This window comes from Amycolatopsis sp. NPDC114503 (assembly GCF_055633655.1).
Genome location: NZ_JBVKDT010000002.1, coordinates 57025 through 114695 on the forward strand (window position 1 = coordinate 57025; position 57671 = coordinate 114695).

Sequence of the window (57671 nt, forward strand, 5' to 3'; positions counted from 1 at the left end):
CCACTTCGAACACGAGCGAAACCTCGTTGTCCGACAGCTGGACCGGGCAGTGCAGAACGTCGCCGAGGATGATCGCGCGCTGCTGTCCCGACGACACGACGAGCGAGCAGTGGCCCGGCGTGTGCCCGGGAGTCGCGACGACCGAAACGCCGGGTGCGATGACCGCGCCGTCGGAAACCGCGTCGGCTCGCCCTTCGAGCGGCCCCAGCACGCCGCCGGGGCCGACCGCCGCCATCGGGTTGTCGCCGAGCGACGACCAGTAGTCGATTTCGCCTTCGCCGACGACGTGGCGGGCGTTGCCGAAGGTGAGCGCGTCGCCCTGCGCGGTCCAGCCGACGTGGTCGATGTGCAGGTGGGTGTAGAAGACCGTGTCGATGTCTTCCGGGGTCAGGCCCTCTTCGCGGAGGCTGGTGAGCAGGCGACCGGAGCGGAACTCGCCGTCCGCAGCGGGGAACGCCACCGTGTGGTCGCCGAAGCCGAGGTCGACGAGGATTTTGCGGTCGCCGGTCCGGATGAGGAAAGTGCCGAGGGAGAGCAGGAGCTTCCCGTCGTCGTCGAAGAGCTCGCGGTGCGCGCTCCACAGTTCCGGCGTCCCTGCCGGGAACAGGGCGGTCTCGGAGACGCTGGCCTCGCCGTCGGGCAGGTAGGTGATGCTGATGTCGCCGACGGAGATCGTCTCGCGCGGCGAAGCGTGTGCGGACATCGTTGTCCTTTCGGTCTTCGGGCGTTAGGAGGAGTGGACGAGGACGCCGCGCAGGTTCCGGCCTGCCTTCATGTCGTCGAAACCGGCGGCGACGTCTTCGAGGGCGTAGCGGGTGGTGACCAGCTCTTCGAGTTTCAGCACGCCTTGGCGGTACATCTCGAGCTGCGCCGGGATGTCCGCGGTCGGCGAACTCGCGCCGAACAGCGAACCCTGCAGGCGCTTCTGGTACAGGACGAGTTCGTGCAGGTTGAAGTCCCCGTCGCGGACGAAGGTCTCGCCCAGCCCGACCGCGACGCACGTGCCCGCCTTGCGGACCGCGGCGAGCCCTTCGCCCAGGTGCTTCCCGGTCACGACGCCGACCGCGACGATCGCCGAATCGACGCCCTGGCCGTTGGTCATCGACCGGGCCAGCTCAGTCGCCTCGGCCATGTCCGCGACCGCGTGCGTCGCACCGAGCTTCAAGGCCGATTCCCGTTTGAACGCAACGGGATCGACCGCGATCACCGCGGCAGCTCCCGCGTGCGCGGCACCCTGGACGGCGTTGATCCCGATCCCGCCGATGCCCATCACGATCACGACGTGCCCAGGCCGCACCGCGGCGGAGTTGACCGCCGCGCCCCATCCGGTGCCGACGCCGCAGCCGGTGAGGCACGCGACGTCGAGCGGGATGTCCGGGTCGATCTTGATCACCGACGCGGTGGAGACGGTGGTGTGCTCGCAGAACGTCGACAGCCCGGCCATCTGCCCGACCGGCTGACCGTCGAGCGACAGCCGGAACGACTGCGGGTCCTCCGGCCGCGCGCCGGTGCCGAGCGAGGCACCGAGGTCGCAGAGGTTCTGCAGGCCGCGAGCGCAGAACCGGCACCGGCCGCAGACCGGCAGGAACGAGAACACGACGTGGTCGCCCTCGGCGAAGCCCGGCGTACCGGGCCCGACCGCCTCGACGATCCCGGACCCCTCGTGCCCGCCGGCGAACGGCAGGATCGGCGGGGTCTGGTCGCCGGTGGCGAAGTGGTCGTCGGAGTGGCACAGGCCGCTCGCGGCCATCTGGACGCGGACTTCGCCGGGCCGCGGGTCCTCGACCTCCAGTTCGACCACCTCGTACTGGCCGGGAGTTTCCCGCAGCACCGCGCCGCGGGTCAGCACGCGACCACCGTGCCCGGATGTGCGCCCATAGGCTTCGGCCTCCTTTGCGGACAGCGCGGAAAAGCGCTGGTGAAAAGTGCGAAATGTGACGCAGGAGATTTCCCGCCGCACGTTCGATGTTAGGCAGATCACGCCCGTGGGATCAATTCGGAATACCCGAAGCAGCACTTCGGTAGCGGGAAAGCGGTCGTGCGCGGCGATCGCCGCGCACGAGGTTTCTCAGCAGCGGCGCGGGGGTGGCGGGCCGCGCGGTTGCGTTGCCCGCCAAGGCAAAGCGGAGCACCCGCCGGAACGAGTTGAGGTCTGTGAAGGGGGCCCCTTGAGGGAATCTGATTCCCTCAAGGGGCCCTTCACGGACCTCAGTCGGCCACCGGGGGTTCGTCGACGGGCCGGTCCAGCAGCTGTTCGATCAGCGCCCGGCACGCGGCAGCCGGACGGCGGCCCGCCGCGGTCGCGAGGTGGATCTTCCGCTCGGCCCACGGTTCGGCGAGTTCGACGACCGCCACCCGCTCCAGGAATTCGCGGGTCACCATGCACTCCGGCTGCGCCGCGATGCCAAGGCCTGCCTGCACCAGGCTCAGCGCGACCTCCCCGCTGCGCACGCTGAACGCCGGTTCGAACTCCTCGCCGAGGCGCCGCGCCGCGGCTCGGAACGCACCCGACATCGGGCCGACCGCGATCAGCGGCTCCGGCAGCAGTTCCTCGAACGTCACGCTCAGCCGATCCGCGAGCCGGTGGCCGCGCGGCAGCGCCACCACGATCCGGTCGCGGCGGTACGGCGTCACGTCCACTCCGGTGAGATCGAGTTCGTGCGCTGCGGCGAACACGCCGAGGTCCGCCTCACCGCGGGCGACCTCCTGCAGGATTTCCCGGTTTTCGATTTCGTGGACGATTATCCGGACCTGCTGGTACTGCCGGGAGAATTCACCGAGTTCCCGGGCAAGAAACGGCGCGAAGATCGACCGCGCCGAAGCGATCGTCAGATCGCCCTGCATTCCCTCGCTGAACGCCGCGATTTCCGACCGGATGTCCTCCAGGCTGCCGAAGATCTTCCGCACGTGCCGCGCCAGCACCGCGCCCGCGGGCGTGGGCACCACGCCGCGCGGGCCGCGGTCCAGCAGTTCGATGCCGGCGATGGCCTCCAGGTCGTGGATGCGTTTCGTCGCCGTCGACGCCGAGACGTTCTCCCGGATCGCGGCCAGCCCGATCTGCTTCTCCTCGACCGCGGACAGGAACAACCGCAGGGTCAGGAGGTCGACCTGCCGGATCAGGTGCAGCCTGTTGAACGCGCTCACGCTTTACCTCTATCACGCGGTCTGCGCGGGCACCCGTTCGACGAGGTTGACTTTCACGTGGTCGGGGCGCTTCAAGGAGCCGTCCGGGACCAGCGTGACGGCGGTTTTCACGTTCAGCGCGGACCGGATCCGGCTCTCCAGGGACGCTCGGAGTTCATCCTGTTTCTCCGACGGAAGGCCCGCCGCGTGTTCGACCACGAGCGGCAGCGGCTCCTGGGTGGAATGCCCCTCGAAGTCCGCGCGGATCCGCATCTCCCCCGTGGTGACCGGAGCCAGCTCCGCTACCAGCTGTTTGATCGCCGAGGGGAACACGTTGATCCCGCGCACGATCAGCATGTCGTCGGTCCGGCCGATGCAGCGCACCGTGTACCCGGTCCGCCCGCAAGCGCAGTCCGTGCCGGTCACCACGACGTGGTCCCGGGTGCGGAAGCGCACCAGCGGCGACGCCTGCCGCCGCAGCGCGGTGTACACCAGCTCACCCTGCGCGCCCTCGACCGGAGCGATCTGCTCCCCGGTGTCGGGGTTGATCAGCTCTGCGACCATCAGGTCCGGCGACAGGAAATGCATCCCGTTCGCGGCCTCGCATTCACCCCAATAGGTGCACGCGATGTCGGTCCCGCCGAGCATCTCCCGCGAAGTCGCGCCCCACAGTGCTTCGAGCTTCTCCCGCACCGCGGGCAGCCCGCCGCCGGGTTCGCCGCCGACGCTGATCGCGCGAACTCCCAGCTCGCGGGCGTCCAGGCCGACGATCGACGGGGCCTGTTCGGCGAGGTACGACAGAAAATAGGGCGTCCCGATGAGGGCGTTCGGCCGCTGGTCCGCCTGCACGCGCAGCAATCGCTCCGCCCCGGCCTCGGCGCCGATCGGGATGTCGACGATCCCCATGTGCTGCAGGATCTGCACCACCGGCAGCCCGCCGACGAACCCCTTGCTCATCCCGAACGCGTGCAGCAGCCGGTCGCCCGGCCGGAACCCGTTCGCGTACAGCGCCCGCGCGCCCAGCTCGCACCACGTTTCGATGTCGCTGCGGGTCAGCCCGACATACGAGGGGCTGCCCGTGGTCCCCGAGGAGGCCTGGATCTGGACGATTTCGTCCGGGCTCGCCGCCACGTGCGCGCCCAGCGGCGGCGCGGCAGCCAGGCTCTCGCGCAGCTCCTGCTTCTCCGTGAACGGCAGCCGGACCAGGTCCTCCACCGTCCGGACCGCAGCCGGATCCACTCCCGCAGCAGCGAACTTCTCCCGGTAGAACTCGCTCCGCGCGCCCACATACGCCAGCTGCTCCCGCAGCCGCGCTTCTTGCACGACCCTGGCCTCGTCCGCCGAGGCGGACTCGATCGCGCTCCACTGCTTTTCCGAATACGGCGCAGCCATGACACTTTCCACTTCTGTCCTGGGACGGGGTTCAGGCCCGGGTCGGCAGCACCGAGCCGAGCAGGTCGTTGTCCGCGCCGGTCGGGCGGACCGGGTGCAGCGGAGGCGGACGCTGGCCGTCGAACGACAGCGGCAGCCCGACGACGCCGATCTCGTCCTCGTCGACCGTGCCGATGATGCCGAGTTCGCGGGTCTGCTCGTGGCCGACCAGCTCCGGCGTCGTCTGCACCGGCGCGCACGGGATCCCGGCCGCCTCCAGCCGTTCCTGCCACTGCGCGCGGGTTCCGGTCGCGATCCGCTCGCCGATCAGCCGGTCGATCTCGGCGCGATTGTCCAGCCGTGCGGCGTTCCCGGCGAACCGCGGGTCGGCCGCCCATTCCGGATGGCCGAGCGCCTCGGACAGCCGGGCGAACAGCGCGTCATTGGCGCAGCTGACGATCAACGCGCCGTCCGAGGCCGCGAACGCGCGGTGCGGGACGATGAACGCCACGCCGGAACCGTGCCTGCCGCCGGGATGCCCGTCGGCCTGGTATCCGGCGATGCCGACGGAGTTCCACGCGATCGCCGTCTCCAGCAGCGACGCGTCCACCGCCGCCCCGGTGTGCTTCACATGCCGCCGGTTCAGCGCCGCGAGGACGCCGATCACCGCCCACATCCCGGTTCCGAAGTCCACAATGGACACCCCGGCGCGCACCGGGCCGCCGTCGGCTTCGCCGGTGATGTCCATGATTCCGGCGAACGCCTGCATCAGCGGGTCGTAGCCGGGCAGCTCGCGCAGCGGGCCTGCCTTGCCGAACGCGCCGATCTCGCAGTGCACCAGCTCCGGTTTGGTGACCCGCAGGTTCTCCGCGTCGAGGCCGTACTTCGCCGCATTGCCCGGCCGCAGGTTGTGCAGGAACACGTCGGCCCGCTCGGCGATGAGCCGGTGCAGCGTCGCCAGCTGCTCGCGGTCCTTGATGTCCAGGCTGAGGTAGCGGCGGCCGCGGTTGAGCGCGTGGAACGCCGCTCCGTCGCCCTTCCACTCGCTCGGCCCCCAGCTGCGCGCGGAGTCGCCGGTCGGCCGCTCGACTTTCCACACCTCGGCGCCGAGTTCGGCGAGGATCTTGCCGGCGAACGGCGCGGACGCGCTGTCGCTCAGCTCCACCACGACGATCCCCGTCAGGGGCAGTTCACGCGTCATCGCGCACTCCCGTCCCGGCCGCGCCCGAGGCAACCAGCGCGCCGATCTCGTTCTCGCCGAACCCGAACTCCCCCAGCAGCTCCGCCGAATGCTCGCCGAGCCGGGGCGCGGGGTACCGCAGCTCGGGAGCGCTTTCGCTCCACTGCTGCGGGATGCCGATGGTGCGCAGCCGTCCCTCCGAAGGATGGTCCTGCTCCGCGAAAAACCCGATCTCCTCCATGTGCGGATCGCTCAGCAGCGTCTCCGGCGTGTTCATCCGGATCGCCGGGATGTCGGCCTCGCCGAGCAGCTTCAGCCAGTCCGCGGTGGCTCGGGTGGCGAACACCTCGGCCAGGAACGCGTACAGCTCGCCGATGTGCTCGGTCCGGCCGTCGATGCTGGCGAATCGCGGGTCCTCGCCGAGATCCGCCCGCCCGACCGCGGCGAAGAACCGCTGCCAGTGCCGGGTGGTGTAGATGTTGACGCCGAGGTAGCCGTCGAGGGTCCGGTACGGGCGGCGGTCGGAGTTCATCATCCGCGCGTAGCCCCAGTCCCCGATCGGCGGCACGAAGGTGTGCCCGTAGAGGTGGTCGCCCATGGCGAAGTGCGCGAACGTCTCGAACATCGGCACCTGCACCTCCTGGCCGCGCCCGCTGCGTTCCCGCCGGTACAACGCCGCCGTCACCGCCGAGGACGTCGCCATGCCGACCACCCGGTCCGCGATCGCGGTGGCCACGTACGCCGGCTCTCCGGCGCCCCGGCTCTGCAGCACCGGCATTCCGACCGCGGCCTGGATCAGGTCGTCGTAGGCCGGTTGGCTCGCGTACGGGCCGTTCTGGCCGAAGCCGAAGCAACCGCAGTACACCAAGCGCGGATTGACTTCCCGCAGGTCCGCATAGGACAGACCGAGCCGCCGCATCGCCGCCGGGCGAAGGCTGTAGAGCAGCACGTCCGCCGACCGCGTCATCCGCAGCAGCGCGTCCCGCCCGTCCGGATGCTTCAGGTCGAGGACGAGACTGCGCTTGTTCCGGTTCAGGTGCAGGAAGATCGCCGCCATCCCGGGACTGCGCCGCGGCCCGACGCCGCGGGTGGTGTCCCCTTCCGGGGGCTCCACCTTCGCGACGTCGGCACCGAGGTCCGCGAGCAGCAGGGACGCGTACGGACCCATGAAGTTCGAGGTCAGGTCCAGGATCCGCACTCCGTCGAGCGGTCCGGCCATGTCATCCCTCCGCGGCCGGGGCGAACACCGGGAGCGTCTGCTCCCCGCGCCGCACGAACCGGACCTCGACCGGCATGCCGATCTCGATCGCGTCCGGTTCCGCCTCGATCTGCGTGAACAGCTGATAACCCTCCGCCAGTTCGACGAATCCGACGGTGTAGGGCACAATCGAGGCCCACGTCGGCGTCGGCCCGCGCATGATCGTGCTGTAGGACCACACAGTGCCGCGGCCCCGCGACTGTTCCCAGGCCAGCGATCGCGCCGAGCAGTACGGACAGTACGAATGCGCGGGCCATACGACTTCGCCGCACGAACCGCAGCGCTGGTAGGTGAGCCGCTCCTCGTCGAGCGCCGCCCAGTACGGTTCGGCGTCCGGCAGCCGGTACGGTTGCGGCCAGTCCTCGTTCATCACGGCCTCCCAGCTTCGTTGCCGGACAACACCATCACGCCCGCCGCGGCGAGCATCCCGCCCGCACCCTGCACCAGCACCGTGCGCGGCTTCCGCATCGGCGCCAGCCCCAGAGCGGTCCCGCGCAACTGCCGGACAGCCTCGACCAGACTGTCCATGTTGCACGAGATGCCCGGCTGCCCGAAAGACAGCCAGCCGCCGTTGGTATCGGTCGGCAGGTCGCCGTCCGGGCCGGTGCGGCCTTCGCGGTACACGTCGATGCCGTGACCTTTCTTCGCGAACCCCAGGTCTTCGAGGATGATCGGGCCCATGTGCGCGAAGTTGACCGACAGCTGCAGCATGTCCACATCGGACGGGGTGAGCCCGGATCGGGTGAACGCCTGGCGGGCGGCCTCGACAGTCGCGGTGTGCGTGAGGTTCGGGAACTCGCCCAGTCCGGCGAACCGGCCTGACCGCATGTTCATCCGGTCGGTGAGGTACTCGTGCGTGGTCGCCGAACCGTAGCCGCGCACCCAGACCGGGTCGCGCGCTTCCTTCGCGCGCTCGGGCGAGGTCACCACGAGCGCGCCGCCGGTGCCGCCGCCCCAGGTGGAGCACATCCACCGGCGCAGCGGGGTGGCCACGTACGGCGAAGACAGCACCTTCTCTCGGTCGATTTCGCCGTGTTTCCGCTTGGCCGCGTGCGGATGCTGCGCGCCCCACCGCTGGTTGGCGATGGCGACGTCGGCGAGGTCTTCCTCGGTGAGCCCGTATTCGTGGAAGTAGCGGCACGCGGCCTGTCCGTACAGAGACGGGATGGTCGGGCCGTACGGCACTTCGTACTGCGGGTCCGAATCGGCCTCCGAACCCATCGCCACCGCGTCCACGAACAGCTCGGTCGCGTCGCTCTGCACGCACAGCACGTACTCCGCCGCGCCCGCCGCGATCATCTGCGAAGCCACCGCGATGGTCGACGTCAGCCCGGCACCGTGCAGGGTGATTTCGCTGTTCAGCGTCACCGGCATCTGCAGGTGCGAGATGAAGATGTTGCTCCACTGGGACCGCTTGTCCGCCCATGGCGAGCGCCCGGTGAACACCGCGTCGACCTGGTGCTTGCCGATTCCCGCGTCGGCCAGCGCGGCCATCGTCGCCTCGGTGGCCAGTTGCAGGGGGTCTTTCCGGTCGGCCTTCGACGCGTACGCGTCGCCCATCCCGACGATCGCGGCGACCGGTTCGCCGGCGCTCACTTCCGCTCCGGCTGCTTCTCCGTGGGCAGCGACGACGCGAGCAGTGCTTCGAGGTCTTCCCGGCGGCGCAGCATCAGCAGGCTCCACTCGCTGCGCTGCACGACGTAGCCGTCCTGGTTGAGCGCCTTCATCAGGAACGTGGTGACGCCGTACTTGTCGTCCTTTTCCTTCTTCGCGGTCACCTCGGCGGTCACATAGATCGTGTCGTCGATCGCGACCGGCTTGAGGTAGCGGAGGTTGTCGATCCCGTAGTTCGCCTGGATCGACGGGCCGAACTGGATCAGCCCGGTCATGATCGAGTACGTCAGCGAGCCCTGCACCAGCCGCTTCCCGAACCGGGTCTGCTCGGCGTAGTGCTTGTTGGAGTGGATCTCGATCCAGTTGCCGGTGAGCGCGCAGTAGTTGACGACGTCGGCCTCGGTGATCGTCCGCCCGCCGGTGCGGAAGGTCTGGCCGACCTCCAGCTCGTCGTAGGGCATGTCGATGCGGTTGTTGATCCCCATTGATCTTCTCTCCTCGGGAAACGCGGACGGGTTCAGGCGGGCAGGCGCATCGACTTGGCGATGATCGTGCGCTGGATCTGCGAGGTGCCGCCGCCGATCGTCGACTGGATGCTTTCGCGCAGGTAGCGCTCCATGTCGCCCTCGGGCAGGTTCGCGTAGCCGCCCAGGATCTGCATGCCGTCGAGCGCGCACTGCTTGAGGGTTTCCGAGCCGTACAGCTTGGCCATCGACGTCTCGCGGGCGGCCGGCAGGTTGTCCGCCTTCATCTGCGCCGCGCGGTAGCAGAGCAGCCGGGCGGCGTCAACGCGCGTCTGGTTCTCCGCCAGCATGTGCTTGAGCACCTGGAAATCGCGGATCGGCTTGCCGAACTGGGTGCGCTGGTGGGCGTACCGGTTGGCGTTGTGCACCGCTTCCTGCGCGTTGCCGACGTAGGCCGCGGCGACCGCGCAGCGTTCCAGCTCGAGGTGTTCGGTGATGATCTTCCAGCCCTGGCCGACCTCGCCGAGCAGCGCGTCCGCGGGCACCCGGACCTCGTCGAGGAAGATCTCGGTCGTGCCGGTGGCGTGCCGGGACAGCGTCGGCAGCTTGCGGATGTCCAGGCCCGGGGTGTCGTTCGGGATCAGCAGCACGGACAGGCCGTTGTGCTTGTCGTTCTTGTCGGTGCGGACCAGCATCGCGATGACGGTGTCCTTCGCCGCCGCGCCGCTGCACCACAGCTTCGAGCCGCTGACGATCCAGTCGCCGTTCTCGTCTTGGCGCGCGTGGGTCTTCGTGTTGGCCGCGTCCGAACCGGCGTCCGGCTCGGAAATCGACACGGAGAACCGGATCTCGCCGTCGATGAACGGCTTGACGTAGCGCGCCTTCTGCTCCGCGGTGCCGTACTTGATGATGTTCATCGCGGTGAACGTGGGCACCAGCACCGAGCAGGCGAAGTCGAAGCCGAACTTGCCGAGACCTTCGGCCATCAGGGAGTAGTCGAAGATGTCCCCGCCGGAGCCGCCCTCGGACTCCGGGATCAGGATGCCGAGCCAGCCCTGCTTCGCGATCTTGGCATACGCCTCGTACGGATACTGCCGTTCGTAATCGCAATTGCGCACATATTCGACGGTGACCTCGTTGTCCATGAATTCATTGACTGTTTTCAGCCACTCGGACTGCGCCTCATCCAGGAAATTCGCGCACATTTTCTCGTACTCCCATCGCGGTTTCCATCAGATTAATGCGAGCGGCCATCAAAGCCAATTGACGATTCCCGAAGGCGGGATTCGGGTTTTCCGAATCCGCTGCTCAGCAGGCGAGCAGGGCCGCGGCCTCTTCGGCGGAGAAGCCCCAGTCGGCCAGCGCTTCCTCCGCGTGCTCCCCCGGCGCGGCGGGAGGCCGCTGAATCGCTCCCGGAGTACGGCTGAACCGCGGTGCCGGTGCGGGCTGCACGACGCCGTCCACCTCGACGAACGTGCCGCGCGCCAGCAGGTGCGGATGCTGCGGAGCCTCGGCCATGGACAGCACCGGCGCGAGGCAGACGTCCTGCCCCTCGGCGAGCGCGCACCACTCGTCGCGGGTCCGGGTGCGGAACACTTCGGCGAAGCGCTTCTTCGTGTCCGGCCAGTGCTGGCGGTCGTGTTGGCCGGGCAGCTCGTCCTCGGCGAGGCCGAGCATCCGCAGGGTGTTGCGCCAGAAGCGGGTCTCGTTCGCGGCGAGGCTGATCCAGCCGCCGTCCTTGGTCTCGTAGACCTGGTACCAGGGCGCGCCGGAATCGAGCCGGTTCGTGCCGCGTTCGTCGGTCCAGTAGCCCGCCGCGCGGAAACCGTAGAAGGCGGTCATGAGCGACGCCGACCCGTCGACCATTGCCGCGTCCACCACCTGCCCCTGGCCGGACCTGCGGCTTTCCAGCAGCGCGGACACCACGCCGAGAGCCAGATACAGAGAGCCGCCGCCGAAGTCGCCGGCCAGATTCAGCGGGATGACCGGCGGACCTCCCGCCTCGCCGATCGAGTGCACGACGCCGGTCAGCGACACGTAGTTGACGTCGTGGCCTGCGGCCTTGGCCAGCGGCCCGCCCTGACCCCAGCCGGTCATCCGGCCGTACACCAGGGCCGGATTCGCGGCCAAGCAGTCGTCCGGCCCGAGTCCCAGCTTCTCCGCGACGCCGGGACGGAACCCCTCGACCAGCGCGTCAGCTTGTTCGACCATCCGCAGCACGGCGGCGACCGCGGCCGGGGTCTTGAGGTCCAGCGGCACACCGCGGCGTCCGCGATTCATCAGCTCGAAGCGCGGTTCGATCGGCGCGCCGCCGTCGTAGCCGGGCGGGCGCTCGATCCGCAGCACCTCGGCACCGAGGTCGGCCAGCAGCATGCAGGCGAACGGCGTCGGCCCGACCCCGCCGAGCTCGACGATCCGTACCCCGCCCAGCGGTCCGGAATGCGTGTCTTCCATCCTCGCGACGCTACGCGCGCGGGGGGCGGAAACCTATTTCGCAAACCCGAAGCAGCACTTCGGGAACTCCGAATTGATTGTCCCGAACGGCCTGCTTAGGCTACGGCGACCCCGCTCGGGGCTTTATTCCGACCACATTCCCGGTCCGCCGCACCCCATTCGGAGAGGGGCGTTCAATGACGACGCCGAAATCCCCGTCCGCACCGGAACCCGCCGCCCGCGCCAGGTCCGGCCGCCGCGCCGTCGTGGCGAGCATGGTCGGCACCACCGTCGAGTACTACGACTTCCTGGTCTACGGGGTCGCCGCCTCGCTGGTCTTCGGAAAACTGTTCTTCCCGCAGGTCGACCCCGCAGCCGGGGTCCTGCTGTCGCTGTCCACCTTCGCGATCGCCTTCGTCATGCGCCCGATCGGCGCGGCGGTCTTCGGCAACCTGGGCGACCGCGTCGGCCGCAAACGCGTGCTGTTCCTGACCATGATGCTCATGGGCGTGGGGACCTTCGCGATCGGCCTGCTGCCGACCTACCACACGATCGGCATCGCCGCGCCGATCCTGCTCGTCCTCTGCCGGTTGATCCAAGGCCTCGCCCTCGGCGGCGAACAGGCCGGCGGTTTCGTGATGAGCGTGGAAAGCTCGGCCGACAAACGCCGCGGCCTGGCCGGCGCGTTCGTCAACTCCGGCGCGGGCTGGGGCCTGCTGCTGGCGAACCTGCTCTTCCTGGTGCTGAACGAACTCCCCGGCGACGCCTTCCTCACCTGGGGCTGGCGCATCCCGTTCCTGCTGAGCGCGGTGCTGGTGCTGGTCGGCCTGTACATCCGGGTCAAGCTCGACGAAAGCCCCGAGTTCGTCCGCGTGGAAAACGCCCAAGCGGTCAAGCGCGTCCCGCTCGCGGACGCGATCAGGCGCGGCTGGCGTCCGATGATCCTGGTGATGCTGTGCTGCCTCGGCACGCACGTCAATTTCTATGTGGTGACGGTGTATTCGCTGACCTACGGCACCTCGGTGCTGCACCAGCCGAAAACCACCCTGCTGTCGATGCTGCTGATCGTGACTGCGATGTACATGGTCACCACGCCGCTGTTCGGTTTGCTGGCGGACCGGTTCGGTCGCAAGCAGGTGTTCGTCGTGTCGGCGATCGCCCTGGTGCTGACGCCGTTCGCGTTTTACCCGCTGCTGGGCAGCGGCAGCTACCTGCCGATGGTGGCCGGTTTCGTGCTGCTGTTCATGGCGGTCAGCGCGAACTCCGCCGCGGAGCCGACGTTCTTCGCGCTGTCTTTCCCGCCGTCGATCCGCTACAGCGGGCTGGCCGTGTCCTATGGCCTGGGCGCGGTCATCGGCGGCTCGTTCGCCCCGCTGATCTCGGCGGGGCTGTTCAAATCGAGCGGAAGCTGGACGACTGTCGCGATCTACAACGGCGGTGCCGCACTGATTTCCGTTGTGGCTGGGTTGTTGCTGCGGGAACTCCCCCGGCTGAGCACGAAAACTGCACCGGCTCAGTCCGGCTCCGCTCCGCAGGCCGTCTGACTGTCCGAGAAGCTGGACAGTCCGGCTTCCTCGACCGCCCTAGGTTTGCCATTGCGGGCAATTCTCTTCTGGCGGAAGGAAACGAGCGATGTTGACGGACAACGGTCAGCAGGCAGGACCTGAACACACCTTCTCCGTCCGGTCCGGCCGGACTGGACGGAGAAGGAACCGCCGGATCGCCGGATGCATCGCGGTGACCTCAGCACTGATGCTGGCGATGTCGTCCGCACCGTCAAGCGCAGACACCCCGCTTCCGCTGCACCATTACCTCCTGGTCGGCGGATTCGCCTCGCCCGGCATCAGCTCGGTCAGCGTGACCCGGGACAGCGCGATGACCACCGTCCCCGGCTCCCCGTTCGCCGGAGGCCTCGGTTCACTGGGCATGGCGATCACCCCAGATGCGCAGAAGGTCTACTCCGTCGACAGCGGGTCAAGCACCATCATCGGCTACCGCATCGGCTCGGACGGCACGCTGAGCCCGTTCCAAGGCGGCACCGTCCTGGTGGGACTGCCTGTCGTCGGGGCCGCCATCACCCCGGACGGATCACGACTGTTCGTAACGCTCGGAGGCGGGACGACCGGAGCCGGATCAGTGCGCTCGTATGCGATCTCCCCGTCCGGGACACTCAGTCGAACGGGCGCAGCCGACGCACCGATCGACAGTGCGATCAGCCAGGTCACGATCTCGCCGGACGCCAGCCACCTCATCGTCACGAACTACCTCGCGAACAGCGTGACGTCCTTCGCGATCTCCCCCGACGCGACGCTGACCCAGGTCGGCGCACCGGTGACGGCAGGGAACAAGCCAGTCATCCCCGCGTTCACGCCAGACGGGAAATACCTCTATGTCAGCAACGAAGGCAGCGGTGACCTCTCAGCCTACGCCGTCGGCCGGGACGGCTCACTGACGTCGATCCCCGGATCGCCGTACCCCAGCGGCGGAACCACGCACGGCACCGTCATCACGCCAGACTCACGCCGACTCTACGTGCCCAACACCACCGCCAACACAGTAACCGGCTGGAGCATCGGCACCGCCGGCCAGCTGACGCCACTGCCCGGCTCGCCGTACCAGATGCCAGTCATGCCAGGCCGGGTCACACTCAGCGCCGACGGCAAGTACCTGTTCGTCATCCAGGCGATCGCGGTGGACAACCCGACGCTGCACAGTCAGGTGTACAGCTACGTGCTGCAGCCAGACGGCCAGCCGGTCCCCAGCGGCCTCCCGCCCGCCGACACCGGCCTGGTCTGGCACGACGGCTCAAACGCGTTCCTCACCCCGAACCAAGGCCCCCTGGCGGCACTCACCAACTCCGGACCCACCTCCGGCAAAACCCGCGGTTTCACCGCAGCGGCTTCCTCGGACCCGGACGGCACAGTGGCCCAGTACGCCTGGGACTTCGGCGACGGGCAGCAGCTGGTGACCACCACGCCCGACGTCTCGCACACGTACGCCAAGTCCGGAACCTGGACCGTCACGGTGACTGTCACCGATGACGAAGGTTGCTCCACCAGCTTGATTTACGAGGGCACCTCGGTCACCTGCGGCGGCGGACCGCGCGCGCAGGCACGAACGACGATCACGACGTAGCGATCGGAAGATCGCTGAAGCGGGGCCGAAACCGTACCGGTTTCGGCCCCTCCCGCTATCGACGCGATGGGAGTCTGTCAGCGGCCAGTCGGGATTCCCCGTGGACGGCCACTCACGGACGGCCGGTTGGATTCCCCGCTGGCGGCCAGTTTCACGGTCAGTGATCGCAGCAGGTTCGGCGACGCCGCGGCCATGCAGGTCATGCCGCGACTTTGATCGCGCCAGCACGGCGCGGCGCGGTGGCGCCGAGATCCGTCAGTTGCCAAGGTCGTGGGATCAACGTGCTGCGAGCGACAAGACCGCCTTGCAGCTCGGCGGCGTTGTAAGAACACGTTCTCGATAGCGGTGCTCGCGGCCAGTCTCCTCTTGCCGAGAACGCCCTCTTCTGCCGATGAGAGAGCGCTGGCTTCCTGCGATCAACCGCGCGGTCCGGCCAGGGACTGAGAGCCTGGTGTCTATGCCTTGCTCGCGACCACCGTGTAGTTCTCGGCCTCGAGATCGAACGTGCTCACTTCCGGCCGGAGTCCGACCCGGTGCAGCTCGACTTCGAGTTCCTTGTGCCGGTAGGGCCAGCAGGACAGCAGTTCCGAGCGGACGACAACCAATCCAGTCGCATCAACCTGGGCGATCGCAATCTCGATGTGGTGCTCCTCCTCCCATTGCGGCGCGATCTCCCAGCGGTAGACCACGACGGCATCGCGACCGTTCCGGCGGACGAGTCGGTCACCGATATCCAGCCGGGAACCTCTGGCCCTCACGAGTTCCCACGTGCGGGAGGTGAGCACCAAGCGCCCGCCAGGGCGCAAGAGCCGTGACATCGACTCCAGAGCAGCAACCCTGCCTCGCGCGCCCTCGGCATGCGTCGCAGGGCTCGGTTGAACAGTTCGACTGCGAGGAGGAGCGCGATGGGCGGGCTCGCGGCGACGATGACGCTGAGGACGCTGAGGTTCTCGGTCGCGCCGATGTTGGCGCAGAGCGAGAGTGAGATCCCGAACGCGAAGGCGGCCCACGCGGTCCGTCGGCCGGTGTCGGTGGTGCGTTTCCAGAGTTCGACGGTCGCGATGACGAGGAGGCCGTCGACGATCAGCGGCCAGATCGCGGCGGTGGTCTGGTCGGCGCCGAAGCGGAGGGCGAACGTGCGGCCGTGGCGGTAGGAGGCGTAGGCGGCACCGAGCGCGACGAGCGCGGTGCTGGCGCATTGCACGGCCAAGGAGGCGGTCCATCGTGGAGTGCGGTTCATTGTGCGGCTCCCGGGAGGTGCTGGTGCGCCAGGGGGTGCGGTTCACCGGTCAGAGCGGCCAAGGCCGTGGCGACGTCGTGGATAGCGGCTTTGATGTAGGTGACGGTGGCGTTGTCGGACGAGTCGAAGTGCCCGGCGTAGGCATGGGCGACGCCGAAGCCGAAGCGGCGCTCGACCCAGGTGAGGGTGGTGTGGCGCAGCCAGTGGGTGGAGATGTTCTGGTTGCGCACGAAGGGAAGATGGCGGCCAAGTCGGTTCCACAGGTGGTCGTAACGACGCTTGGTTATGGGTGTGCCGTTGCGGTACCGCAGGAGCGGTCCGTTGGGATCGGTGGAGCCGCGTTCGTCGGCGTGCTCCAGCAGCAGCCGCATCAGGGTCGGGGAGATGGGCTGGTAGCGGCTGGTGCCGTCTTTCTCGCGCAGGTAGAGGAGACACTCGGCGCGTTCGAGGTCTCGGGGCCGGAGCGCGAGTGCTCCGCCGCGGCGGCAGGCGGTCTCGGTGTGGAGCCGCAGCAGGAGGCTGTCGAGATCGGGGTCGTCCCCGGTCTCGACAGCGATGGTGTTGATCTCGGTCAGTTCGTTCGAGGTGAGTGCGCGTCGCGGGGACGGCAAGCGCCGGGGTTTCGCGACTTTCAACGCCGGGTTCTGCAGCTCGGTGAGGAGTCCGTCGTCGACGGCGTGCCGGTAGAGACAGCGGAGTGCGGCGATGAAGTTCTCCATCGCGGAGCGGCCGCCCCGGGAATTGGCGCGCACCAGCGCGTTCACGCGGGACGCTTCGGCGAGCTGCTTGATCTCCGAGGGCGTGGGTTCGTCGAGCCGCCGGTTGCCCCAGGCTGCTTCGGCCTGGGCCCAGTAAGAGGCGTAGGAGCGTGCGGTCGCGGGGGAGAGCGACTTTGCGACCACTGGGATGTAGGCGGAGATGGTCGGCATCTCGGTTGGCGGTTCGGGGTTGTCGAGCAGGTCGGCGGGGGTGAGACCCATTTTCGAGAGGAGGAGCCGGGCTGCGTCGAGTTCGGCTTGGCTAGTGGTCATCGCTGCCGCCTCCGATCAGGGAGGCGTGGCGGGCGAGGACGAGCTTGTCGAGCGCGGCCATCGGGTGGATGACCAGGACGTTCTCCCGGACGTCGGCGACGAGGAGGGCTTGGTCGCCGGTGCGGAGTCGGCACGGGCGCCGGAGGATGTGCGGGATGACGACTTTGCGTTTGGGGTCGAGCGCGAAGGGTCCGTGCCGGTCGGGCCGGAAGACGATCGAGGTCCCGATGACGGTGGCGTCGAGCCGGACCGAGGTCCGCCACCGGAGCTGGGCGAGCACTGCGGTCGCGGAGAGTCGTCCGGATCCGTCGAGCCGGGACAGCGCGTAGGCGAGATCCGTGTCACGCGATGGAGCCGGGACGGTCGGCAGCGGGAGCCGCTCGACGGCCGGGGCCAGGGGAGCGAGGCGGCTGCCGGTCTCGGCTCCGGGGATGAGCGGCGGGACGACTGCGGTCACGCCGACCACCTGCCTGAGGCCGCGAACAGGCTACCCAACGAGGAAAACCGACCACCCTTGTGCTGGGTGATCGGCTGCTGCGAGACTTGGGGAAATCTCACCAGTTTTGGTGTCCGAGGGGGGACTTGAACCCCCACGTCCGTTAAGGACACTAGCACCTCAAGCTAGCGCGTCTGCCATTCCGCCACTCGGACTTGCTGATGAAGAGAGTATACGACGGTCCGACCCTTATTTTCAGGGGGGTCCGAAACACCTTCGAGACCACGCATGATAACCTCATATGTTATCGACATTTGGATCCCGATCCGCATATCCGCAGGTCCGCGCGATCTGGTTGACGGCCAAACCCTGCCAAGACCCTCCGGAACGCCGCGAGAACTCCCGCTTTGCTGGGGCATCCCTGTGGTGAGCAGGTCATTCTGAGGGAACGCCCACCAACACCTCCCTCCTCACCCGGCCGAACAACCTTCCACAGGCTGGCTGCCCACCGCGAGCATGCGCAACATCGCCGAAACCTCAGCTTCGAAGCGAGCGGATCCAGACATCGCCCGACGGAGGCATACAACAGACGGACGTGCGGCCTCTCCCCCGCCCGGCGCACCCAGCAAGGCATCGCATCCGGCACCCAGACTGCCTGTACTAGGCCTGAAGGATAGATATCCGACGCGCCGCGGCACACCGCTACACGGCGCGAGAAAAGCGCAATGGGTGAGATGTCCGCCCGCGCCGAGGGCGAGGGCGGTGTCTCCAGGAGCCAGCAGTCCGGCGAGCACCGCCATGTTCGCGGCGGACCCGGAGTGCGGCTGCGCATTGGCGTGCTTTGCCCCGAACGCGGCTTTGGCCCGGGCGACGGCGAGCAGTTCGACCTGGTCGAACCATTGTGCGCCGGGACGGAATCGACGCCCCGGATATCCTTCGGCGGTGCAGTTCGACAGCACTGCTCCGCCGGCGGCGAGCACCGACGGATCCGCCAGGCTGGAATGCGCGGCGAGGGCGGGAACATCGGATTGGTACCGCTCTTCGTTTTCCAGCAGATCAGCCAGTACGGGATCGTGCTTCAGCGGCGAACCCGAGGGCTGACCGATGAACAAGAACGGAAACGATCAGCGCCGGTAGGCCCAAAAAGAGAAATTCCGGAATTCCGCAGGTGACGCCCCTGCGTGATCTTGAAATCGTACCCGTGCCGCTTCAGCAGCGACCCGGCCGTCCAGATCGTGCACCTCGATCGCGAGGTGCGAGATCCGCTTCCAGTGCAGGTTCGAGATACCGTGGAGAAGGTCCAGTCCGGCCTTTTCGACGACGACCACCGGCGGATCGGAAGTGTTCCGTGTCAGGCGCTGGTAAAGCGAGTCGGCCGGCTCGAACGAGTGGACGGTGGCACTGTCCGCTGTGGAGAAATAGACCAGCGTGCACGCCGATGTCGGCGACCGCCATTCCCGTCCGTCGGGCAGCACGTCCTTTTCCAGCGGCATGTCCACCCCCGTTTCTCCTCTCGCGGTTAACCGGTCTTCTCTTCCACCGGCTCGGTGGCGCGGCGCAACCGCCTGATTTCCGGCACGAATTGCGCGCCGAGGGTCAGGAGCACGATCAGCGCCCCGCCGCCGAGGAGCACGGGGCCGACGCCGAGCGATTCCCCCAGCGGTCCGGCGACGGTGATGCCGATCGGAGCCAGCGCGTAGCTGCCGAGGGCGTCGTAGGCGAAGATCCGGGAATGCTTGTCCGGCGGGATTTCCTGCTGAATCGCCAGCGACTCGTTCACCACGAAGAACTCGATCCCCATGCCGCCCGCGAACGCCGCCGCCGCGAGGATCGCCACCGGGAGCGGCACTGCCAGTGCGAACAGCAGCACGCCGATCGGCAGGCAGGCGAGGCTCGCGGTCCGCAGGATCCGGCGGGGATGCCACCGCAGCAGCGTCAGGCCGCCGCACAGGCCGCCGACCGAGGTGGCCGCGGTGATCACGCCCCAGGTTCGCGCGCCGTCGAAGTGGTTCTGAGCCACCAGCGGGCCGAGCACGCTGATCGTGCCCTGGTAGGCAGCGGTCACGCAGGAGATCTGCAGGACGATCACCCACAGCCAGCGCCGCGACGCGAATTCGCGCCACCCGTCGCGGAGATCCTCGGCGATGCCGGTGCCCCGCTCCAGCTTGGGCAGGCTGGAGAACCGCATCGCCATCCGCAGCGCGCCCGCCACCAGGTAGCTCCCGGCGTCGGCGACCAGGCCCCATCCCGGCCCGATCACGGCCACCAGAACGCCGCCGAGCCCGGCGCCGGCGATCTGCGCGGTGGCCCGGCACACCCGGCTGAGCGCATTCGCCTGCGGCAACTGGTCGGCGCGCACCGTCTGCGGAAGCAACCCGGACGCGGCCGGGATGTAGATTCCCAGGCCGAACCCCCGCACCGCGGTCAGCACCACCAGCCAGGGAACGTTCGCCGCGCCGCTGAGCACGAGGGCTCCGGCGAGCAGCTGGGCGGCGGCCTGCACCAGGTTGGCCAGCGCGATCAGCCGCTGGCGCGGCATGCGGTCCGCGACGATCCCGCCGGCCAGCAGGAACACCAGCATCGGCACCCAGGCCGCGGCGCTGACGTAGCCCAGCGAACTGCCGTCTCCCCCGATCGCCAGCACCGCGAACGGGGTCGCCACGACCGCGATCGACGTGCCCGCCATCGAGATGACGTCACACGTCACCAAGAGGGTGAAATTGCGGCTGCCCAGCGGCCCGTTCCGCAATTTCGCCAGCCTAGCGGGCATGGCCGGCCGCGTATACGGCGAACGGACAGGCTGTCGAACGCCGGTGCGCGCTGGCGTATTCGGATCGGACGCGAAATGTCATGATTCGTCTTTCGGTCGGGGATCGGTTTGCTCGGCCTGGGGACGACGGTCGAGCTCGATCGCGTGCCCCCGTTTCAGCGCTCGGCCTGGGTCGAGGGTATTGCACGAAGATCTTTCGCGGGCCTGGATCCGGCTCAGGACTTCCGTCCGAACTGACGCTCTGACTGAAAGAACTCGAACCGTTTCCCGGCCATTACGGCGGGGCCGCTCAGCGGCCGGAGCGAGCAAATTCGCCGACCCGCAGCACGCTCGGTGGCAAACCCGGAGGCATGGAGCCCGGTCCAGTCCCGGCTGCCAGTCAGGCACGACGCAGTCGTCGAAATCCATCGCGAGGAAACCGGAGTTCCTGTGCGAGCGTGCACGCCGCTGGTTGCGGACGCCTCCGTGACGCAGCCCGGGTGAGGGGTGCTCCCCCACCCGGGCCGAGAACCCGCGCGGACCGAGGAATCCGAACCGGCCGAAACACCGTATGCCCTGTGGCGCAGCGACTACGAGCTCCGGCTCTACGACATCGACGGACTCAGGTGCCCCACCGCGAGCTGGTGTCTCGGCCTGTTGGAGGAGCCGCGTGGCTGAGCAGAAGCTTCGACACCGACTGTCCGCAGGGCAACCAGTCGATCGGGGTTCGCGTGGTGAGCCGAGCGGATCAACCTGACGATGTCGAGGATTTCAGCGGGCGGCTGATCGGCGAGCAAAGCCTTGATCTGGTTGGCGGCCAGCCAACGGTCCGCGTTCAGCTCAGGCTCGCGAATGGGCAGCGCTTGATCGCCGTCGGCACTGCGTCGCCGACCTTGGTTTCCGTCCGAGACGGTCTCATCCGCGCGGCCGGTCCACTGCTCAGGGTTGATCAGGAAGATCAGCCAGGATTCGCCGCGCGCGAGTTCGGAAGGATCGTGACCGAAGCTGTAAGCCCTCGTGGCGCGCCGCCGATCCTCGGAAACAGCCGCCCCTCGCCCTCCACCGGTTAGGGGTGCGGCCCGGAAATCACCTGGGGGTGGCGATTCCCGGGCCGCCGGTCGGCTACCGGCAGCAGCTTCCTGGGGGTCAGCCGCATGCCGGGCCGTGGTCAGCGGAAGCTCCGCTGACGCCATTATGGCACATAATATGGCAGCACAACAACCAGTTAATGGCTCGAAGTGGCATCAACGATGTCCTCGATTCACTGTGCCGACCTGCACCGAAGTGGTCACTACCACGGCTGATCCGATGGCTCTGATCGAGCCAAAAGGGCGCCTAAATGTCGGGGAAGTGTCCTGAAGCCGATGCGGGCTTCAGGGTGCACGGGTATCTGCATCGGGAAGCGGGTCCGGGCACACCAGTCGCCGAACCGGGCAGCACGAGCCGCTATGGGCGAAAGTCTGTCGTGCGGGTTGGTTTCAGCGCGCCTCCGCCGGGACCGCCGTGGCGAGTTCCGCCGCCTGCTCGGCGATGGTCTGGAGCCGGAACACGTGCTTCGAGGTGAGGGGAAGTCCGGCCTTCCGCGCGGCCACGACCAGCCGGATGCCCAGCACCGAATCGCCGCCGACCTCGTAGAAGTTGTCGGTCACGCCGACCGAATCGAGGCCGAGGACCTCCGCCCACACCCGCTCCAGGGCGCGTTCCAGCGCGGTCCCGGGCGCAGCTTCTCCGGCTCCGGACGGGAAAACCGGCGCGGGCAGTGCGCGACGGTCCACCTTTCCGTTCGCCGTCAAGGGGAAGGACCTCAGCACCACGACCGCGGCGGGCACCAGGTAGTCCGGCAGCCGCTCGGCGAGGAAGGACCTCAGCTCCGCCTGTTCGAGGCCGGATTCGACGCTGGGCTCGAGGCCGGCGGCGGCACCCACGGCGTAGGCGATCAGCTGCTTGCGACCGTCGTGCACCTGCACGTCGACCAGTGCGGAACGGACCCGCGGGTGCTGTTCCAGCGCCAGTTCGATCTCCTCGGGTTCGATCCGGTACCCGCGCACCTTGACCTGCCGGTCGGCACGGCCGACGAACTCGAGCGCCCCGGCCGCGGTCCACCGGACGAGGTCGCCGGTGCGGTAGCACCGGCCGGTGCCGGCCAGCACCGGGAAGCGCTCCCCTGTCAGGTCGGGCAGGCCGAGGTAGCCGCGGGCGACGCCGGGGCCGCCGAGGTGGAGCTCGCCCACCACGCCGACCGGGACGGGCTGCGACCGCTCGTCGAGCACGCGCGCCGCGGTGCCGGCGATGGGCCGGCCGATGGGCACGGTGACCGCCGGATCGACGTCCGTCACGAGGTGCCAGGTGGCGAACGTGGTGGTCTCGGTAGGCCCGTACACGTGCAGCAGCCGTTCCGGCGGCCGCGCGGCCAGCACCCGGGCGACCATCGCCGGTGCCACCGCCTCCCCGCCGAAGAGCAGGGTGATGAGCGAGCCGAAGGTCTCCGGCGCGCTCGCAGCGATCTGGTTGAACACCGCGGTGGTGACGAACATGGTGGTCGCACGGTGTTCGCGCAGGGCGCCGGCCAGCGCGGCGGGATCGAGCAGCACCTCTTTGGGCAGCACCAGAACCGACCCGCCCGAGACCAGCGGGGCCCAGATCTCGAACGTCACCGCGTCGAAAGCCGGATCGGCCACCTGCACCACGACGTCGTCGGAGCCGAGCCGCACGTAGTCGGGATCGGCGACGAGCCGCGTGATGGACCGGTGCTCGATCTGGGTGCCCTTGGGGGTCCCGGTCGACCCGGAGGTGTACAGCACGTAGGCGAGATCGCCCGGGCCGCACGGCACCGGCGGCACGGTTTCCGGCTGCCCGTTCAGCAGCGCTTCGTCATCGGCGAACACCGGCCGCACCCCGGGCACGCGGTCGCCGACGGCGGTGTCGGTCAGGCACACGGCCATGCCCGCGTCGCTCGCCATCCGGCGGAGCCGGTCCTCCGGCTGGTCCGGGTTGACCGGCAGGTAGGCGCAGCCGGCACGGAGGACGGCCAGCATCGCGACCACCAGCCTGACTCCCCTCGGCACGCAGACGCCGACCACCGAACCAGGTGCGATGCCTTCGGCGAGCAGCACGTTGGCCAGCCGCGCGGACGCATGGTCGAGCTCCCGGTAGCTCAGGCGTGTCGCGCCGGTGACCGCGGTCGCCTCGGGGGTCAGGCGCGCCTGCCTGCCGACCAGCTCGTGCACGGTCAGGTCGCAGGTCTTTCCCTCGGCGTGCCCCCAGCGCTCGAGGTCCGCCGCTTCCCCGGCCGGGAGCAGCGGCAGCAGACCGATCGGCGTGGCCGCGTCCTCGCGGGCAGCGGTGAGCAGGGTCGTGAGGTATCCGGCCAGCCGGACCGCGCCCGCGTGGTCGAACCGCGCCGGGTCGCAGAGAAGCGACCCGGAGCCGTCCGGGCTGGTCTCGATCGTCACCGCGAACCGCCCGGCGACGGGTTCGGCACCACGCTCGCGGACCTGGATCGTGCAGGAGGCGAGGGCGTCGGGATCGGCGGGCTCGCCCTCCCCCGCCCGGCGCACCCGCTCGACCAGATCGGCGAACGGGATCTCCGCCTGCATCGAAAGCTGCGTGGTGACCGGACGCGGGCCGGCCCGGTGCAGGACCGGAGCTGCCTCCTCTCCCCAGCCGGCGCATCGAGTGCCCAGCACCAGGCAGGCCGCCACCAGGTCGTCGAACCGGAGACCGGGCGGCAGGTCGACGGCGATCGGGGCGGCGGCCTCCGGGCGGGGAGCCGCCGGGCCCGCGGGCAGGCCGGCGGACAGGCAGACGGTGCGGAGGAGGGATGCGGTCATCGTGGGTCTCCCAGTCTTGCGGGGCGGCGCTCAGTGCTGTGCCTGCGCCATGAGATCGAGCAGCTCGGGGGTGACGAATTCGTCGATCGGGCACACCCCGGACAGCGTCGAGAAATAGCGGTCGGTCAAGCCCTGGTCGCTCGCCACCAGCCGGATCAGCGCGTCCTGGTGCGGGCTCGGGGCGAGCTCGGCGACCCGGATCGTGTTGCGGTAGCAGGGCATCAGCAGCTCGGTCCGGCGGGCGGCGAACCCGGCCAGCGCGCGGGCCAGCCGCGCCGGCTCGCGCAGGTCGTCGCCGAGCAGATCGGCCAGCAGCTGCGCCTGGCCGAACGCGTCGGTGATGCCCCGCGCGGTGATGGAGTCCTTGTGGTGGCCCGCGTCGCCGACCAATACCCAGCCCGGGCCGGCCGCGGTACGGAAGAAGTTGCGCTGGTCCCCGGTGCCGCGCACCTGTTCCAGCCGTTGCCCGCCGGCCATTTCCTCGCGGACCTCGGGTGCGACCTCCGCCACCGCCGCGAGCAGCGAGGCGAGCGCGTCCTGCTTGACCCGGGGGAACTCCCGCTGCGGAAAGTACGCCGCGACCAGGGTGGCCCCGTCGTTGGTCGGCACCGTGCCCACCCACCGGCCCGGCGCCTCGAGCAGCCGGAACCGGGCGGGCAGGCCGGACCAGAACGTGTAGTAGGCGCAGGTCAGGGTCGGATCCGCGACCTCTTCGCGGGCTCCGGCCTTCGCCGCGACGGTGGAGCGCATCCCGTCCGCCCCGACCACCAGCCGCGACCGCAGCACCGTCCCGTCGGCGAGCACCACGCCGGCCACCGCGTCGTCGTCGAACACGAGGTCCCGCACTGCGCAGTGCTGCCGCACCTCGGCACCGGCCGCGGCCGCCGCCTCGACGAGCACGGTGTCGAGCAGGTGCCGGCGGGGCGCGTAGGCGGCGCGGACCCCGTCCGCGGGCCAGGAACTGCCGCGCAGTTCGACGTCCCGGGTCCGGTAGGTGATCTCCCCGATCGGCGGGCAGCCGGAGGAAACCACCCCGGGCAGCACTCCCCACCGGTGCAGCAGCGCGACGCCCGGCTGGTGGATGTAGAGCGTGGACAGGGTGTCGCTGGGGAACCCGCGCCGGTCCAGCAGCAGCACCCGGTATCCGCGCCGGGCCAGCAACAGGGCCGTGGAGGCGCCCGCGCACCGGGCGCCCACGACGATCGCGTCGTACATCAGCGCCCGCTCTCAGCGCGTGAGCCGCAGCGGCAGGGTCCACACCCCGGTGAAATCCGGGGAGGACAGGAACGTGGGCGCCGCCTCGGGGTCGACCCGCAGCTCGCGGAACCGGTCGAACAGGATGCCGAGCACGACCCGGCCCTCCAGGCGGGCCAGCGGGGCGCCGAGGCAGAAATGGATGCCCCGGCTGAACCCGAGGTGCGGGTTCGGATCGCGGGTGATGTCGAAGGCGTCCGGATCGGCGAACTGCGCGGGGTCCCGGTTGGCGGCGGCGAACCAGACCTCCAGCATCTGGTTCCGCGGGATGCGCACCCCGCCCAGCTCCACGTCGCGGTCGGTGGCCCGGTAACCGGCGGCTAGCGGGCTGAGGAAACGCAGCGACTCCTCGATAGCGCCGGGCACCAGCGCGCGGTCGGCCCGCACCCTGGCCGCCTGGTCCGGGTGCGCGTCCAGGCACAGCAGGGTGTTGCCCAGCAGCATCGTGGTGGTGACGTGGCCGGCGAAGATCAGCAGGCTGGCGAAGTTGACGACCTGGTTGTCGGTGAGCCGGTCTCCGTCCACCTCGGCCTGCACCAGATCGGTCAGCAGGTCGGCCCGCGGGTGGAGGCGCCGGTCCCGCACGTGTTCGAGCAGGTACTCGTTCATCTTCAGCTGGCCCTCCCGCTGCGTCGCGATGGACCGGGTCTGTTCCCCGTCGTCGTCGACGGTGCCGATCTGCCCGCGTTCGGCGAGGCTCTCGTCGGCCCAGCGCTTGAACAGGTGCCGGTCCGACCGCGGGGTGCCGAGCAGATCCGCGATCACCATCATCGGCAGCGGATAAGCGAGCGCGTCGACCAGCTCGCACGCGCCGCCCTCGATCTCGTCCACCAGCCCCCGGGTCACCTCGGCGATCACCGGTTCCAGATCGGCCGCCATGCGCGGGGTGAACGCCTTGCTGACCAGGGCGCGCAGCTTCTGGTGCTCCGGCGGGTCGAGCTGGGTGAGGTTGCCGTCGAAGTCCCACTGCTCGCCGCCGGGCACGAACCGCCGGGCGACGTCCGAGGAGAAGGTCGCGGGGTCCGCCAGCACCTCCACCGTCTCGGCGTATCCGTAGACGTGCCACATGCCGGTTTCCTCGTCGAACTCCACCGGCCGCTCGGGCCGCCGGCCGCGCAGCCAGTGGTGGCGGGGGTGGAAATCCCAGGTGTCGAGAGTCGCGGTCATCGCTGTCCTTCCAGAGACGGGCGGGTCAACCGGTGCGCACCGGCAGCGCCGAAACGCCGATCACGTTCGGCATGGGCAGGAACTCGGGCGGGTCGGCCGGATCGAGGTGCAGTCCGGGCAGGCGGTCGAGCAGGACGTTCAGCGCCACCCGGCCCTCCAGCCGGGCCAGCGGGGCGCCGAGGCAGAAATGGATGCCCCGGCCGAAGCCCAGATGGTGATTGGGGTCGCGCGCGGGATCGAAGACGTCCGGGTCGGCGAACCGGGCGGGGTCGCGGTTGGCCGCGCCTGCCCAGACGCGGACCATCCGGTCCGCCGCGACCGGCTGCCCGGCCACCGCCGCCGCGGCGGTGGTGACGCGGAAGCTGGCCGAGATAGGGCTGAGGAAACGCAGGGATTCCTCGATGGCGCCGGGAATCAGCGAGCGGTCGGACCGCACCCTCGCCGCCTGCTCCGGATACGCGTCCAGGCACAGCACGGTGTTGCCCAGCAACGCGGTCGTGGTGGCGTGGCCGACGACGAGCAGCTCGTTGGCGAAGTTGACCACTTCGGCGTCGGTGAGCCGGTCCCCGTCGACCTCGGCCCGCACCAGATCGGAGAGCAGATCGGCCCGCGGCGCGCGCCGGCGCTCGGCGACGTGCCCGTACAGGTAGTCGAGCATCTCCGGCAGGCGGCGCATCGCGGCGTCGATGTCGACGTCCTGCTCGCCCCTGGCCAGGGCGCCCGCGTTGTCCGCCATCTGCTCCACCCACTTGCGGAACTGCTCCTGGTCCGAAGCGGGCACCCCGAGCAGTTCGGCGATCACGATCACCGGCAGCGGGTAGGTCAGCGCGGCGACCAGGTCGATCCGGTCGGCGGTGCCGACCTGGTCGACCAGGCGGTGGGCCACCTCGGCGATGCGGGGCTCGAGCCCGGCCACCGTCGAGCGGGTGAAGGCGTGGCTGATCAGCTTGCGCAGCTTGCCGTGCCGCGGCGGATCGGCCTGCCCGAGGCTGCCCTCGGCGAGGGACTCGGCATGGGACCGCTCGACGTAAAGCCGGTTCACGTCGTTCGAAAAGACCTCGGTGTTCCGAAGCACCTCGACGACATCGGCATGGCGATACACATCCATGGCGCCATCCGCGTCCACTTCGGGCGCGCGATCGACGGGGCGGCCGTGCAGCCACCAGTGTTCGGGACGCAGGTTCCAACGGGCGGCCGGCGAGATCATGACTGTTCCTCTTCCACTGCGGCGACGGCGGACCAAGTGGTCCGGCATCGCCGTGGCGGCCGAGGGGAAAGCCGGGAAGCGTCCCGCGCGGGGACGGCGTCCCGGCCCGGTGGCGCCCGGCGGGCCGTGTGGGGGTGGCACGGCCCGCAGGGAGCCGGTCTCATCCGCCCGGCGAGCTACCGAACCTCTTGACGCCATGTTGGCACACATGTGGCACCGCGAACAACTTGCATGGCGCCATCGGGTGCACCGCCGGGGTACTGGGAAGGGGCCGCCGAAGCTCACGGCGACCGCACCGGCAGGCTCCACACCCCGGTCAGATCCTGGGCGGGCATAAAGGAAACGGGCTGTTCGCGGTCGACCGCGAGGTTCGGCAGGCGGTCCAGCAGGATCTCCAGTGCGATGGCCCCTTCCAGGCGCGCCAGCGGGGCGCCGAGGCAGAAGTGGATGCCCCAGCCGAAGCCGAGGTGCGGGTTCGGATCGCGGGCGACGTCGAAGACGTGCGGCTCGGCGAACTGGACCGGATCGCGGTTGGCCGCGGCCACCCAGACCACGACCATCGATTCGGCGGGAATCCGCTCGCCGCCCAGCTCGGTGTCGGCGGCGGTGGCCCGGTAGACCGCGGCGGTCGGGGTCAGGAAGCGGTGGCTCTCCTCGAAAGCCGTCGGCACCAGCGACCGGTCGGCCCGCAGCCGCGCGTGCTCCTCCGGGTGCGCGTCCAGGCACAGCACGGTGTTGGCCAGCAACATCGCGGTGGTGGTGTGCCCGGCCACGAGCAGCAGGTTCGACACCTTGGCGACCTCGTAGTCGCTGAGGCCGGCGCCGTCCACCTCGGCCTGCACGAACCGGGTCAGCAGGTCCGCGCGGGGCCGGCGACGGCGCTCGGCGGCGTAGCCGACCAGGTATTCGGTGAGCTGTTCGGAAGGCTCCAGCTGGGCGCGGATGTCGCGGTCGCGCTTGTCCTCCTCGTCGCCGAGGTCGAATTCGTTGGTCGCCTTCATCATGGCGTCGACGAGGTCCTTGAACACGGTGAAATCGCTGCGCGGCACGCCGAGCAGCTCGGAGATGACGGTGATCGGCAGCGGGTAGGCCAGATCCTCGACGAGGTCGAACCGGTCCTGCCCGGCCACCGCGTCGAGCAGCTCGCCGGTGATCTGCCCGATCCGCGGCGCCAGGTCGGCCACCACGCGCGGGGTGAACGCCTGCGCGGTCAGCCGGCGCAGCTCGCGGTGCTCGGGCGGATCGAGCTGGAACAGGTTGGCCTCGGCGAACTTCTCTCCGTCCGGGGCGAAGCGGCGAGCGGTTTCCGAGGAGTACAGCGCCGGGTCCGCCAGTACCGTCAGCGCCTCCTGGTAACCGTAGACGTGCCAGCTCCCGGAAGCCTCGTCGTAGCGCACCGGCCGTTCCGGCGCGATGCCACGCAACCAAAAGTGCGTGGGGTTGGCGCCCCATCGCTCGGCCGGGATCGTCATCGGGTCTCCTCCTCGTCGGCGGCTGCGGGATCGGTGCGTGCCCAGGCCTCGAAATGCGCGTCCAGCACGCGGCACACCGCGTCCACCGGTGCGGGCAGGTGCATTTCGACGTGCTTGGCCGCTACGTCGTGCGAGACCAGGGAACCGGCGACGTACGGCTCCCACAGCGGCGCGTAGGACTCGGCGTCGTCCTCGGTCGCGTTGAAGAACAGCACGGAACCGTCGAAGACCGGGGAGTCGAAACTGGCCATCATCCGCGTGTGCTCGACCATGATCTTCGCCGCGGTGTCCACCAGGGAGTCGCGCGTGCTGCCTCCCATGGCGGGCAGGTGGCTGTCGAAGAAGTCGTGCGCGGCCGCCAGTTCCGGTACGTCCGCGGTGGCGAACCAGCTGCCGGGGACGCAGTCGAGCAGGGCGAGCGTGGGCACCGCGTGGCCCTCGGAGCGCAACCGCGCGGCGATGGCGTGTGCCAGCGTGCCCCCGAGCGACAACCCGGCCAGGTGATACGGCCCCTCCGGCTGGACACGCCGGATCTGCTCGGTGTAGTCGGCCACCATCGCCTCGACGGACGGTGCCGCCGCCGATCCGTCGAAACCCCGTGCCTGGACGGCCATGATCGGCCGGTCGCCGCCGAGCGCTCGGGCGAATCCGAGGTAGACCCAGGAAAGCCCGATGCCCGGATGGACCATCCACAGCGGAGCGCCCGTGCCGCCGGTGCGGATCGGCAGGACGACGTCGAACGGGCCGCCGGTCTCCTGGCCGCTCTCCCCGCCGGTCAGCTGTCCGGCGAGCCGGGCCGCGGTGGGCGCCTGGAACACCGCCCGGATCGGCAGGTGCACCCCCAGCGTCGAGCGGATCCGCTCGACCAGCCGGGTGACCAGCAGCGAATGCCCGCCCAGGGCGAAGAAATCGTCGTCGGGCCCGACCCGGTCGAGACCGAGCACCTCGGCGAGCAACCCGCACAGCACCTGTTCCGCCGGGGTACGGGCCAGCCGGCCGGTGCTCGGCTGGATCCGGGCGGGCGCGGGCAGTGCCCGTCGGTCCACCTTCCCGTTCGGGGTCAGCGGCAGCTCCGGAACGGCGACCACGACCGAGGGGACCAGGTGTTCGGGCAGACGGTCGCGGGCGAACGCGCGCAGGGCGGGCACGAGCTCCGCGATCCGGCGCGCCCGCGTCGGCGAGTTCGCCAGGAGCCGCCCCGGCGCGGCCGGCCGCAGCGATCCGGTCAGCGCGGCCGATTCCGGGACGCCCGCGGGCAACAGCAGCAGGTCGAAACACTCGACGGAATCCGGCGACGGCACCGCGACGGCGGCCCGGCCGAGACCCTCGGCCCACTGCCGCAGCCGTTCCGGTTCGACGGCCCCGCCGAACCGGGCGTTCGGCACCCCGAGCAACCGGACCGGCTCGTCCTGGTGCGCCGATCCGAACCGGGCGGCGGATTCCCGGTCCAGCCACGGGACGGCCGGTCCGGCTCCGACGTCCACAGTGGACCCCGTGTGCAGGACGACCTCGTAGCGGTGACGGGTCAGCTCGTTGTGCGCCCGCCCCGGCTTCAGCCGGATGTCCGCGCCGAGCCCGTGTTCCCGGGCCCACTGGACGAACCACTGCGGATCGAGGACCAGCTCGCGCTCGTTCAGCACCGCCCGCGCCGCGGCCGAGCGGACCGCCGACGGGGACAGGCCCGGTTCCCTTGTGCGGGCGGCGGTTTCGTGCAGCAAGGCCAGCGACGCGGCGTCGCGGACGTCGCCGACGACGATCCGGCCGCCCGGGACGAGCAGCCGCCGGGCCAGGTCGAGCACGCGCTCGAGATAGTCCGTGTCCGGGAAGTACTGCACCACCGAGTTGAGCACCACGACGTCGAAGTAGCTCTCCGGCAGGCCCGCCGGGTCGTCCGCGGGTTGCGCGCTCAGCCGGACCTGCGCGAGACCCGCGGCGGCGGCCTGCGCGCGCACCCGTGCCACCACGTCGGCGGACAGGTCCGTGCCCCAGTACTCCGCCACCCGCGGGGCCGCCGGCGCGAGCAGCAGTCCCGAGCCGACGCCGATCTCCAGCACCCGCCGCGGGGAGTCGCGCAGCACCTGCGCGACCGCCGCGTCCCGCCATTCGGCCATCTCCTCGGCCGGAATGGGCAGGCCGGTGTAGGCCGACTGCCACAGCGCGAAGTCGGCGCCGAGTTCCTCCTCGGCCGACTGCTGGTAGGTCTCGTCGTAGACCTGGCGCCACTCCTCGACCTGGTCCTCGGCGGCGCTCTCGGTCCGGTCGACCTCGCCGGGCACGACGTAGGCCGCCAGCCCGTCCTCCCTGGCGACGACGACCGCCTGGTCGACCGCGGGATGCTCGACGAGCGTGCTCTCCACCTCGCCCGGTTCGATCCGGAACCCCCGCACCTTGACCTGGAAGTCCGACCTGCCCGCGTACTCCAGCGTGCCGTCCGGGCACCAGCGGACCAGGTCGCCGGTCCGGTACAGCGGCTCGCCGGAGCCGAACGGATCGGCCACGAACCTGCTCGCGGTCAGCCCCGGCCTCCCGGCGTAGCCCCTGGCCACGCCCGTGCCGGCGAGGTAGAGCTCGCCGACCACCCCGCGCGGCGCCAGCCGCAGCGAGCCGTCCAGGACGTAAGCCCGGGTGTTCTCGATCGGCGTGCCGATCCGCACCTCCCGGCCGGTCACCGCGGCCGAGGTCGACCACACGGTGGTTTCGGTGGGCCCGTAGAAGTTCCGCACCTCGGCCGCGCCTGCCGCGAGCGCCTCGGCCAGGTGCGGCGGCAACGCCTCCCCGCCGACCAGGACGCGCAGTCCCCCGGCCGCCGCGGGATCCGCGGCCACGACCGACTGCCACAGCGACGGCGTCGCCTGGACGACAGTGGCTCCGTGCCGCCGTGCCAGTCCGAGCAGCCGGGACGGATCCCGGACCTCGTCGTTGTCCGCCAGCACGACCGCGGCGCCGGCCAGCAGCGGGACGTACAGCTCCACTGCGGCGATGTCGAAGGCCACCGTGGTCACCGCCAGCAGCCGTTCGGCCGGGGTCAGCGGCACCGCCGCTGCCATCGAGGCGAGCAGGTTGTCCAGCGCGCGGTGGCTGACGACCACGCCCTTGGGCTTGCCGGTCGAGCCCGACGTGTAGATGGTGTAGGCCGCCTGGTCCGGCCGCAGCACCGGCCGGGGCGGGGTGTCCGGGTACGCGGTCAGCTCGGCCGCCGTCTCGGCCTCGCCGAGCACCAGCGCCGCGGCGCTGTCGGCGATGACGAAGTCCACGCGTTCCGCGGGATGGCCGGGATCGACGGGCACGTACACCCCGCCGGCCTTCAGCACCGCCAGCAAGGCCACGAGCAGGCCCTCGGTGCGCGGGTGCGCGACGACCACCCGGGTCTCCGCGCTCACCCCGCGTTCGACCAGCCAATGGGCCAGCCGGTTCGACCGGGTTTCCAGTTCCCCGTAGGTCAGCTCGCGGTCGCCGTGCAGTACGGCCGCCGCGTGCGGCGTCGCCGCTGCCCGCGCGGCGATCCGTTCGGGCAGCGGACGCTCGGGCACCGGCGCGGACGGCCCGCGGCCCAGCCGGACCAAGGCGTCCCGTTCGGCGGCGGGCAGCACCTCGACCGTCGACAGCGTGCGGCCGGTGTCGGCGACGATCTGTTCGAAGACCATGGCGAGCCGCTCCGCGATCGCGGCGACCATGGCCCGGTCCAGCGCGGTGTCCTGGTACTGGAGGCCGACGCGCAGCACCGGGTCCGCGGCCGCGGCGATCACGAGCGGGAAGTGCGTGCCGCTCAGCGGCCGGATCCCGGTGATCGCGATGCCGGCCGCGGAGTTGGCTTCGCTGAGCCCCGCCCGGTCGACCGGGAAGGACTCGAAGAGCACCAGCGTGTCGAACAGCGTGCCGACTCCGGCTTCCCGGGTGATCTCGGCCAGGCCGAAGTGATGGTGGTCCATCAACGCCGCCTGCTGGTCGTGCAGCGCGGCGAACAGCCCGGCGAAGGTCTGCTCCGGCGACAGCACGGCCCGGACCGGGACGGTGTTGACGAACAGGCCGACCATGGAGTCCACTCCGGACACCTCCGGCGGCCGGCCGGAGACGGTCGCGCCGAAGAGGACGTCGTCGCGACCGGTGAGCGCGCCGAGCACCGCCGCCCAGGCGCCCTGGACGACGGTGTTCACCGTGACGCCCAGGCTCGCCGCCCGGCGGGCGAGCGCCCGCGCGGTCTCCGCACGCAGCGGGACCTCGACCTGGCCGAGGCCGCCCTGCTCGCTGTCGGCGCCCGGCACGAGCAGGGTCGGCTCGTCGAGCCCGCTGAGCAGCTCGGCCCACTTCTCCCTGGCCCGCCCGGCGTCGCGGCCGTGCAGCCAGGACACGAAGGCGCGGAAGGACCGCACCGCGGGCAGCCGGGCCTGGTCGCCGCCGAACTCGTAGAGCCGCAGCAGATCGCGCATGAGCAACGGCAGCGACCAGCCGTCGAACAGCACGTGGTGCGCGGTGAACACCAGCTCGCACCGGTCCGCGGCCAGCCGGACCAGCGTCATCCGCAGCAACGGCGGCCGGGCCGGGTCGAAGTGCGCGGCGTGGTCCTCGGCGAGCAACGATTCCAGCGACGCGTGCGCCCGGTCGGCGGGCAGTCCGCTCAGGTCCGCTTCGGACCACGGCAACGGGACGCCGGCCACGACCAGCTGCACCTGCCTGCCGTCGGCGGTGTCGGCGAACGCGGTACGCAGGCTGTCGTACCGGTCGAGCAGCGCTTGTCCCGCCGCGCGCAGGCGTTCCGCGTCGACCGCGCCGTGGAGGTGGAAGACGAGCTGCATGTGGTAGGCGTCGAAGGAATCGTCGGCCAGCATGCTGTGGAACAACAGGCCGGACTGCATGCCGGTGGCGGGCCACACGTCCGCCAGTCCCGGGTACCCGCGCCGCAAGCGGTCCAGCTCCTGCTGGGAGATCGGCACCAGGGGCACGTCGGACGGCGTGAGGCCGCCGGCGTCCGGTTCGCGCAGGTGCCCGGCGAGGCCGGACACGGCCGTGCGCCACAGCTCGGTCAGTTCCCGGACGTCCGCCTCGGCGACCGCGTGCTCCGGGAAGCCGACACGGGCCCGCAGCACCGGGCCGTCCGGGGTGTCCTCGACGTAGGCGGAGACTTCCAGCGTCGACAACGCGGGCATGTCCGGATCGAGCTCGGCGACGAGGTCCAGCGCGTCGCTCGCGACCGCCCAGGCGTCCGGTTCCGCCGCGGCGCCGGTGCCGACCCGGCCCAGGTAGTTGAAGCCGATCTGGCCGAGGCGGGCGCCGGTCAGCGCGTCGGCGGTGTCCTGGTTGAGGTGCCGCAGCAGGCCGAATCCGACGCCCTTGTCGGGCACCGCGGCCAGCTGCTCCTTCACCGCCTTGACCGCGGACCCGGCCGCCGGCCCACCGGCCAGCGCCGAGGCCACGTCGATGCCGGACACGTCGAGCCGCACCGGGTAGAGGCTGGTGAACCAGCCGACCGTGCGGGAGAGGTCGGCGCCGGGAGCCACCTGCTCCTCCCTGCCGTGTCCCTCCAGCTGGACGAGCACCGACGGTTCCGGCGCTCCGTGCGCCCGTCGCCGCGCGGCGACGGCCAGCGCCAGCGTGCTGAGCAGGCCTTCGGCGACCCCGCACCGATAGGCGGCGGGCAGCGCGGTCAGCAAGGATTCGGTCGCCTCGACCGGGAACTCCAGCGACAGGTGCCGCACCGTGGACATGGTGTCCGCCGCCGGGTCGAGCGGCCGCCGCCCGAACAGCGGGTCGGGCCCGTCCAGCTGACGCAGCCAGAACGGCAGTTCGGCCGCCCTGGCCGGCTCGGCCGCGGCGTCCGCGACGGCGTAGGTCCACTGACGCAGGGAGGTGCCGACCCTGGGCAGCACGGGCGCCTGCCCGCGGCTGACCGCCTGCCACGCGGTGGCGAGGTCCTCGACGAGGATGCGCCACGACACCCCGTCCACCACCAGGTGATGCAGCACGACCAGCAACCGGCCCGTCCCGTCCGCGCGGTCGAACCACACGAACCGCGCGACCCGGCCGTCCTCGGGGGCCAGTGATCCGGCGGCCTCGTCCAGCTCCTCGGCGGCGAGCGCGCGCCAGGCCGGCTCGGTCCAGCCGCCGGCGCACCGCAACCGGCGCACGGTCACCGGTTCGGCGGCGTCCGCCGGCTCGACAGCCATCCCGGACGGCTGGTCGCCGGTCGCGGGCACCAGGCGGGCACGCAGCGCGTCGTGCCGGTCCACCACGGCCGCGAGCACCGCGGTGAGCCCCGCCTCGTCGATGCCGGGCGGCAGTTCGAGCACCGACGACATGCAGAACCGGGAGAATCCGCCGCCGCGGCCGAGGAGGTGCCGCGCGATCGGCGGCAGCGGCAGCCAGCCGGCCGCGCCGCCCTCGGGCTCGGGCAGCACCGGGCGCGCCCCGGACTCCCGCCGATGGGCCGCGGCGCGGGCCAGCTCGGCGACGGTCCGGCTTTCGAACACGTCCTTCGGGGTGATCTCCACGCCGAGCGCACCGGCCCGGGAGACCACCTGGATCGAGCGGATGCTGTCCCCGCCGACGGCGAAGAAGTCGTCCTCGGCTCCGACCCGTTCCAGGCCGAGCACCTGGGCGAAGACCCCGGCGAGGATCTCCTCCTCCGGCGAGGCGGGCGCCCGGTACTCGGTGGCCGCGAACTCCGGCTCCGGCAACGCGGACAGGTCGAGTTTCCCGGTCGGCGCAAGGGGAAAGCGGTCGAGGACGACCAGCGCCGAAGGCACCATGTAGTCGGGCAGCCAGGAGGCGCAGAACCGGCGCAGGCCCTCCACCGAGACCCCGACCGTCAGGTCGACATCCGTCTCGATGGCGCCCTGCGCGGCAGCCTCGATGCCTTCGGGAACGACGTAGCCGACGAGCCGGGCCCGCAGGCCGGTTCCGAAGGTGCGCACGGCCGCGTGGGCCACCCCCGGGTACGCGGCGAGGACGGACTCGATCTCGCCCGGTTCGATCCGCACCCCGCGCACCTTCACCTGGTCGTCGTCGCGACCCGCGTACTCGAGCACCCCGTCCGCCGTCCAACGGGCGAGATCGCCGGTGCGGTACATCCGCGCGCCGGGCGGGCCGAACGGATCGGCGACGAAACGATCGGCGGTCAGCGCGGCACGGTCCTGGTAACCACGGCCGATCTCGCCGCCGACGTACAGTTCGCCGACCACTCCCCGCGGGGCGAGACGCAGCCCGGGGCCGAGCACATACGCCCGCATGCCGTCCAGCGGCACGCCGACGGGCGTGCCCGAGGTCTCCGCCAGCTCGGCGCCGGCGACGTGCGCGGTCGCGTAGAAGCTCTCGCTCTGCCCGTAGGCGTTGACCACCCGTACCCCGGGCACAGCCTCGCGCAGCCGGTGCACGAGGGCGCCGGACAACGGCTCCCCCGCCAGCACCACCGCGTCCGCGCTGATCTTGTCCGGAACCTGGTCCAGCAGCTCGGCGAGAGTGGACGGCACGGTGCTGAGCACTCCGCCGCTCCACCCGCCGCGCTCGCCGACCACCAGCGCGTCGCGCACCAACTCGACGCAACCGCCCCGCAGCAGGGTCGTGACGATCTCGAACACCGACACGTCGAAGCCGATCGAGGTGGTGGCCAGCGTCCTGGTCGTCGAATCGATCCCGGTCAGTTCGGCGAGGCACGCGGTGCCGTTGACCACCCCGCGCTGGGTGATGGCCACGCCCTTGGGCACGCCGGTGGATCCGGACGTGTGCATCACGTACGCGATGTTGTCCGGCCGCGGCGCGGTCCGCGGAGCGGCGATCCCGGCCGGCGGCGCGAGCGGCAGGCCGTCGACCAGCAGGCTCGGTGTCCCGCTCTCGGGCAGCGCGGACGCGGTCGCGGAGTCGGTGAGCACCAGCGCCGGCGCGGTCTGCGCCAGCATGCGGGCCAGCCTGCCCGCCGGGAAACGCGGATCCACGGGCAGGTAGGCCCCGCCCGCCCGCCACACCGCGAGCATCGCGATCACCAGCGCGGCGGTGCGCGGCAGCGCGATGCCGACGACCGACTCCGGCCCGACCCCGCGTGCCACGAGTTCGCGTGCCAGCTGGTTGACCCTGGCATCCAGCTCGGCGTAGGCAAGCAGATCGTCCTCGCACAGCAGCGCGGGCGCGTGCGGTGTTTCGGCTGCCTGGCGGGAAAACAGCTCGGGGACGGTGCCGGACGGCACCGGCCCGGACGGCGGGCTCGCGTACGCCAGCAGCTCGGCGCGTTCCTCCGCCCCGGCGAGATCCACCACGTCGATCCGCGCCTCCGGCTGCTCCACGAAACCGGCGACGACGCGGGCGAACGAGTCCGCGATGCCCCGCGCGGTGGATTCGTCGAACAGGTCCGTGGCGTATTCGAGGATGCCGACCACGCCCCGGCCGGGCAGATCGGCCATGTTGAAGAACAGGTCGAACTTCGCCGTCGTGGTCCGCACCTGCTGGAACCGGACGTCGAGGCCGGGCAGCGCGAAATCCTCGCGGGAGAAGTTCTGCCAGGCGAACATGACCTGGAACAGCGGGCTGTAGGCGGTGGACCGCTCCGGGTTGAGCACCTCCACGAGCCGCTCGAACGGCACGTCCTGGTTCTCGTACGCGGCCAGCGACCGGGTGCGGACCTGGCGCAGCAGCTCGGCGAACGTCGGCGACCCGGACAGATCGGCCCGCAGCACCCAGGTGTTCACGAAGAACCCGACCAGATCGTTGAGCTCCTCGGCGGTGCGGTTGGCGATCGGGGCGCCGAGGGAGACGTCGTCGCCCGCGCCCAGCCGGGACAACAGCGCGACGAGTGCGGACTGCAGCACCATCGAGACCGTCGCGCCGTGCGCCTTGGCCAGCCGCTGCACGCCCGCGACCACGGCCGGGTCGAGGCCGAACTCGACCGCGGCGCCCCGGTGCGAGGCCGCCAGCGGCCGTTGCCGGTCGGCGGGCAGCAGAATCGGTTGCGGCAGCCCGGCCAGCTCGGTGCGCCAATGCTCGGCCTGCAGCGAGGCCACACTGCCCGGATCGGACTCCGCGCCGAGGTATTCCCGTTGCCAGAGCGTGTAATCGGCGTACTGCACGGGCAGTTCCGCCCACTGGGGTTCCGCGCCGCGCTTGGCCGCCGCGTACGCCGCGGCGAGGTCGCGGGCCAGCGGGGCCATCGAGGCACCGTCACTGGCGATGTGGTGGATCACGAGGACGAGCACGTGGTCCCGCGGGGACAACCGCAGCAGGCCGGCCCTGATCGGCACCCGGCGGGCGAGGTCGAACGGCGCGGACACCAGTTCGGCCATGGCGTCGTCGAGCAGTTCGGGCAGCGTGTCCAGCACGGGGAGGTCGAGCACGACCTCCCCGGCGGGCCGGATGACCTGGTACGGCACGCCTTCGGAGTCCTCGGCGAAGGTGGTGCGCAGGCTTTCGTGCCGGCGCACGACGTGCTCCACCGCGGCGCGCAGGGCCGCGACGTCCAGTTCTCCGGTCAGCCGCAACGGGAACGGCGCGTGGTACAGCGGCGAGGGCCCCTCGAACTTGTCGATGAACCACAACCTGCGCTGTGCGAACGACAAGGGCAGCGGCTCGCTCCCGCGTTCGACACGGCGCAGGGGCGGCCGGCGCCGGACCCGGGTGGACAACGCCTCGGCGAGCTCGGCGACGGTCGGCGCGTCGAAGACGGCGCGGATGGGCGCTTCCATCCCCAGCGCGGCCCTGATCCGGCTGACCAGCCGGGTCGCGAGCAGGGAATGCCCGCCCAGAGCGAAGAAATCGTCGTCGACGCCGACCCGGTCCAGGCCGAGCACCTCGGCGAACAGGCCGCACAGCACTTCCTCGCGCGGGTTGCGCGGACCGCGGCCGCCCGCCTCGCCGACCCGCTCCGGCGCGGGCAGCGCCCGCCGGTCGACCTTGCCGTGCGCGGTCAGCGGGATCTCGCGTACCGCGACCACCGCGGCGGGCACCAGGTAACCGGGCAGCCGATCGCGCAACCGGTCCCGCAGGCCGGCCACCACGGCACCGGTGCGGCGCGCGGTCGCCGGGTCGGTGGCCAGCTCGCGTCCCGGCCGGCCGGCCGGGACGAACCCGCCGGCGAGCACCCGGCCGCCGACCGGTCCGGCCGGGAACAGCACCGCGTCGAATTCCGTGGCGCTGCCGCCGTTCCAGGTCACCAGGCACCCCCACCCGTGCGCGTCCGCCCAGGCCCGGACGTCCTCGGGGTCGAGCGGGGCGTCGCCGTCCGGGCGGGCGGTGCCGGCAGCCATGCCGAAGGCCGACGCGATCGCCGCCTCGCCGGCCAACCGGGCGTTCGGGATGCCGGAAAGGCGGATCGGGCGCTGGCGTGCGAGCGCGACGAGCTCGTCGAGCGCGCCGACCTCGTGGCCCCAGCCGGCCACGTCCACCTCGTCGAGGCGTTCGGGCGTCTGCAGCCCGGACTTGTGCAGGGTGACTTCGTAACGGTGCAGTGTTAGCTCGTTGTGCGCGCGGCCCGGCTTGAGCCGGATGTCGGCGTGCGCGCCGTGCCGAGCGGCCCACGCGGTGAACCATTCGGGATCCAGCGCCAGTTCCGTTTCCAGCATGATCGCCCGCTCGACCGAGGCACGGGCGGGCGCGCCGGCCGAGCCGGGAGCGCCCGCGCGGTGCACGCCGGCCTGGAACAGCGCCAGCGAACCCGCGTTGCGCACGTCGCCGACCACGATCCGGCCGCCCGGCGCGAGCAGGTCCATGGCCCCGGACAGCACCTCGGACAGGTACTCCGCGCTGGGGAAGTACTGCACGACGGAGTTGATCAGGACGGTGTCGAAGTACGCCGCGGGCAAGCCGCTGAGGTCGTCGGCGCTCGCCGGGCGCAGATGCACCCGGTCGTCGAGCCCTGCGTGCCGGACCTGGTCGGCCAGCCGGTCGATCACCGGCGCGGACAGGTCGGTGCCCCAGTACTCGGCCACCTCGGGCGCCAAGCGGGCGAGCAGCAGGCCGGTGCCGACGCCGATCTCCAGCACGCGCCGGGGCGCCCAGGCCAGCACCTGCGCCACCGCGGCCGCCCGCCATTCCCGCATCTCGGCGAGCGGGATGGGCCGCCCGGTGTAGCTGGAATTCCAGCCGGTGAAGTCCTCGCCCCAGCCGGCGCCGGCCTCGGCGTACATGTCGTCGTAGACGGTCTGCCACTCGACGACGTGCTCAGCGGCCTCCCGGGTGCCGTCCGTTCCGCCGGCTCGTTCCGGGGCGGGCACGACGTAGGCGATGAGACTGCCGGTGCCGTCCACGCCTTCGTCCCACACCACGGCGGCACGGCCGACCCCGGGTTCGGCGAGCAGAGCCGCCTCGACCTCGCCGGGTTCGATCCGGAAGCCGCGCACCTTCACCTGGTCGTCGGCCCGGCCCCGGAACTCGAGCACCCCGTCCGCGGTCCACACGCCGACGTCGCCCGTGCGGTACATGCGCTCGCCCGGTCCGCCATACGGGCAGGCCACGAAGCGTTCCGCCGTCAGGCGGGAGCGGTTCAGGTAGCCGCGGGCCAGTCCCGCGCCCGCGAGGTACAACTCGCCGGAGACACCGACACGCACCGGCCGCATGGCGGCGTCGAGCACGTACGCCCGCATGCCGTCCATCGGCGCGCCGATAGGCACCGCCGCCGGGACATCGGCCTCGCCGGCCATCGGGAAGCAGGTGGCGAACGTGGTGGTCTCGGTCGGGCCGTAGCCGTCGACCACGGCGATGCCCTCGCAGGCGGCCAGGACCCGCCGCACCGCGTCCGGTGCGACGACGTCGCCCCCGGTCCACACCTCGCGCACGCCGCGCAGGGCTTCCGGCTGTTCGTCCACGATGGCCTGGAACAGGCCCGCGCTCAGCCACAGTGCGGTGATCCCGTGCTCGGCCACCGCGCCCGCGACGGCCTGGGCGTCGATCCGCCCCGGCTCCGCCACCACCGCGCACCCGCCGCCCAGCAGCGGCACCCACGTTTCGAAGGTCGAGGCGTCGAACGCCTGCGCCGAGTGCACCAGCACCCGCTCGTGCGCGCCCGCGGCGTAGCGACGGTCCCCGGCCAGCGCGACGATCGCGTGGTGCGGCACCCCGATCGCCTTCGGCACCCCGGTGGACCCGGACGTGTACATGACGTAGGCGAGGCTCGACGGCTCCCGGCGCACCGGTTCCAGCGGTTCGGCCGAGGCGAGTTCGGCGCCGGTCGCGGGGTCGTCGACGACGAGCCGTGCGCAGCCGACCGTCAGCCGGGCCGCGGACGAGCTGTCCGCCACCACGAGCACCGGCCGCGCGTCGGCCACCATCAGGGCCGTGCGCTCCCGCGGATATTCGGGATCGAGCGGCAGGTAGGCGCCGCCCGCGCGCAGCACCGCCAGCAGCACGACCGGCAGTTCGGCCGACCGTGCCAGTGCCACCCCGACGATCGATTCCGCCCGTACGCCCCGTGCCCGCAGGACCGCGGCCAGCCGGCCGGCGCGGTCGTCGAGTTCGGAGTAGGTCACCGCGGTCCCGCCGGAAACCACGGCCACCGCGTCGGGTGTCTGCCGGGCGCACCGGTCGAAAGCCTCGACGACGGTCTCGCCGAGCGGCAACGGCGCGGGAGCGGCGTTGAACTCCCGCACGACGCGCTCGTGCTCGGCCGGGGCGAGCAGGTCCACTGCGCCGGCCGGGGTCTCCGGCCGCTCGGCGAACTGCCGCAGCACCCGCGCCAGCGAGGCCGTCACGACGTCCACCAGCTCCTGGCCGACGACCCCGTGCTGGTACTGCACGCCCAGCCGCAGATGCGGTTCGGCGAAGGCCATCACCACCAGCGGGTAGTGCGCCCCGCTGAGCGGGCTGACGCCGGTGATCGAGATCCCGGCGTCGGCGTTGGCCTCGGCGATCGCGACTCCGTCTATGGGATAGGACTCGAAGCCCACGATGGTGTCGAAGAGCGTGTCGAACCCGGTGGCCCGGTGGATGTCGAGCAGGCCGAGGTGATGGTGGTCGAGCAACGCGGCCTGGCGGCGCTGCGCGGCCGCCATCAGCTCGGCAAGCGGCGTCGCGGAACCGCAGTCCACCCGCACCGGCAGGGTGTTGATGAACAGGCCCACCATCTCGTCGATACCGTCCACCGCGGGCGGACGGCCGGACACCGCGGCCCCGAACACGACGTCCGTGCGCCCGGTGAGGTGGGCCAGCACGACCGCCCACGCGCACTGGACGACGGTGCTCATGGTCAGGCCGAGTTGTTTCGCCCGCTCCGCGACCGCGCGCGCGGTGGCGGCGGGCAGCGGAACGTCGCGCTGGCCGACTCCGGTCGAGACGGCCGTCTCGTGCGGGACGAGGATCGTCGGCTCGGCCACCCCGGACAGCTCCGCCCGCCAGGCGGCCAGTGCCGCGGCCCGGTCCTGGCGCGACATCCAGACCAGGAAGTCGCGGTACCCGCGGGGACGGGCCAGCGCGGAGTCGTCGCCGCCGGTGGCGTACAGGCGCAGCAGATCGCGCATCAGCAACGGCACCGACCAGCCGTCGAACAGCACGTGGTGCGCGGTCAGCACGAGTTCGGCTTGGGTGTCCGCCGTGGTCAGCAGCGACAGCCGCACCAGGGGGCCGACAGCCGGATCGAAGTGGGCGGCGTGGTCCTCGTCGAGGAACCGGGCGAGCCGGGCCTGCTGCCGCTCGCGGTCCATCCCGCGAAGGTTCTCGTGGTACCACGGCAAGCGCACACCTTCGGTGAGCACCTGCACCCTGTCACCGTCCACAGTGGAGCCGAAGGCGACCGCGAGGTTCGGGTACCGGGCGAGCAGCGCCTGTCCGGCGGCGCGCATCCGCTCAGGATCCACCGGTCCTTCGAGGTGGAAGACCAGGCGCATCTGGTATGCGTCGAAATCGGCGCCTGCCAGCTGGGCGTGGAACAGCAGCCCGGACTGCATCGGGGTGAGCGGCCATACGTCGGCCAGCGCGGGGAAAGCCCGTTCCCATTCCTCGATCTGCTGCTGGCCCGCGGTCACCAGGGCGAGGTCCGAGGGCGTCCGCCCGCCGGCGCCGGGGGCGCCCGCGTACCGGATCAGCGCCCGCACCGCGTCCTGCCACGCCCGGCCGAGTTCGGCGGCCCGTTCGGTCGCGACCGCGCCCGGCGCGTTGGAGAAACGGGCGACCAGCACGGGTCCTTCGGCGGAATCGGAGATCAGTGCGGCGATGTCGAGCGCGGCGAGCGCGGGCAGATCGGGATCGGGCTCGGCGACCAGGTCGACGGCGTCCTGCGCGCGCGTCCAGCCCAGGCCGCGCAGCCGCTCCGGCATGTCGGCCGCCGAGTAACGGCCCAGGTAGTTGAAGCCGATCTCCGGTTCGGGCAGCGCGCCGAGCACCGCGGCTGTCTTCGGGTTCAGGTACCGCAGCAGGCCGTACCCGATGCCGTGGTCGGGCGTTGCGAGCAGCTGCTCCTTGACCGCCTTGAGCGCGGCGCCCGCCGCAGCCCCGCCCGTGCAGGCCGCCTCGACGTCTATGCCGGCCAGATCGAGCAGGACGGGATAGGCGCTGGTGAACCAACCCACCGTGCGGGACAGGTCGGCACCGGGGACCACCTGGTCCTCGCGGCCGTGCCCTTCCAGCCGCACCCGGAGGGAGGTGCCGCCCCGCACCTTGGCCACGGCCAGCGCCAGCGCGGTGAGGAGCACGTCATTGACGGCGGCGTGCGCGGAGGCGGGCACCGTGCCGAGCACGGCTTCGGTTTCCGCAGGCCCCAGCCGCAGCCAGGTGTGTTCCACAGTGGACACGACGTCGGCCGCAGGGTCGAGACGACGCGAGCCGAGTGCCGGTTCCGGTGCGGCGAGCGTCTCCCGCCAGTGCGCCAGTTCCCGTGCCCTGGCCGGGCTGAGCGCTTCGTCCCGCAGCGCGTGCGCCCAGCGCCGGGCCGAGGTCCCGACCGGGGCGAGCGCGGGCGGTTCGCCGAGGGACACCGCGTGCCAGGCTTCCGCGAGGTCCGGCAGCAGCACCCGCCACGACACCCCGTCGACCACCAGGTGGTGCAGAACGAGGATGAGCCGTCCCGGTTCGCCGTCGCGGTCGAACCAGACGGCCCGGACCACGTCGCCGCGCGCCGCGTCGAGCGCGCCGGTGGCCGCGTCCAGCCGCGCGGAGGCCTCGGCCCGCCATGCGTCGTCCCAACCGGAGGACCACGGCACGCGCTGGATCAGCCCGGCTGCCTCGACCGTCCCCGGGGCGCTGACCAGCACGCCGTCCTCGACCAGCCGCGAGCGCAGCGCGTCGTGGTGGTCGAGCACGGCCGACAGGGTGGCGGCCAGCCCGGCGGCGCCGATCCCGTCCGGCAGGTCCACGACCACGGACATGCTGAACCGGTCGGTCCCGCCGCCCAGCCCGTACACCTGTTCGGCGATGGGCATCAGCGGCTGCCATCCGACCCCGGCCCCGGGCAGTTCGGCCAGCGCGGGTTCAGCGGCCGTCAACTCCCGCGCGGCGACGGCCAGTTCCGCGACGGTCCGGTGGTCGAACACCTGTCGCGGGCTGATCTCCAGCCCCTGCGCCTTGGCCCTCGCGGCCACCTGGATCGAGCGGATGCTGTCCCCGCCGATGGCGAAGAAGTCGTCGTCGGCGCCGACCCGGTCGAGACCGAGCACCTCGGCGTACAGCCCGGCCAGCACCCGTTCCCGTCCTTCCGCGGGCGCGCGGTAGCGCTCGGCGGCGAACTCGGGCTCGGGCAGCGCCGACCGGTCGAGCTTGCCGTTGGGTGTCAGCGGCAGCGCGCCCAGCAGCACGAAGGTCGTGGGGACCAGGTACTCCGGGAGCTTGCGGGCGACGAACCCGCGCAGGTCGCGGACCGACAGCGTGGCGGTGAGGTCGACCTCCAGATCGCCGAGGCTGTCCACGTCGCCGAAACCGCTCTCCTGCGCGCCGACCGGCACGACGTAGCCGACCAGCCGCGCGGACCGGCCGGGCGCCTCGTGCGCGACAACGGCGGCTGTGGCGACCCCCGGGTGCGCGAGGATCGCGGCCTCCACTTCGGACGGTTCGACCCGCACCCCGCTGATCTTGAGCTGGGAGTCCGCGCGGCCCTCGTAGTGCAGCCGGCCTGAGGCGTCCCAGCGGGCCAGGTCCCCGGTGCGGTACATCCGCGTGCCAGGCTCGCCGAACGGGTCCGCGACGAACCGTTCCGCGGTGAACGCGGCCCGGTCCTGGTAGCCGCGGCCGATCTCCCCCGCGACGTAGAGTTCGCCCACCACTCCGGCGGGAACCGGGCGAAGTCCGTGGCCGAGCACGTAAGTACGCATCCCACCGAGCGGCGAGCCCACCGGGACGCTCTCGCCGGCCGCGGTTCCGGTGACCTCCGCGGTGGTGGCGTAGAAGCTCTCCGTCTGCCCGTAGGCGTTGATCACCCGCACGTCGGGAATCGCCGTCCGCAACCGGGTCACGAGGTCTGCGGACAGCGCTTCCCCGGCGAGGACGACGGTTTCGGCACGCAGGTCGCCGCCGAGCTTCGAGACCACCTCGGAGAGCACGGAGGGCACCGCGCTGACCACACCGCCGGTCCAGCCGCCGCGCTCCAGCAGCTGGAGCACGTCGCGCACGACCTCGACGCGTCCGCCCGCGGCGAGGGTGGCGACGATCTCGAACACCGAGACGTCGAAGTTCACCGAAGTCCCGGCCAGCACCCGGGTCCCGGCGGTGATGCCGACGGCCTCCGCGAGCCGGAGCACCCCGTTCACCACGCCCCGGTGCGTGATCGCCACGCCCTTCGGCACGCCGGTGGACCCGGAGGTGTACATGACGTAGGCGGTGTTGCCCGGCAGCGGCGGCCGGCTCCCGACCGGGCCGGGCGAGGCCGGGAGATCCCGGTCCACCAGCACCAGCGGGAGATCGGCGACCGGCAACGCCGGCGCGGTCGCGCTGTCGGTGAGCACCGCGGCGGGCTTGGCCTCGCCGAGCACGGCGGCGAGCCGGGCGCTCGGGTAGGCGGGGTCGACCGGCACGTACGCGGCGCCCGACTTGAGCACGCCGAGCAGGGCCACGACCAGTTCCGCCGATCGCGGGAGGGCCAGCCCGACCAGGTCCTCCCGGCCGAGGCCGCGGTCCAGCAGCGCCGTGGCCACCAGATCCGAGCGGGCGTCCAGCTCGCGGTAGGTCAGGGTGCCTGCGGCGGATTCCACCGCGACGGCGTCCGGGTGCGCGGCCGCCGCGGCCCGCACCAGTTCCGGGACGGTGCTCTCCGCGGCGAGGGCGACGGGTGCCGCGAACTCGCCGAGGACGCGGCCGAGCTCGGCCGGAGTGAGGACGTCCACCGCCGCGACCGCGCGGGCGGGCTCGGCCAGCAGCAGGCGCAGCACCCGGGCGAACCGCTCGGCCAGTGCTTCCGCGGTGGCGCGGTCGAACAGGTCGACGGCGTACTCCAGGTACCCGAGCATGCCGGGCCGGCCGGGCTTGCGGAAGAAGCTGAACTCCAGGTCGAATTTGGCCGTCGAGGTGGACAGCACTTCCATCCGCGCGGCGCCGCCCGGCCAGTCCAGGTCGATCCAGGCGTCGTTCTCCCACGTGAACATGACCTGGAACAGCGGGTGGTAGGCGGTGGACCGCCGCGGGTTGAGCAGTTCGACCAGGCGCTCGAAGGGCGCGTCCTGGTTCTCGTAGGCCCGGTACGCACGCTCGCCGACCTGGTCGAGCACCTCCGCGAAGGTGGGCCCGCCGGCGAGGTCGACCCGCAGGACCCAGGTGTTGACGAAGAAGCCGACCAGATCGGTCAGCTGCTCTTCGGTGCGGCCGGCGATGGTCGAGCCCATCGCGATGTCGGTGCCCGCGCCGCTGTGCATGAGCGTCACCGCCAGCGCGGTCTGAAGCACCATCGGCACGGTCACCCGTCGCTCGCTCGCGAGGCGCTCGGCCGCCGCCAGCAGCTCCGGATCGAGCGGGAACTCCACGAGGTCGCCGCGGCGGCTCGCCACCGGGGGACGGGGCTTGTCGGCAGGCAGCCGCATCGGCTGCGCGAGATCGGCCAGCTCGCTTCGCCAGAACCGCGACTGGACCGACAGCACGCTGTCCGGATCGGACTCCGACCCGAGCATCTCGCGCTGCCAAAGGGTGTAGTCGGCGTACTGCACCGGCAGATCCGGCCAGCCAGGGGCTTCGCCGCGCAGCCGAGCGGCGTACGCCTCGCCGAGATCGCGGGCGAGCGGGTGCATCGACTCGCCGTCGCTGGCGATGTGGTGGATGAGCAGGACGAGCACGTGGTCCGCCGGTCCCTTCCGCAGCAGCACCGCGCGGACCGGCAGCTCGGTGGCCAGGTCGATGGCGTATCCGGCGGCGTCGGCGACGGCCTGGTCGACCTCGTCGGCGGCTACCTCGACGACCGGCAGACCGAGCCGGGCCTGCTCCGCGGGAAGGACCTGTTGCGAGGGCACGCCGTCGGCGTCGGCCAAGATCAGCGTGCGCAGGCTCTCGTGCCTGCGGACGAGGTCGTTGAGCGCTTCGGCGAGCGCGCCGGTGTCGAGTTCGCCTTCGAGGCGAACCAGGAACGGCACGTTGTAGGTCGCGGACGGTCCGTCGAACTCGTCGATGAACCACAACCTGCGCTGGGCGAAGGAAAGCGGGACCATTACCGGGCGCTCCTGTTCATCTTGCGTAGGGCGGGCCGGCGGGTCCCGCTCGCGTCCTTGACCGTCCGGGCCAGTTCGGCCACCCCGCGGGACTGGATCACCGCGCGGATCGGCACGTCGACCCCCAGCTCGGCACGGATGCGGCTGGTGATCCTCGTGGCCAGCACGGAATCCCCGCCCAGTGCGTAGAAATCGTCGTCGAGGCCGACCTCGTCGGCGGAAAGGATCTCGGCGAACAAGGCGCAGAGCGCCTTCTCCTCCGGAGTCCGGGGCGGCCGGTACGCCCGTGCGGCCTCCGGCTTGACCAGCGCGGCCGTGTTGACCGCGCCGGCCGGAGTGCGCGGGATCTCCTCGACGAGGACGACCTCGGGCCCGATCGGCAGTACCGCGGCGGCGGTTTCGGCGATCGGCGCCTGCCGGGCCGGGTCCGCGACCGCGTACACGACCGCCCGGCCGATCCCGCCGACCTCGGTGACGGCTGCGGCGGCGTCCAGGACTCCCGGCAACGCCTTCACCGCGGCGACGGCCGGGGCAAGATCGGTCAGCACGCCGCCGAGGACGACGAGATCGTCGACCCTGCCAACAGGTTCGACGACCCCGGCCGTGGTGCGCCGGACCAGTTCGCCGGTGCGCACCATGCGCGAACCCGGCGGGCCGAACGGATCGGCGGGGAACCTCGCGGCCGTGGCCGCGGCGTCCGCCGGATAGCCCCGGGCGACCCCTCGACCGGCGACGTACAGCTCCCCCACCGCCCCGGGCGGGGACATCCGCAGGGCCGGGTCGAGGACCAGCAACCGGACCCCGTCGAGCGCGGTGCCGGCCAGTCCGGGTTCACCCGTCGCGGTCGGCCCGGTCTCCGGCAGCGAAGCCACCGCACGCACTTCGGCACGCGGTGCCACCTCCTTGAGCGACCTGACCAGCTCGGCTCCGGGGACACCGCCGTGGACGCGCACCGCGCCGGCGCCGATCCGTTCGGTGGCGTCCCGCACCACGGTCGCGGCCTCTTCGAGGTTCAGGCTCAGCACCGCGGCGTCGGCGGCGGACGAGCCGGCGCCGTCGGCCACCACGACCCCGCCGCCGGAGCACAGCGCTGCCAGCAGGTCCGGGAGCCAGTCGCCGGGCTCGCCGGCGAGCCCGGCGACCAGGCGGCCGGCAAGGGCCGCGGCCGCCATCCGGGCCGCGAGCGCACCGTGCGAGACCCCGACCGAACGGGGCGCCCCGGCCAGCCACGGCCCGCGGCTGACGCAGGCGAGCTGGCCGGGCCGCACGATGACCGCCGGCGGGGACTCCGCCCGCCGGGCCGGCACTTCCGTCACCTCGACGGCGGCCGCCCCGGCCAGGCTCCCCCCGGCTTTCAGCACGGCGAGCACCGCCACGACGAGTTCGGCCGACGGCGGCACCCGGACGGCCACCGGGGTTTCCGCGGCGACCCCGCGACCGGCCAGTTCGGCGGCCAGCGCGTTCGCCCGCTCGTCGAGTTCGCGGTAGGTCAGCGCTGCGGCGCCGGAAGTCACCGCGACGGCCTCGGGCGCGGCACGGACCCGGGAGCCGAACAGTTCGAGCGGAACCGGCGATTCCCCGGCCACCGGCCCGGTCAGCCGGCGCACCTCCTCGGGCTCGAGCACGTCGATCGCGGCCAGCGGGAGCTCCGGCTCCGCCGCCACCTGGTGGAGCACCGCGGCGAACCGGCCGGCCACCTCGGCCGCCCATTCGGCGGGAAGGCCGCGCTGGTACTGGAGCGAGATCCGCAGCGGCAGCCCGGGGTGCACGAAGATCAGCACGGTCAGCGCGTAGTGGCTGGCGGTGAACGACCGGATGCCGGTGAGCACGACGCCCGCGGCCGCGCCCGCCTCGGCGATCGCGGCCCGGTCCAGCGGGAAGGATTCGTAGCCGACGATCGTGTCGAAGAGCGGGTCGACCCCGGTGGCCCGGTGGATTTCGGCGAGCGGATGGTGGTGGTGGTCCACCAGCGCGGCCTGGGCGGACTGCACCGCGGCCAGCTGCTCGGCGACGGTACGGGCGGGATCGAGCACGACCCGGACCGGGATCGTGTTGAGCAGCATGCCGACCACCGCGTCGATGCCGGGAACGACCGGGGGCCTGCCGGAGACCGCGGCGCCGAACACCACGTCCGCCCGCCCGGTGAACTTGCTCAGCAGCACCGCCCACGCGCTCTGCACGAGGGTGTTGACGGTGACCCCGAGACCGGAGGCCACCCCGGCGAGGCGGCCGGCGGCGGCCGGGTCCAGCGGAACGTCCGCTTTGGCCACTCCGGGCACCTGCCGCGGTGCCTCGGCGGACGCCAGAGTCGGCCGGGTCACCCCGGCCAGCTCGGCCGACCACGCCCGGGCGGACTCCCCGGCCGTGCGCGATTCGAGCCAGCGCAGGTAATCGCGCTGGCTGTGCGGCATCTGCAGGCCGACCCCGGCGTAGAGCCGCAGCAGATCGAGCACCAGCAGCGGAAGCGACCATCCGTCGAACAGGACATGGTGGGCGGTCAGGACCAGCTCGTGTTCCTCGTCGCCGGTGCGGACCAGGGTCGCCCGCAGCAGCGGGGGCCGTGCCAGGTCGAAATGTTCGGCGAGATCGTCGGCGAGCAGCCGCGAGAACGCGTCCGCCTCCGCTCCCCGCAGGTCCCGGGTGCGCCAGGGCAGCTCCGCTTCGGAAAGCACGAGCTGCACCAGCTCGCCGGTCGAGTCCGGGGCGAACACCGCGCGCAGTCCTTCGTGCCGGTCGAGCAGCGCCTGTCCGGCCGCGCGCAGGCGTCCGGCGTCGACCGGGCCCACCAGGTGCAGGGAGTACTGCACCTGATAGGCGTCGAACTCGGAGTCGACCGCCAGGTGGTGGTAGAGCAACCCGGACTGCAGGGAGGTCAGCGGCCACACGTCGGCGAGACCGGGCCAGCGCTCCGCCCACGCGTCGAGATCGTCCTGGGAAACGGTGCGGCACAAGACATCGGAGGGCGACAGGCCGGAGCCGCCCGGCTGTTCCGCGTGCCGCACCAGGCTTTCCACCGCCGCGGTCCACAGTCGGGCCACGGCGGCCGCTTCGGCCGGATCGAGCACCCCGCGCGGCGCGGCGAACACCGCGGTCAGCACCGGGCCGTCGGCGTGGTCGACCACCCGGGCGTTGATGTCCAGCTCGGCGAGCGCGGGCATCGCCGGATCGGCGACGTCGAGCATCGCCAGCCCGGGCGCGTCGAGCACGGCCCAGTCCTCTTCGGACGGTCCGGGGAACCGGCCGAGGTAGTTGAACCCGATCCGGCCCAGCGGCGCCCCGGCGAGCCGCGCCGGAGCACCCGGCGCGAGGTGGGCCAGCTGCCCGTACCCGATCCCCCGGTCCGGCACCGCGCGCAGCGTTTCCTTCACCCGCTTGAGCGCGCGGCCCGCGGCGGGACCGGCGGCGAACGCCTCGTCGAGGTCCAGGCCACTGACGTCGAGGCGCAGCGGATGCACGCTGGTGAACCAGCCCACGGTGCGGGAAAGGTCCGAGCCGGGGAGCACGCTCTCCTCCCGGCCGTGCCGTTCCAGCCGGACGAGCGCCGGCGGGTCTCCCCTGCCGGTGTCCCGCCACCGGCAGGCCAGGGCCAGTCCGAGCGCGGTGAGCAGGGTTTCCTCGACGCTGACCCGGAACGCCGAGGGCAGCGTCGCCAGCAGCCGCCCGGTCAGCTCGCCGTCGAGCCGGACGGTGGTCTCGGCCACCGTGGCGTGCACGTCGACCGCGGGGTCCAGCGAACGGGCGCCCGGCAACGGATCCGGGCCCTCGACGACGGACAGCCAGTAGGGCAGTTCGTCGTGCCGGCGGGGTCCGGCGGCGTCCTCGGCCAGCGCCCGCGCCCATCGGCGCATCGAGGTGGGCACGGGCGGGAGCGCGTCGCCGGCCCAGGCCCGGGCCAGGTCGGCTTGCAGGATCCGCCACGAAACGCCGTCCGCCACGGCGTGATGCAGGACGAGCAGCAGGACGCCGGGCCGCGCGTCGAACCAGACCCACCGCGCCACCCGGCCGTCCGCCGGGTCGAGTTCGGCGGCGGCGCGCGCGAGTTCCGCCGGGAGCAGCTCCTCCCACGGCCCCGGACAGGCCACCCGGCGCAGCGGCGGGTAGCCGGTTCCCGGCGGTGCCGCCACGACGGTGTCCCCGGACACCCGGGCCCGGAGCAGGTCGTGCCGGTCGACGACGGAGCCCAGCGCGGCGGTCAGCTCGGGCTCGCCTGCCCCCTCGGGCAGCCGCAGCGCGACGGCTTGCAGGAAGCTCGCGAAACCGGGCCCGCGGGCGCGGAGCCAGCGGGCCACCGGCAGCAGCGGGAACTCGCCCGAGCCGTCCGCGTCGTGCTCGGTGGCCGTCCGGGCGGTGCCACGAGTGCTCGCCAGCCGCGCCAACCGGGCCGGGGTGCGGTGTTCGAAGATCTCGCCCGCGGTGATGCCGACCCCGGCGGCGCGGGCACCGGACACCACCCGGATCGACTGGATGCTGTCCCCGCCGATGACGAAGAAGTCGTCCTCGGCGCCGACGTCGTCGAGGCCGAGCGCCTCGGCGAACAGCTCGGTCAGCACGGTCTCTTCCGGAGTCGCCGGCGCGCGGTGGCCCGGCCTGATGCTCGCCGGTTCCGGCAACGCGGCCACGTCCGGTTTTCCGTTGGGGGTCAACGGCATGCGCGGGATCGGGACGAACGCCGAGGGCACCATCGCCGGCGGCAGCCTGCGGGCGAGGTGCGCCCGCAGCTCGCTGGCCAGGAACCCCGAATCCATCGCGATGGCACCGTAGGCACCGGCCGGCGACTCCTGCCCGGCCCGGTCGGCCGCGACCACGTAGGCCACCAGCCGGACCGTCCCGTCCCTGCCCGGCCTGGCGAGCACCAGCGCGTCGGCGACCCCGGGATGGGCGGCGAGCACGGCCCGCACCTCCAGCGGCTCGACCCGGACCCCGCCGATCTTCACCTGGTCGTCGGCGCGGCCGAGGAAGCGCAGCACCCCGTCCCGGCCGGATTCCACCACGTCCCCGGTGCGGTAGAGCCGCTCTCCCGGACCGCCGAAGGGATCCGCGACGAACCGGGTGGCGGTGAGCGCGGTCCGCCCGACGTACCCCCGCGCCACTGAGGGGCCGGAGACGTAGAGTTCGCCGGACGCCCCGGCCCCGACCGGGCGCAGGTGTTCGTCGAGCACGTGCACGCTCGCGCCGAGGATCGCGGTGCCGATCGGCGCCCCGGTCGCCGGGCCCAGCGGGTGGCTCATGGTGGCGCACACCGTCGTTTCGGTGGGGCCGTAGGCGTTCACCAGCACCCGGCCGGCCGACCAGCGGCCGGCGAGTTCGGCGGTGATCGCGTCGCCCGCGACGACCAGGCACTCCACAGTGGACATCGAGCCCGCCGGCATCGCGGCCAGCACCGCGGGCGGCAGCGTGAGGTGTGTCGGTGCCAGGCGGTCGGCGGTGCGGGCGAGCGGCTCGCCCGGCGCCCTGTCGTCATTGCCGGCCAGCAGCAGTGCCGCGCCGTTGAGCAGCGCCATGCACAGCTCCCACACCGAGGCGTCGAACGCGGGCGAGGCGAACTGCAGGATCCGGCTGCGCTCGGACACCCCGAGATGCCGCGCGTGCGCGGCGGCCAGGCAGGCGAAGCCCTGGTGGGTCACGGCGACGCCCTTGGGCCGCCCGGTGGACCCGGAAGTGTAGATGAGGTAAGCGGTGTTCGCGGGCGTCGAGGTGTCCGGAGGGCACTGTCCCGGGGTGGCCGCCAGTTCCCCGATTGACAGCACCGGCAGCGCGCTGTCGGCCGGCCGGGCGCCCGGATCGTCGGTGAGCACGAGCGAGGCGCCGGAGTCGGCCAGCTGGAAGGCCAGCCGCTCGGCCGGATGAGCGTCGTCCAACGGCAGGTAGACCGCGCCCGCGCGGAGGATCCCCACTACGGCGACCACCCATTCCGGGGTTCGACGGGCGGCCACCGCGACCACGGTCTCCGGCGTCACGCCGCGCCGGGACAGCGCGGACGCCACCGCGTCGGCCTTGCCCGCCAGCTCCGCGTAGGTCAGCGTGCGGGCGCCGGTGTCCACCGCTACGGCGTCCGGGCTCAGCGCGGCCCGGGCCGAGAACAATTCGCCGAAAGTGCGCGCGCCAGGAATCGAACGCATACCGAAATCCCCCAAGAAAGTTGACCGCGAGTCATTCGACCGGTGCGGCGAGAATCTTTTCACCGACCAGCGCGAGCACTTCGTCGACCGAATCCGAGAGATAAAAATGCCCCCCGGGAAAGGTCCGGAAATCGAATTCCGCGACTGTTCGGCGGGCCCAGTCCCGCACACTGGCCACGGGGGCGCGCACATCGTCCTCGCCGACCAGGCAGGTGATCGGCGTACGCAGCAGCGGGGCGGCCGGAATCCTGAACCGCTCCCACAGCTCGAAGTCCGCGAGCACGGCGGGGAACAGCAGCTCCATCGCGTCCTCGTCGGCGAGCAGGTTTTCGTCGAACCCGCCCAGGCGCAGCACCTCCAGCCGGAACTCGCGCTCGCCGAGCTCGTGCAGCTTGGGCCGCGTATGCATCACCTCCGGCGCGGCCTGCGCGGAAACGAACAGCCGCGCGGGCGCCGGCCGGCGGAGAACGTGCAGCGTACGAGCCACCTCGAAGGCGAGCAGCCCACCGCAGGAGTGTCCGAAGAACGACAGCGGCAGGTCCTCGATCGGGCGCAGCGCGGCCACGATCTGCCGCACCAGCGGGCCCACCTCGGTCGCGGGCGACTCGTGCAGCCGGTTCTGCCTGCCGGGCAGCTGCACCGCGACCAGCTCGATCCCCGGCGGCATCCGCGCGGCCCAGGACAGGTACGCCCGCGCCCCGCCGCCGCCGTGCGGGAAGCACACGAGCCGGTGCACGGCGTCCGCGCGCCTGGCCCGCCACAGGAAATCCGTCTCGGCGACCAGACGCGTCTTCGTCCGCTGATCCGTCACTGCCCGCATGTCTCCTCCGCGACCACGCACGAAATGTGCACCACGAGGTAGGAAAAAAAGGAAAGGCGATCAAGTATTTCCATCCATGCGGAAAAGAAAAACAATTTCCGCGAACGGCGACCGCGATCCACATCATACATAGCGGACGGCTAACGGTGTCAAGAAATGCGAAGGCACCGGCGGCGGCGGTGTCCTGTCACCCGGACAAGAGAGCGGGCAGGTCAGGCCCGCTCGATGACGATGTCCCCGACGCCGGTGCGCGCCTTGAGCCGCACGACCTCGGCCGCGTCGCCGGGACCGTCGCTGGACTGCAGGAGATTGCGCACCTCGCCCAGCTTGGTGTGCGCCTCGAACTGGACGGCGCTGCCTTCGCGCACCCCGACGCCGATGTCCCCGAAGCCGCTGACGAGCGTCACGAGGCCGCGCACGACGCCGCCGACGCGGATTTTTCCGTTACTGGCCTTGACGTCCACATCGGCGCCGCCCTCGTCGACCGAGACGCCGCCGTTGGTGGCCTTGATCCTGAGTTCGTCGTGGACGGTGCCGAGCCAGATGTCGCCGTTGGCGTTGCGCACCGTCGCGGTGCTGTGGATTTCGCTGATCCGCGCGGCGCCGGAACCGATCCGCACATCCGCCGCGCCGCCGACGCGGTCCACCGTGACGTCGCCGATTCCGACGTCGAGACGCAGCGCCCCGACGCTGTCGAACCGAACGTGGCCCAGGCGGTTCTTCACCTCGCAGTTCCCGAGCTCGCCGGTGCAGTGCACCGACGACGACTGCGCGACGACCCGGATCGAAGACCGCACCGGCACCTCGATGTGCACGTCGACCGAGCCGCCTCGGGTGAACGAGTAGTAGCCCTTGGGCCCGGACACGACCAGCCGCCCCTCGGCGAAGTCCGCCTTCACCTGCTCGGCGACCTTGCGGTCGGCTTCCCGGTCGGCCTTGCTGGGGCGCACCTCGACCACCGTGTCGGCGCGTTCGGTCGCGAACACGAACACGTCTCCGTCACCCAGTTTGACCGTGACCGCGATCGGGCCCGGCGTGTCAAAGGAAGGCATGGGGTTCTCCGATGGGCTGGCCGGTCCCCGGCGCGAGCCGGAACAGCGGCGCAGCAGAGGCCGGCGCGGTCGGGAAAATCATGACAGGGAGCGGGCGGCGGTCAACGTGCCCATCCGTTGAGGTGCTGCTCGGCGCGCGGCGACCGGCGCTCGGCACGCCTGTTGTCGGCCTGCAGGCCGGCCGCGGCGGCGCGGACCAGCCAGGCGTTCACCGACAGCCCGTTGCGGGCGGCCATTTCTTCGATCTTGACCTTGAGCGATTCCGGCAGCCGGAAGTTGACGCGCGCGGTGGCGCCGCCCTCGTCACCGAGCGACCAAGCACTCGACGCGGCCTCGTCCGATCCCTCATCCTGGTCCGCGCCGGCCCCGTCGGCGTGCGCGGCCGGGGGCGGAACCACGACGAAGTCCGGCTCCATATCCCGCAGCCGCAGATCGACCGACCCGGGCGCGAGCCCGAACGAGATCTCCTCGACCGCAGCCGACAGCACCGACAGCAGGGTGAGCTTGACCGACGACTCCAGCCTGCCCACGAGACGTTCCACGAGCGCGCGAGCCTCGTCGCCGCTCGCCTCAGCCACTCCGACCAGCTCGCCGCGGAGGGCATCGATGTACGGCTGCATGTCCATGGGGCCATTATGGCACACCTTCGCGGCGCCATCCTCCCGAAGCCGCGGCCACGACCGAAAATAGACCTCTTACCTGGTCATCGGGCGCGTCGCGGCCGAGCTGACGACCCGCGTTCCGCCCCGGAAAAATCATCCAGGGCACCTCGCCTGTTGCATTTGACGCCAGATGGCGCCATGGTGGTATCACAACTCGGGGGAGGGACCACCGGCTTCCAGTCAGGCCGGATCGCGGCGCCCCGGAACGAACAGGGAAACGTAGAACGAGGAGCGCGATGACTACGCCAGTGCACACCCAAGGCCACCCGAGGCGGTGGCTGACCTTGATAGTCCTGTGCCTGTGCACGTTCGTACTGGTACTGGACAACACCGTGCTCACCGTGGCGATCCCGACGCTGAGCAAGGACATCGGCGCGGACAGCCAGGACATCCAGTGGATCGTGGACGCCTACATCCTGGTGTTCGCCGGGCTGCTGCTCACCGCGGGCGGGATGTCCGACCGGTACGGCAGGCGCAAGGTGCTGCTCATCGGGCTGGTGGTCTTCGGGCTGTCGTCGCTGCTCGCGGCGTTCGCCCGGAGCCCGGAGCAGCTGATCGCCGGCCGGGTGCTGATGGGCATCGGCGGCTCGCTGATCATGCCGGGCACCCTGTCCATCCTGATCACCGTGTTCAACGAGGAGGAGCGGCGCAAGGCCACCTCCATCTGGAGCACCGTCCTGATGCTCGGCATGATCGGCGGACCCGCGCTCGGCGGCGTGATCATCCAGCATTTCTGGTGGGGCATGGTGTTCCTGGTGAACGTGCCGGTCGCGCTGGTGTGCGCGATCGCCGCGCTGGTGCTGATGCCCGAATCCCGCGGCCCGCGCCGCAAGGCCGACCTGGTCGGCGTGATCTTCTCGATCGTCGGCGTCACCGCGCTGGTCTGGGTGATCATCGAGGTGCCCCGGCTCGGCATCGGCAACCGGAACATCCTCATCGCGGCCGCGATCGCCGTGGTCGCGCTGATCGTCTTCGTGGTCAGGGAACTGTCCGCGAAGCACCCGATGGTGCCGCTGGACCTGTTCCGGGACCGCAACTTCACCGGTGGCACGCTCACCCTGGTGCTGGTCCAGCTCGGCACCGCGGGGATCACGCTGATCATGCCGCAGTACTTCCAGTTCGCGCTGAACTACTCCCCCGCCGAGGCCGGTCTCGCGGTCATCCCGATGGCCATTTCCACCATCGTCGGCAACATGGCGGGCGGCAGCATCGGCATGAAGGTCAGCAACCGCGCCATGGCGGGCGGCGGCGTCATCCTGGTCATCGCCGGCTTCGTGGTGCTTTCCATGCTGGCGCCCGGCGACAGCTACCTGATGGTCGCGGCCGCGCTCGTGCTGATCGGCCTCGGCTCCGGCACCTTCTTCCCGGCCGCCACCACCAGCCTGATGGGTGCCATCCCGGAGGAACACGCCGGAGTCGGCGCGGGGCTCAACGACACCATCCAGCAGGCTGGCGCCGCGTTCGGCGTCGCGGTCCTCGGCAGCGTCCTCGCCAACGCCTACCACGCGGCGATGCCCGCCGACGCGCCCG

General features: G+C 71.4%; 31 protein-coding genes, 1 tRNA gene and 1 pseudogene (2 of these 33 only partly in view). 3 read left to right on the plus strand and 30 right to left on the minus strand.

The features are described from left to right. The 11 genes from ACZ7OI_RS08440 to ACZ7OI_RS08490 form a co-directional block, all read right to left on the minus strand. Window positions 1-703: the 5' portion of an MBL fold metallo-hydrolase gene (locus ACZ7OI_RS08440; protein WP_470263517.1), read on the minus strand. The gene continues 167 nt to the left of window position 1, outside the view; 703 of the gene's 870 nt are visible here — the first part of the coding sequence; the start codon lies at window positions 701-703; its stop codon lies off the left edge, out of view. 24 nt (window positions 704-727) lie between these two features. Next, entirely contained in the window at window positions 728-1849 is a 1122-nt protein-coding gene (locus tag ACZ7OI_RS08445; protein ID WP_470263518.1) for an NDMA-dependent alcohol dehydrogenase, read from the minus strand. A gap of 359 nt (window positions 1850-2208) precedes the next feature. Beyond that, window positions 2209-3144 carry a LysR family transcriptional regulator gene (locus ACZ7OI_RS08450; RefSeq protein WP_470263519.1) on the minus strand — a complete coding sequence of 312 codons (936 nt, stop codon included), beginning with the start codon at window positions 3142-3144 and terminating at the stop codon, window positions 2209-2211. A 12-nt stretch (window positions 3145-3156) separates the two neighbouring features. Next, window positions 3157-4515 carry a phenylacetate--CoA ligase family protein gene (locus ACZ7OI_RS08455; protein WP_470263520.1) on the minus strand — a complete coding sequence of 453 codons (1359 nt, stop codon included), beginning with the start codon at window positions 4513-4515 and terminating at the stop codon, window positions 3157-3159. Window positions 4516-4546: 31 nt separating this feature from the next. After that, on the minus strand, window positions 4547-5695 hold the full coding sequence (locus ACZ7OI_RS08460; protein WP_470263521.1) for a CaiB/BaiF CoA transferase family protein: 1149 nt from the start codon (window positions 5693-5695) through the stop codon (window positions 4547-4549). Then, complete coding sequence (locus ACZ7OI_RS08465; protein ID WP_470263522.1) at window positions 5685-6893, minus strand: CaiB/BaiF CoA transferase family protein; 1209 nt, start codon at window positions 6891-6893, stop codon at window positions 5685-5687. The genes ACZ7OI_RS08460 and ACZ7OI_RS08465 overlap by 11 nt, the downstream gene beginning before the upstream one ends. Window position 6894: 1 nt before the next feature. Then, a complete protein-coding gene (locus ACZ7OI_RS08470; protein ID WP_470263523.1) occupies window positions 6895-7302 on the minus strand; it encodes a Zn-ribbon domain-containing OB-fold protein in 408 nt (135 codons plus the stop codon). Beyond that, entirely contained in the window at window positions 7302-8528 is a 1227-nt protein-coding gene (locus ACZ7OI_RS08475; protein WP_470263524.1) for a thiolase family protein, read from the minus strand. Before ACZ7OI_RS08475 ends, ACZ7OI_RS08470 begins: the two co-directional genes overlap by 1 nt. Beyond that, window positions 8525-9031, minus strand: coding sequence for a MaoC family dehydratase (locus ACZ7OI_RS08480; protein WP_470263525.1), 507 nt, complete (start codon window positions 9029-9031; stop codon window positions 8525-8527). Before ACZ7OI_RS08480 ends, ACZ7OI_RS08475 begins: the two co-directional genes overlap by 4 nt. A 32-nt stretch (window positions 9032-9063) precedes the next feature. Next, a complete protein-coding gene (locus ACZ7OI_RS08485; RefSeq protein WP_470263526.1) occupies window positions 9064-10215 on the minus strand; it encodes an acyl-CoA dehydrogenase family protein in 1152 nt (383 codons plus the stop codon). 103 nt (window positions 10216-10318) lie between these two features. Further along, window positions 10319-11464 (minus strand): CaiB/BaiF CoA transferase family protein, encoded by a 1146-nt coding sequence (locus ACZ7OI_RS08490; protein WP_470263527.1) that lies wholly within the window; start codon window positions 11462-11464, stop codon window positions 10319-10321. 176 nt (window positions 11465-11640) lie between these two features. Here ACZ7OI_RS08490 and ACZ7OI_RS08495 point away from each other — a divergent pair, with 176 nt between their 5' ends. Then, entirely contained in the window at window positions 11641-12987 is a 1347-nt protein-coding gene (locus ACZ7OI_RS08495; RefSeq protein WP_470263528.1) for an MFS transporter, read from the plus strand. Between the two features lie 193 nt (window positions 12988-13180). After that, complete coding sequence (locus ACZ7OI_RS08500) at window positions 13181-14578, plus strand: PKD domain-containing protein (RefSeq protein ID WP_470263529.1); 1398 nt, start codon at window positions 13181-13183, stop codon at window positions 14576-14578. A 455-nt stretch (window positions 14579-15033) separates the two neighbouring features. Here the strand turns inward: ACZ7OI_RS08500 and ACZ7OI_RS08505 are convergent, their stop codons facing one another. From ACZ7OI_RS08505 to ACZ7OI_RS08595, 19 genes and pseudogenes are all read right to left on the minus strand, one after another. Next, entirely contained in the window at window positions 15034-15267 is a 234-nt protein-coding gene (locus ACZ7OI_RS08505; RefSeq protein ID WP_470263530.1) for a hypothetical protein, read from the minus strand. 170 nt (window positions 15268-15437) lie between these two features. Further along, window positions 15438-15818, minus strand: a pseudogene (locus ACZ7OI_RS08510) (DUF2637 domain-containing protein); the annotation flags it as partial. After that, window positions 15815-16849, minus strand: a complete 1035-nt coding sequence (locus ACZ7OI_RS08515) for a tyrosine-type recombinase/integrase (RefSeq protein ID WP_470263531.1) — start codon at window positions 16847-16849, stop codon at window positions 15815-15817. The gene ACZ7OI_RS08515 and the pseudogene ACZ7OI_RS08510, both read right to left, overlap by 4 nt. Then, a complete protein-coding gene (locus ACZ7OI_RS08520; RefSeq protein ID WP_470263532.1) occupies window positions 16839-17306 on the minus strand; it encodes a hypothetical protein in 468 nt (155 codons plus the stop codon). The genes ACZ7OI_RS08515 and ACZ7OI_RS08520 overlap by 11 nt, the downstream gene beginning before the upstream one ends. A gap of 107 nt (window positions 17307-17413) precedes the next feature. Next, window positions 17414-17500, minus strand: a tRNA-Leu gene (locus tag ACZ7OI_RS08525). A 255-nt stretch (window positions 17501-17755) separates the two neighbouring features. Further along, window positions 17756-18397: a hypothetical protein gene (locus tag ACZ7OI_RS08530; protein ID WP_470263533.1), complete on the minus strand. Its 642-nt coding sequence runs from the start codon at window positions 18395-18397 to the stop codon at window positions 17756-17758. A gap of 12 nt (window positions 18398-18409) precedes the next feature. Further along, complete coding sequence (locus ACZ7OI_RS08535; protein ID WP_470263534.1) at window positions 18410-18784, minus strand: hypothetical protein; 375 nt, start codon at window positions 18782-18784, stop codon at window positions 18410-18412. 20 nt (window positions 18785-18804) lie between these two features. Beyond that, complete coding sequence (locus tag ACZ7OI_RS08540; protein WP_470263535.1) at window positions 18805-20055, minus strand: MFS transporter; 1251 nt, start codon at window positions 20053-20055, stop codon at window positions 18805-18807. A 584-nt stretch (window positions 20056-20639) separates the two neighbouring features. Next, the gene (locus tag ACZ7OI_RS08545; protein WP_470263536.1) at window positions 20640-21227 is read right to left on the minus strand and encodes a hypothetical protein; all 588 of its coding nucleotides are present in this window, start codon (window positions 21225-21227) and stop codon (window positions 20640-20642) included. A 285-nt stretch (window positions 21228-21512) separates the two neighbouring features. After that, window positions 21513-23864, minus strand: coding sequence for a non-ribosomal peptide synthetase (locus ACZ7OI_RS08550; protein ID WP_470263537.1), 2352 nt, complete (start codon window positions 23862-23864; stop codon window positions 21513-21515). A gap of 30 nt (window positions 23865-23894) precedes the next feature. Next, window positions 23895-25079 (minus strand): FAD-dependent oxidoreductase, encoded by a 1185-nt coding sequence (locus tag ACZ7OI_RS08555; protein ID WP_470263538.1) that lies wholly within the window; start codon window positions 25077-25079, stop codon window positions 23895-23897. A 12-nt stretch (window positions 25080-25091) separates the two neighbouring features. Then, the gene (locus ACZ7OI_RS08560) at window positions 25092-26285 is read right to left on the minus strand and encodes a cytochrome P450 (RefSeq protein ID WP_470263539.1); all 1194 of its coding nucleotides are present in this window, start codon (window positions 26283-26285) and stop codon (window positions 25092-25094) included. A 25-nt stretch (window positions 26286-26310) separates the two neighbouring features. Further along, window positions 26311-27492 carry a cytochrome P450 gene (locus tag ACZ7OI_RS08565; protein WP_470263540.1) on the minus strand — a complete coding sequence of 394 codons (1182 nt, stop codon included), beginning with the start codon at window positions 27490-27492 and terminating at the stop codon, window positions 26311-26313. A 281-nt stretch (window positions 27493-27773) separates the two neighbouring features. Continuing rightward, entirely contained in the window at window positions 27774-28964 is a 1191-nt protein-coding gene (locus ACZ7OI_RS08570; protein WP_470263541.1) for a cytochrome P450, read from the minus strand. Next, window positions 28961-47488 carry an amino acid adenylation domain-containing protein gene (locus ACZ7OI_RS08575; protein WP_470263542.1) on the minus strand — a complete coding sequence of 6176 codons (18528 nt, stop codon included), beginning with the start codon at window positions 47486-47488 and terminating at the stop codon, window positions 28961-28963. Before ACZ7OI_RS08575 ends, ACZ7OI_RS08570 begins: the two co-directional genes overlap by 4 nt. After that, on the minus strand, window positions 47488-53607 hold the full coding sequence (locus ACZ7OI_RS08580; protein WP_470263543.1) for an amino acid adenylation domain-containing protein: 6120 nt from the start codon (window positions 53605-53607) through the stop codon (window positions 47488-47490). The genes ACZ7OI_RS08575 and ACZ7OI_RS08580 overlap by 1 nt, the downstream gene beginning before the upstream one ends. Window positions 53608-53638: 31 nt before the next feature. Beyond that, a complete protein-coding gene (locus ACZ7OI_RS08585; RefSeq protein WP_470263544.1) occupies window positions 53639-54427 on the minus strand; it encodes a thioesterase II family protein in 789 nt (262 codons plus the stop codon). A 212-nt stretch (window positions 54428-54639) separates the two neighbouring features. Further along, window positions 54640-55479: a DUF4097 family beta strand repeat-containing protein gene (locus ACZ7OI_RS08590; RefSeq protein WP_470263545.1), complete on the minus strand. Its 840-nt coding sequence runs from the start codon at window positions 55477-55479 to the stop codon at window positions 54640-54642. A gap of 101 nt (window positions 55480-55580) precedes the next feature. Next, window positions 55581-56105: a hypothetical protein gene (locus ACZ7OI_RS08595; protein ID WP_470263546.1), complete on the minus strand. Its 525-nt coding sequence runs from the start codon at window positions 56103-56105 to the stop codon at window positions 55581-55583. 272 nt (window positions 56106-56377) lie between these two features. On the opposite strand from ACZ7OI_RS08595, the gene ACZ7OI_RS08600 reads away from it, so the two are divergent. Further along, window positions 56378-57671, plus strand: partial view of an MFS transporter gene (locus ACZ7OI_RS08600; protein WP_470263547.1) — the 5' portion only. It continues 206 nt past the right edge of the window; 1294 of the gene's 1500 nt are visible here — the first part of the coding sequence; its start codon is at window positions 56378-56380; its stop codon lies off the right edge, out of view.

Excerpts from the sequence above, each read along its gene's own strand:
- ACZ7OI_RS08465 (WP_470263522.1), bottom strand. The coding sequence starts at position 6,893 with ATGGCCGGACCGCTCGACGGAGTGCGGATCCTGGACCTGACCTCGAAC.
- ACZ7OI_RS08470 (WP_470263523.1), bottom strand. The coding sequence starts at position 7,302 with ATGAACGAGGACTGGCCGCAACCGTACCGGCTGCCGGACGCCGAACCG.
- ACZ7OI_RS08590 (WP_470263545.1), bottom strand. The coding sequence starts at position 55,479 with ATGCCTTCCTTTGACACGCCGGGCCCGATCGCGGTCACGGTCAAACTG.
- ACZ7OI_RS08550 (WP_470263537.1), bottom strand. The coding sequence starts at position 23,864 with ATGACCGCATCCCTCCTCCGCACCGTCTGCCTGTCCGCCGGCCTGCCC.
- ACZ7OI_RS08460 (WP_470263521.1), bottom strand. The coding sequence starts at position 5,695 with ATGACGCGTGAACTGCCCCTGACGGGGATCGTCGTGGTGGAGCTGAGC.
- ACZ7OI_RS08585 (WP_470263544.1), bottom strand. The coding sequence starts at position 54,427 with ATGCGGGCAGTGACGGATCAGCGGACGAAGACGCGTCTGGTCGCCGAG.
- ACZ7OI_RS08540 (WP_470263535.1), bottom strand. The coding sequence starts at position 20,055 with ATGCCCGCTAGGCTGGCGAAATTGCGGAACGGGCCGCTGGGCAGCCGC.
- ACZ7OI_RS08580 (WP_470263543.1), bottom strand. The coding sequence starts at position 53,607 with ATGCGTTCGATTCCTGGCGCGCGCACTTTCGGCGAATTGTTCTCGGCC.
- ACZ7OI_RS08555 (WP_470263538.1), bottom strand. The coding sequence starts at position 25,079 with ATGTACGACGCGATCGTCGTGGGCGCCCGGTGCGCGGGCGCCTCCACG.
- ACZ7OI_RS08575 (WP_470263542.1), bottom strand. The coding sequence starts at position 47,488 with ATGGTCCCGCTTTCCTTCGCCCAGCGCAGGTTGTGGTTCATCGACGAG.
- ACZ7OI_RS08565 (WP_470263540.1), bottom strand. The coding sequence starts at position 27,492 with ATGATCTCGCCGGCCGCCCGTTGGAACCTGCGTCCCGAACACTGGTGG.
- ACZ7OI_RS08545 (WP_470263536.1), bottom strand. The coding sequence starts at position 21,227 with ATGGCGTCAGCGGAGCTTCCGCTGACCACGGCCCGGCATGCGGCTGAC.
- ACZ7OI_RS08560 (WP_470263539.1), bottom strand. The coding sequence starts at position 26,285 with ATGACCGCGACTCTCGACACCTGGGATTTCCACCCCCGCCACCACTGG.
- ACZ7OI_RS08490 (WP_470263527.1), bottom strand. The coding sequence starts at position 11,464 with ATGGAAGACACGCATTCCGGACCGCTGGGCGGGGTACGGATCGTCGAG.
- ACZ7OI_RS08480 (WP_470263525.1), bottom strand. The coding sequence starts at position 9,031 with ATGGGGATCAACAACCGCATCGACATGCCCTACGACGAGCTGGAGGTC.
- ACZ7OI_RS08515 (WP_470263531.1), bottom strand. The coding sequence starts at position 16,849 with ATGACCACTAGCCAAGCCGAACTCGACGCAGCCCGGCTCCTCCTCTCG.
- ACZ7OI_RS08570 (WP_470263541.1), bottom strand. The coding sequence starts at position 28,964 with ATGACGATCCCGGCCGAGCGATGGGGCGCCAACCCCACGCACTTTTGG.
- ACZ7OI_RS08495 (WP_470263528.1), top strand. The coding sequence starts at position 11,641 with ATGACGACGCCGAAATCCCCGTCCGCACCGGAACCCGCCGCCCGCGCC.
- ACZ7OI_RS08595 (WP_470263546.1), bottom strand. The coding sequence starts at position 56,105 with ATGGACATGCAGCCGTACATCGATGCCCTCCGCGGCGAGCTGGTCGGA.
- ACZ7OI_RS08485 (WP_470263526.1), bottom strand. The coding sequence starts at position 10,215 with ATGTGCGCGAATTTCCTGGATGAGGCGCAGTCCGAGTGGCTGAAAACA.
- ACZ7OI_RS08455 (WP_470263520.1), bottom strand. The coding sequence starts at position 4,515 with ATGGCTGCGCCGTATTCGGAAAAGCAGTGGAGCGCGATCGAGTCCGCC.